Source organism: Leisingera sp. M523 (genome assembly GCF_025141335.1).
Lineage (GTDB): Bacteria > Pseudomonadota > Alphaproteobacteria > Rhodobacterales > Rhodobacteraceae > Leisingera.
On record NZ_CP081036.1, the window covers coordinates 2,992,305 to 3,047,494 of the forward strand.

General features: G+C 63.0%; 55 protein-coding genes and 3 pseudogenes (2 of these 58 cut by a window edge). 28 read left to right on the forward strand and 30 right to left on the reverse strand.

Going from position 1 to position 55,190, the window contains the following annotated elements; translation table 11 throughout:
• The 3 genes in view from pyrC to K3557_RS14750 are tightly spaced (each overlapping or abutting the next) and all read left to right on the forward strand, a layout consistent with a single transcriptional unit that may run on beyond the window.
• Positions 1-1,137: the 3' portion of a dihydroorotase gene (gene pyrC / locus K3557_RS14740; protein WP_259990064.1), read on the forward strand. 174 nt of this gene lie to the left of the window's left edge; the window shows 1,137 of its 1,311 coding nt (coding positions 175-1,311); the start codon falls outside the window, past its left edge; the stop codon is at positions 1,135-1,137.
• The gene (plsY, locus tag K3557_RS14745) at positions 1,137-1,742 is read left to right on the forward strand and encodes a glycerol-3-phosphate 1-O-acyltransferase PlsY (RefSeq protein ID WP_259994719.1); all 606 of its coding nucleotides are present in this window, start codon (positions 1,137-1,139) and stop codon (positions 1,740-1,742) included. Before pyrC ends, plsY begins: the two co-directional genes overlap by 1 nt.
• Positions 1,739-2,011: a hypothetical protein gene (locus K3557_RS14750; protein ID WP_259994720.1), complete on the forward strand. Its 273-nt coding sequence runs from the start codon at positions 1,739-1,741 to the stop codon at positions 2,009-2,011. Before plsY ends, K3557_RS14750 begins: the two co-directional genes overlap by 4 nt.
• Here the strand turns inward: K3557_RS14750 and K3557_RS14755 are convergent.
• Positions 2,001-2,351, reverse strand: coding sequence for a hypothetical protein (locus tag K3557_RS14755; protein WP_259990058.1), 351 nt, complete (start codon positions 2,349-2,351; stop codon positions 2,001-2,003). The two genes, K3557_RS14750 and K3557_RS14755, sit on opposite strands and share 11 nt — an antisense overlap.
• 240 nt (positions 2,352-2,591) lie before the next feature.
• Between K3557_RS14755 and K3557_RS14760 the strand changes: the two genes are divergently transcribed.
• The 3 genes from K3557_RS14760 to K3557_RS14770 all read left to right on the forward strand — a co-directional run bounded on the left by K3557_RS14760 (position 2,592) and on the right by K3557_RS14770 (position 4,733).
• Positions 2,592-3,065: a YHS domain-containing (seleno)protein gene (locus K3557_RS14760; protein ID WP_259994721.1), complete on the forward strand. Its 474-nt coding sequence runs from the start codon at positions 2,592-2,594 to the stop codon at positions 3,063-3,065.
• Positions 3,066-3,188: 123 nt separating this feature from the next.
• Complete coding sequence (locus K3557_RS14765) at positions 3,189-3,725, forward strand: GbsR/MarR family transcriptional regulator (RefSeq protein ID WP_259990055.1); 537 nt, start codon at positions 3,189-3,191, stop codon at positions 3,723-3,725.
• Between the two features lie 186 nt (positions 3,726-3,911).
• On the forward strand, positions 3,912-4,733 hold the full coding sequence (locus tag K3557_RS14770; RefSeq protein ID WP_259994722.1) for a fatty acid desaturase: 822 nt from the start codon (positions 3,912-3,914) through the stop codon (positions 4,731-4,733).
• On the opposite strand, the gene K3557_RS14775 is transcribed toward K3557_RS14770, so the two are convergent.
• From K3557_RS14775 to K3557_RS14795, 5 genes are all read right to left on the reverse strand, one after another.
• A complete protein-coding gene (locus K3557_RS14775; RefSeq protein ID WP_259994723.1) occupies positions 4,730-5,470 on the reverse strand; it encodes a GGDEF domain-containing protein in 741 nt (246 codons plus the stop codon). The two genes, K3557_RS14770 and K3557_RS14775, sit on opposite strands and share 4 nt — an antisense overlap.
• A 71-nt stretch (positions 5,471-5,541) precedes the next feature.
• Positions 5,542-6,912, reverse strand: a complete 1,371-nt coding sequence (locus K3557_RS14780) for a glutamate--cysteine ligase (RefSeq protein ID WP_259994724.1) — start codon at positions 6,910-6,912, stop codon at positions 5,542-5,544.
• A 65-nt stretch (positions 6,913-6,977) separates the two neighbouring features.
• Positions 6,978-7,505, reverse strand: a complete 528-nt coding sequence (locus K3557_RS14785; RefSeq protein ID WP_259994725.1) for a hypothetical protein — start codon at positions 7,503-7,505, stop codon at positions 6,978-6,980.
• Positions 7,502-8,482: a hypothetical protein gene (locus K3557_RS14790; RefSeq protein WP_259994726.1), complete on the reverse strand. Its 981-nt coding sequence runs from the start codon at positions 8,480-8,482 to the stop codon at positions 7,502-7,504. Before K3557_RS14790 ends, K3557_RS14785 begins: the two co-directional genes overlap by 4 nt.
• Positions 8,483-9,208: a 16S rRNA (uracil(1498)-N(3))-methyltransferase gene (locus tag K3557_RS14795; RefSeq protein ID WP_259994727.1), complete on the reverse strand. Its 726-nt coding sequence runs from the start codon at positions 9,206-9,208 to the stop codon at positions 8,483-8,485.
• Positions 9,209-9,220: 12 nt separating this feature from the next.
• Here K3557_RS14795 and ubiA point away from each other — a divergent pair, with 12 nt between their 5' ends.
• Genes ubiA through K3557_RS14810 form a run of 3 tightly spaced genes read left to right on the forward strand, consistent with a single transcriptional unit; the run spans position 9,221 to position 12,447 of the window.
• Complete coding sequence (gene ubiA / locus K3557_RS14800; RefSeq protein ID WP_259994728.1) at positions 9,221-10,183, forward strand: 4-hydroxybenzoate octaprenyltransferase; 963 nt, start codon at positions 9,221-9,223, stop codon at positions 10,181-10,183.
• Between the two features lie 60 nt (positions 10,184-10,243).
• On the forward strand, positions 10,244-12,133 hold the full coding sequence (locus K3557_RS14805; protein WP_259994729.1) for an OmpA family protein: 1,890 nt from the start codon (positions 10,244-10,246) through the stop codon (positions 12,131-12,133).
• Positions 12,133-12,447 carry a hypothetical protein gene (locus K3557_RS14810; RefSeq protein ID WP_129369806.1) on the forward strand — a complete coding sequence of 105 codons (315 nt, stop codon included), beginning with the start codon at positions 12,133-12,135 and terminating at the stop codon, positions 12,445-12,447. Before K3557_RS14805 ends, K3557_RS14810 begins: the two co-directional genes overlap by 1 nt.
• 341 nt (positions 12,448-12,788) lie before the next feature.
• Here K3557_RS14810 and K3557_RS14815 read toward each other — a convergent pair whose 3' ends face one another.
• The 5 genes from K3557_RS14815 to uvrC all read right to left on the reverse strand — a co-directional run bounded on the left by K3557_RS14815 (position 12,789) and on the right by uvrC (position 16,859).
• Positions 12,789-13,235, reverse strand: coding sequence for a molybdenum cofactor biosynthesis protein MoaE (locus K3557_RS14815; protein ID WP_259994730.1), 447 nt, complete (start codon positions 13,233-13,235; stop codon positions 12,789-12,791).
• 4 nt (positions 13,236-13,239) lie between these two features.
• Positions 13,240-13,485, reverse strand: coding sequence for a molybdopterin converting factor subunit 1 (gene moaD, locus K3557_RS14820; protein WP_129369804.1), 246 nt, complete (start codon positions 13,483-13,485; stop codon positions 13,240-13,242).
• Positions 13,485-14,156: a CDP-diacylglycerol--glycerol-3-phosphate 3-phosphatidyltransferase gene (gene pgsA, locus K3557_RS14825; RefSeq protein ID WP_259994732.1), complete on the reverse strand. Its 672-nt coding sequence runs from the start codon at positions 14,154-14,156 to the stop codon at positions 13,485-13,487. Before pgsA ends, moaD begins: the two co-directional genes overlap by 1 nt.
• A 129-nt stretch (positions 14,157-14,285) precedes the next feature.
• Positions 14,286-14,897, reverse strand: a complete 612-nt coding sequence (locus K3557_RS14830; RefSeq protein ID WP_259994734.1) for a DUF922 domain-containing Zn-dependent protease — start codon at positions 14,895-14,897, stop codon at positions 14,286-14,288.
• 72 nt (positions 14,898-14,969) lie between these two features.
• On the reverse strand, positions 14,970-16,859 hold the full coding sequence (gene uvrC, locus K3557_RS14835) for an excinuclease ABC subunit UvrC (RefSeq protein ID WP_259990028.1): 1,890 nt from the start codon (positions 16,857-16,859) through the stop codon (positions 14,970-14,972).
• 79 nt (positions 16,860-16,938) lie between these two features.
• Here uvrC and K3557_RS14840 point away from each other — a divergent pair, with 79 nt between their 5' ends.
• Entirely contained in the window at positions 16,939-17,112 is a 174-nt protein-coding gene (locus K3557_RS14840; protein ID WP_259994735.1) for a hypothetical protein, read from the forward strand.
• Positions 17,113-17,170: 58 nt separating this feature from the next.
• On the opposite strand, the gene K3557_RS14845 is transcribed toward K3557_RS14840, so the two are convergent.
• The 6 genes from K3557_RS14845 to K3557_RS14870 form a co-directional block, all read right to left on the reverse strand.
• The gene (locus K3557_RS14845) at positions 17,171-17,947 is read right to left on the reverse strand and encodes an SDR family oxidoreductase (protein WP_259994736.1); all 777 of its coding nucleotides are present in this window, start codon (positions 17,945-17,947) and stop codon (positions 17,171-17,173) included.
• Positions 17,948-17,980: 33 nt separating this feature from the next.
• Complete coding sequence (locus K3557_RS14850; RefSeq protein WP_259994737.1) at positions 17,981-18,943, reverse strand: calcium/sodium antiporter; 963 nt, start codon at positions 18,941-18,943, stop codon at positions 17,981-17,983.
• A 171-nt stretch (positions 18,944-19,114) separates the two neighbouring features.
• Entirely contained in the window at positions 19,115-19,912 is a 798-nt protein-coding gene (locus K3557_RS14855; protein ID WP_259994738.1) for a S49 family peptidase, read from the reverse strand.
• Between the two features lie 330 nt (positions 19,913-20,242).
• On the reverse strand, positions 20,243-21,004 hold the full coding sequence (locus tag K3557_RS14860; protein ID WP_237455340.1) for an ABC transporter permease: 762 nt from the start codon (positions 21,002-21,004) through the stop codon (positions 20,243-20,245).
• Entirely contained in the window at positions 21,001-21,960 is a 960-nt protein-coding gene (locus K3557_RS14865) for an ABC transporter ATP-binding protein (protein ID WP_259994739.1), read from the reverse strand. Before K3557_RS14865 ends, K3557_RS14860 begins: the two co-directional genes overlap by 4 nt.
• A gap of 112 nt (positions 21,961-22,072) precedes the next feature.
• Complete coding sequence (locus K3557_RS14870; RefSeq protein WP_259994741.1) at positions 22,073-22,612, reverse strand: CoxG family protein; 540 nt, start codon at positions 22,610-22,612, stop codon at positions 22,073-22,075.
• A gap of 213 nt (positions 22,613-22,825) precedes the next feature.
• On the opposite strand from K3557_RS14870, the gene K3557_RS14875 reads away from it, so the two are divergent.
• The gene (locus tag K3557_RS14875) at positions 22,826-23,500 is read left to right on the forward strand and encodes an NAD(P)-dependent oxidoreductase (RefSeq protein ID WP_259994742.1); all 675 of its coding nucleotides are present in this window, start codon (positions 22,826-22,828) and stop codon (positions 23,498-23,500) included.
• A 290-nt stretch (positions 23,501-23,790) separates the two neighbouring features.
• On the opposite strand, the gene pobA is transcribed toward K3557_RS14875, so the two are convergent.
• On the reverse strand, positions 23,791-24,972 hold the full coding sequence (pobA, locus tag K3557_RS14880; RefSeq protein WP_259994743.1) for a 4-hydroxybenzoate 3-monooxygenase: 1,182 nt from the start codon (positions 24,970-24,972) through the stop codon (positions 23,791-23,793).
• 103 nt (positions 24,973-25,075) lie between these two features.
• Here pobA and K3557_RS14885 point away from each other — a divergent pair, with 103 nt between their 5' ends.
• Both K3557_RS14885 and K3557_RS14890 read left to right on the forward strand, forming a co-directional pair.
• The gene (locus K3557_RS14885; protein WP_259994744.1) at positions 25,076-25,936 is read left to right on the forward strand and encodes a helix-turn-helix domain-containing protein; all 861 of its coding nucleotides are present in this window, start codon (positions 25,076-25,078) and stop codon (positions 25,934-25,936) included.
• A 44-nt stretch (positions 25,937-25,980) separates the two neighbouring features.
• On the forward strand, positions 25,981-27,066 hold the full coding sequence (locus K3557_RS14890; protein ID WP_259994745.1) for a CaiB/BaiF CoA-transferase family protein: 1,086 nt from the start codon (positions 25,981-25,983) through the stop codon (positions 27,064-27,066).
• Positions 27,067-27,068: 2 nt separating this feature from the next.
• Here K3557_RS14890 and K3557_RS14895 read toward each other — a convergent pair whose 3' ends face one another.
• Both K3557_RS14895 and hemE read right to left on the reverse strand, forming a co-directional pair.
• The gene (locus K3557_RS14895) at positions 27,069-27,206 is read right to left on the reverse strand and encodes a hypothetical protein (RefSeq protein ID WP_164982652.1); all 138 of its coding nucleotides are present in this window, start codon (positions 27,204-27,206) and stop codon (positions 27,069-27,071) included.
• A 115-nt stretch (positions 27,207-27,321) separates the two neighbouring features.
• Entirely contained in the window at positions 27,322-28,356 is a 1,035-nt protein-coding gene (gene hemE, locus K3557_RS14900) for a uroporphyrinogen decarboxylase (RefSeq protein ID WP_259994746.1), read from the reverse strand.
• Between the two features lie 197 nt (positions 28,357-28,553).
• On the opposite strand from hemE, the gene hemC reads away from it, so the two are divergent.
• From hemC to cobA, 12 genes and pseudogenes are all read left to right on the forward strand, one after another.
• Positions 28,554-29,513: a hydroxymethylbilane synthase gene (hemC, locus tag K3557_RS14905; protein ID WP_259994748.1), complete on the forward strand. Its 960-nt coding sequence runs from the start codon at positions 28,554-28,556 to the stop codon at positions 29,511-29,513.
• A gap of 890 nt (positions 29,514-30,403) precedes the next feature.
• Positions 30,404-30,781 (forward strand): annotated as a pseudogene (locus tag K3557_RS14910) (tyrosine-type recombinase/integrase); the annotation flags it as partial.
• Between the two features lie 177 nt (positions 30,782-30,958).
• Positions 30,959-31,174, forward strand: a pseudogene (locus tag K3557_RS14915) (transposase zinc-binding domain-containing protein); the annotation flags it as partial.
• A gap of 375 nt (positions 31,175-31,549) precedes the next feature.
• The gene (locus tag K3557_RS14920; protein ID WP_259994750.1) at positions 31,550-32,134 is read left to right on the forward strand and encodes an ANTAR domain-containing response regulator; all 585 of its coding nucleotides are present in this window, start codon (positions 31,550-31,552) and stop codon (positions 32,132-32,134) included.
• Between the two features lie 70 nt (positions 32,135-32,204).
• Positions 32,205-32,645, forward strand: coding sequence for an ABC transporter substrate-binding protein (locus K3557_RS20495; RefSeq protein ID WP_311198473.1), 441 nt, complete (start codon positions 32,205-32,207; stop codon positions 32,643-32,645).
• Between the two features lie 263 nt (positions 32,646-32,908).
• Positions 32,909-34,276 carry a CmpA/NrtA family ABC transporter substrate-binding protein gene (locus K3557_RS14930; RefSeq protein ID WP_259994751.1) on the forward strand — a complete coding sequence of 456 codons (1,368 nt, stop codon included), beginning with the start codon at positions 32,909-32,911 and terminating at the stop codon, positions 34,274-34,276.
• A 76-nt stretch (positions 34,277-34,352) separates the two neighbouring features.
• The gene (locus K3557_RS14935) at positions 34,353-35,426 is read left to right on the forward strand and encodes an ABC transporter permease (protein WP_259994752.1); all 1,074 of its coding nucleotides are present in this window, start codon (positions 34,353-34,355) and stop codon (positions 35,424-35,426) included.
• Positions 35,427-35,432: 6 nt separating this feature from the next.
• Entirely contained in the window at positions 35,433-37,115 is a 1,683-nt protein-coding gene (locus K3557_RS14940; protein ID WP_259994753.1) for an ABC transporter ATP-binding protein, read from the forward strand.
• A 4-nt stretch (positions 37,116-37,119) separates the two neighbouring features.
• The gene (gene nirB, locus K3557_RS14945) at positions 37,120-39,561 is read left to right on the forward strand and encodes a nitrite reductase large subunit NirB (RefSeq protein ID WP_259994754.1); all 2,442 of its coding nucleotides are present in this window, start codon (positions 37,120-37,122) and stop codon (positions 39,559-39,561) included.
• Complete coding sequence (gene nirD, locus K3557_RS14950; RefSeq protein ID WP_259994755.1) at positions 39,558-39,890, forward strand: nitrite reductase small subunit NirD; 333 nt, start codon at positions 39,558-39,560, stop codon at positions 39,888-39,890. Before nirB ends, nirD begins: the two co-directional genes overlap by 4 nt.
• A complete protein-coding gene (locus K3557_RS14955; protein WP_259994756.1) occupies positions 39,890-42,520 on the forward strand; it encodes a nitrate reductase in 2,631 nt (876 codons plus the stop codon). Before nirD ends, K3557_RS14955 begins: the two co-directional genes overlap by 1 nt.
• 11 nt (positions 42,521-42,531) lie before the next feature.
• Complete coding sequence (gene cobA, locus K3557_RS14960) at positions 42,532-43,278, forward strand: uroporphyrinogen-III C-methyltransferase (RefSeq protein ID WP_259994757.1); 747 nt, start codon at positions 42,532-42,534, stop codon at positions 43,276-43,278.
• Positions 43,279-43,583: 305 nt separating this feature from the next.
• Here cobA and K3557_RS14970 read toward each other — a convergent pair whose 3' ends face one another.
• The 7 genes from K3557_RS14970 to clpS all read right to left on the reverse strand — a co-directional run bounded on the left by K3557_RS14970 (position 43,584) and on the right by clpS (position 48,667).
• Positions 43,584-43,886 carry a hypothetical protein gene (locus tag K3557_RS14970; protein ID WP_259994758.1) on the reverse strand — a complete coding sequence of 101 codons (303 nt, stop codon included), beginning with the start codon at positions 43,884-43,886 and terminating at the stop codon, positions 43,584-43,586.
• 57 nt (positions 43,887-43,943) lie between these two features.
• Positions 43,944-44,276 (reverse strand): hypothetical protein, encoded by a 333-nt coding sequence (locus K3557_RS14975; protein ID WP_259994759.1) that lies wholly within the window; start codon positions 44,274-44,276, stop codon positions 43,944-43,946.
• Positions 44,277-44,514: 238 nt separating this feature from the next.
• On the reverse strand, positions 44,515-45,330 hold the full coding sequence (locus K3557_RS14980) for a glycoside hydrolase family 25 protein (RefSeq protein ID WP_259994760.1): 816 nt from the start codon (positions 45,328-45,330) through the stop codon (positions 44,515-44,517).
• A 180-nt stretch (positions 45,331-45,510) separates the two neighbouring features.
• Positions 45,511-46,404 carry an oxygen-dependent coproporphyrinogen oxidase gene (gene hemF / locus K3557_RS14985; protein WP_259994762.1) on the reverse strand — a complete coding sequence of 298 codons (894 nt, stop codon included), beginning with the start codon at positions 46,402-46,404 and terminating at the stop codon, positions 45,511-45,513.
• Between the two features lie 15 nt (positions 46,405-46,419).
• Positions 46,420-47,226, reverse strand: a complete 807-nt coding sequence (locus K3557_RS14990; protein WP_259989975.1) for an SDR family NAD(P)-dependent oxidoreductase — start codon at positions 47,224-47,226, stop codon at positions 46,420-46,422.
• Positions 47,227-47,341: 115 nt separating this feature from the next.
• Positions 47,342-48,331, reverse strand: coding sequence for a class I SAM-dependent methyltransferase (locus K3557_RS14995; RefSeq protein ID WP_259994763.1), 990 nt, complete (start codon positions 48,329-48,331; stop codon positions 47,342-47,344).
• Positions 48,332-48,343: 12 nt separating this feature from the next.
• The gene (clpS, locus tag K3557_RS15000; protein ID WP_129372831.1) at positions 48,344-48,667 is read right to left on the reverse strand and encodes an ATP-dependent Clp protease adapter ClpS; all 324 of its coding nucleotides are present in this window, start codon (positions 48,665-48,667) and stop codon (positions 48,344-48,346) included.
• A 118-nt stretch (positions 48,668-48,785) separates the two neighbouring features.
• Between clpS and K3557_RS15005 the strand changes: the two genes are divergently transcribed.
• From K3557_RS15005 to K3557_RS15015, 3 genes are all read left to right on the forward strand, one after another.
• A complete protein-coding gene (locus K3557_RS15005) occupies positions 48,786-49,487 on the forward strand; it encodes an HAD family hydrolase (RefSeq protein ID WP_409201184.1) in 702 nt (233 codons plus the stop codon).
• 80 nt (positions 49,488-49,567) lie between these two features.
• Positions 49,568-49,894 (forward strand): hypothetical protein, encoded by a 327-nt coding sequence (locus K3557_RS15010; RefSeq protein ID WP_259994765.1) that lies wholly within the window; start codon positions 49,568-49,570, stop codon positions 49,892-49,894.
• Between the two features lie 262 nt (positions 49,895-50,156).
• On the forward strand, positions 50,157-51,773 hold the full coding sequence (locus K3557_RS15015; RefSeq protein WP_259994766.1) for a D-alanyl-D-alanine carboxypeptidase family protein: 1,617 nt from the start codon (positions 50,157-50,159) through the stop codon (positions 51,771-51,773).
• A 265-nt stretch (positions 51,774-52,038) separates the two neighbouring features.
• Here K3557_RS15015 and K3557_RS15020 read toward each other — a convergent pair.
• The 3 genes and pseudogenes from K3557_RS15020 to K3557_RS15030 all read right to left on the reverse strand — a co-directional run.
• Positions 52,039-53,206 (reverse strand): annotated as a pseudogene (locus K3557_RS15020) (IS3 family transposase).
• A gap of 97 nt (positions 53,207-53,303) precedes the next feature.
• Positions 53,304-53,462, reverse strand: coding sequence for a cbb3-type cytochrome oxidase assembly protein CcoS (gene ccoS, locus K3557_RS15025; RefSeq protein WP_027257996.1), 159 nt, complete (start codon positions 53,460-53,462; stop codon positions 53,304-53,306).
• A 30-nt stretch (positions 53,463-53,492) separates the two neighbouring features.
• A protein-coding gene (locus K3557_RS15030; protein ID WP_259994767.1) for a heavy metal translocating P-type ATPase crosses the window boundary here: on the reverse strand, positions 53,493-55,190 show its 3' portion. 480 nt of this gene lie beyond the right edge of the window; the window shows 1,698 of its 2,178 coding nt (coding positions 481-2,178); the start codon falls outside the window, past its right edge; it ends in the stop codon at positions 53,493-53,495.

The following is a 55,190-nucleotide window of genomic DNA, read 5'->3' on the forward strand; positions in this document are numbered from 1 at the left end:
TGCGGCGGCAAATGCCTGGCGCCGGGCATCGTCGACATCGGCGTCAAGGTCTGCGAGCCGGGCGAGCGGCACAAGGAAAGCTACAAGTCTGCGGGCCTTGCGGCGGCGGCAGGCGGGGTCACCACCATCGTCACCCGCCCCGATACAACACCTGCCATCGACAGCCCGGAAACACTGGAATTCGTCACCCGCCGCGCCCAGGCGGATACGCCGGTGAATGTGCTGCCGATGGCGGCGCTGACCAAAGGGCGCGCAGGGCGTGAAATGACCGAGATCGGCTTCCTCATGGATGCCGGCGCGGTGGCGTTTTCCGATTGCGACCATGTGACCGGCAATACCAAGGTCTTTCAGCGCGCGCTGACCTATGCCCGCTCCTGCGGCGCCTTGGTCATTGCCCACCCGCAGGAACCGGTGCTAAGCGCCGGAGCGGCTGCGACCTCCGGCAAGTTCGCCGCGCTTTATGGCCTGCCAGCCGTGTCGCCAATGGCCGAGCGGATGGGGCTGGACCGCGATATTGCGCTGCTGGAAATGACCGGTGCCACGTATCACGCCGACCAGATCACCACAGCCCGCGCCCTGCCCGCGCTGGAACGCGCCAAGGCCAACGGTCTGGATATCACTGCGGGCACCTCGATCCACCACCTGACCCTGAATGAGCTGGACGTGGCAGGCTACCGCAGCTTTTTCAAGGTAAAGCCGCCGCTGCGCTCCGAAGACGACCGGCTGGCGGTTGTTGAGGCTGTGCGCACAGGTCTGATCGATATCATCTCCTCGATGCACACGCCGCAGGACGAAGAAAGCAAACGGCTGCCGTTTGAAGAAGCCGCCGCCGGTGCCGTGGCGCTGGAAACCCTGCTGCCCGCAGCGCTGCGGTTGTATCATGCCGAACTGCTGGACCTGCCCACCCTGTTCCGCGCAATGTCGCTGAACCCGGCTAAACGGCTGGGGCTGGACAGCGGCCGCCTGGCCAAAGGCGCGCCTGCGGACCTGGTCTTGTTCGATCCGGACGTGCCGTTTGTGCTGGACCGCTTCAAACTGCGCTCGAAATCGCAGAACACGCCATTTGACACCCAGCGGATGCAGGGGCGGGTTGAGGCCACATATGTCGCGGGTGAGCCCGTCTACCGGAGGGACTGATGCCTGTTCTGGAAAGCTCTGCTGCCGTAATGATCCTGTGGGCGGCGATTGGCTACGGCCTGGGGTCGGTTCCCTTTGGCATGGTCGTCACCCGTCTGTTCGGGCTGGGCAACCTGCGTGAAATCGGCTCTGGCAATATCGGCACCACCAACGTTTTGCGCACCGGCAGCAAAGCCGCCGCGGCACTGACACTGATCCTGGATGGCGGCAAGGGCGCGGCGGCGGTGCTGCTGGCCCGCTCCCTGGCCGGCGAGGATGCGGCGCAAGCGGCAGGGCTGATGGCCTTTCTGGGCCATTGCTTCCCGGTCTGGCTGGGGTTCAAGGGCGGCAAAGGGGTTGCTACTTTCCTGGGGTTGATGCTGGCGCTGGCCTGGCCGGTGGGCATTGCCTGCTGCCTGACCTGGCTGGCAGCAGCGGCAGCCAGCCGGATATCGTCGATGGGGGCGCTGGTCTCGGCAGCCTCAGGCGCTGTTTGGGCATTGGTGCTGGGCTATCAGCAGGTTGCAGTTCTGGCGGTGTTGCTGGCAGCAGTGGTTTTCATCCGCCATTCGACCAATATCGCGCGGTTGCGTGCAGGCACCGAGCCGCGGATCGGCCAGAAGTGAGCCATGGCTGGCCGGCCGCGTTTCTGACCGCTTTTGATGCGCTGCCGCTGGGTGCCTTTTACGGTTCTGCGGCTGGGCGGCACTACGCAGTAACCCGCCAGGATCTGGCCGGCGGCAAGGCTCAGAAGCTGGTAGCCCATGAACGCGGCGGCAGGGATTACATCAGCCTCAACCTGTACCGGCTGGCTATTGGCGCGCAGCTGAGGCCCCGCGAAATGCCCAAGGAAAAAGTGATCCGCTTTGTGCTAACGCTTCAGGTCACGGAATAAGCCGCTCCAGCGCACGGCCATTGCCCCAGGTGCCGTGCAGCTCGCCGCTGGGCATCCGCACATAGACCACCGGATGGGTCTGGCCCCAGTTCACCCATATCACATCGCCATTGCGCGAACCGCTGCCGGAATAGGATTGCCCGGCAATCTTCCACTGCATGTCCACGGTCCCGCCATTGTCCTGAATCTGCACGGTTCCGGAATAAGCGCTGCCGTCGGGATTGCGCCCTTCGGCCCGGTAAACACCACTGACGTTTTGCGCGCTGGCCGGGGCCGCGAAGAGAGCAAAAGCCGTCAGCCCGCTCAGAACCGCGCGGCGGCTGGGTAATCCACGTGTCATTGTTGTCTCCATTTTGTCTGCGGCCACTTTGCCTGCCGGCGGCGGTGCTGTCACCCGTTCTGCGCATGAATGCACAGAGGGCCACCGTCTGATGCACATTCAAATTGAGTTGTTTTGAACGTGATCGCCCGGCGTTCCACATCAGTGCCGTGACCCGCAGCATACCGCGGCACGTATTATGGAACACCAGCCGGGCGCAAATTCGCTGCAGTCCCGGCCGGTATTGAAAGGACGGGATCCATGAACAAAGTAAAAGCTCTGGTGAGCGGTGTGGCGCTTTCGGTTGCTCTGGCGACTTCTGCTATGGCTGCCGGTGTAGAACTCAACGCCTCCTCAACCGGCCTTGCGCTGCAGGGATACGACCCGGTTGCGTATTTCACCGTTGGGGAACCGACCCCGGGCAACTGGAAAATCACCGCGCTCCACAATGACGCGATGTACCGGTTCGCCTCGGAAGAAAACAAAGCTGAATTTGAAAAGAACCCAGATGCCTACCTGCCGGCCTACGGCGGCTACTGCGCCTTTGGCGCCGCCATGGGCTTTAAGTTCGACGGCGATCCGACGCTTTGGAAAATCGTCGACGACAAGCTGTATTTGAACCTCGCCAAAGACATTCAGACCCGCTGGGAAGGCGACATCCCCGGTTTCATCGAGAAGGCCGATGTGAACTGGGAAGATATCGAAGACAAAGATCCGGCGGCATTGCAGCAGTAACCGGTAATCCACCACTCACAAGCGAACAGCCGGCGGCGGGGCAACCTGCCGCCGGTTTTCTTTGACTTGACACGACACAGGTTTTTCAATTTTCTGTCATTACAGAAACTTCAGGACACTGTGATGAAACTGACCCCCGCAATGCAGAACTTTATCCTTCACTGGGGCGAGATGGGTTCCCGCTGGGGAGTGAACCGGTCGGTGGCGCAGATCCACGCGCTGCTGCATATCGCAACAAATCCGATGACGGCGGATGAGATTTGCGAGGTTCTGGGGCTGGCCCGGTCCAATGTCTCGAACGGGCTAAAGGAGCTGCAGGCGCAGGGGCTGGTCAAGGTCAGCCGCCAGCTGGGCGACCGGCGTGATCATTTCACCTCGATCCGCGACATGTTCGACCTGGTCGACGCGGTGATTGCCGCGCGGCGCGAGCGCGAGTTTGCCCCCACTCTTCGGGCGCTGGCCGACGTGATGAAAGAGGCCGAGGCCGACAACACCCCCAAGGCGGTCAAGGACCGGATGGGCGAGACCCTGCGGGTGATGCGGATGTTCGACGACTGGTACGCGGATTTCTCCCGCCTGCCCCGGTCGGTGCATCTGGCTGTGCTGAAGCTGGGCGCCAAGGTGGCGCGTTTCCTGCCCGGTGTGAAGAAACAGGAGTAAATGCGGGCTGAAAACGCTCCCTGGTCAAAAAAATTTGCGAGGTGATTTCTCTAATGACAGGAATATCTGCAACCAACGGCGTCAAAGCTCTGCCCGCTGTGAACCCGCCTGACGCTCTGGACACCTTGTGCGCGGCACCTTTTGTTGCCGCGTCCTTCCAATTTCACACCGGCAAAGGAGGCTGCCATGCGCCCGCCTGTTTCCCGTGAAGCCGCCCCGCGCACTGTCATCTGGCAGGATCTGCTGCCGGTCACCCGCCGCCAGCGCTGGGGAGAGCTGACCCTGCCGCTGCCCTGGCTGGGGCTGTCCTGGGGGCTGTATGCCTCCGCTCTTTGGCCATTGGGTGCCGGGGCTAGCTTCATGTTTTTCCTCTGTGCGCTGCGGCTTAATCATGAGGCGATCCACGGCAATCTTGGCCTGCAGCGGCGCGGAGACATTGCGGTTCTGCATATCCTCAGCGCGCTGATGTGCGGCTGCAACTGCTCGGTCGCGTGGAGCCATATGCAGCATCACCGCCACGCGATGGGCCCAGGTGATATCGAGGGGCATTGCGGGCATATGAGCGTCGGCGAAGTGCTGCGCTACGGGCCGCGCTTTCCGTTTGACCTGATCCGCGCCTGCTGGGCGCAGGGCGGCAAAAAATGGCGGCGGCGGATACTGCGGGACGGGATCTGCGTTGCGACGCTGGCCGGACTGATCCTGTGGAGCGGCCAGCAGTTTCTGCTGCTGCATCTGGCCGCAATGGGCGCGGCCCAATGCATGACCGCGTTTTTTGCAGTGTGGATCACCCATCAAGGCACAGGAAACTCGGACCTGGCAGCCCGCAGCCAGCGCGGAGTGCTGGCCAAGGCCGCCTATCTGATGCTTTTTCACCGTGAACACCACCTGTTTCCGAAAGTGCCCGTCAGCCGCCTGCCTGAACTGGCTGCACGGCTGGACACCCAAGTGCCCGGCTACGCCGCAAGCCGCCTGCCGGTGGTGCCCTGGCTGGACCCGTGGAGCCGTTAAAACCGTCCTGCCGACTTCACCTGGTTCCGGCCGCCGTGCTTGGCTGCATAAAGCGCTTCATCAGCCTCGCGCAGCACCGCCTCGACCGTCCGGCTGCCGTCGTGATAGCCAAGCCCGATAGATACCGAGCACAGAAGGCGTTCCGCTCCAACAGGCAGGGCCTGCGCACCAATGGCTTGGCGGATCTCCTCGGCCTTTTGCATTGCGGTCATCAGAGAAACATCCGGCAAGCACGCAACAAATTCCTCGCCGCCAAAGCGGGCCGCGATTCCGCCGGGTTGAACTCCCTCTTTCAACACGCCCGCCACAAACCGGATAACCTCGTCGCCGGCCTGATGCCCATGTGTGTCATTGATCAGTTTGAACCGGTCGATATCCGCCAGCAGAAAGCTGCCCTGGAAATCATTGCCCAGCCCGGCGATCAGCCGGAAGAAGTGATCGCGGCTGTACAGCGACGTCATCTGGTCATGCGCCGCCAGATTCAGCAGCTTCTCATTCAGAATGTGGATTTCAAGCAGCCGGCATGCCGCCCAGTATGAGGCAACAGGTGCGATAATCAGCGGCGCCAGCGTCGAAGGCACCAAGGCAGCCCGGCTTAGCCCATCAGGCGCAGTCAGACCGGTCACTATCCAGGACACGGCCAGGGAAACAACAGTCACACAGGCAACAAAGAACCATTTCTGGCCGCTATTTCTTATTGCCAGCATGAAGTCCCCGAAACTATCCCCAAGGATCATTCTGGTGCAAATTTTTGCCGAAAGACAATGTATCTAAAGTATAGGCGGCCCGCTAGGGCCGCCATTGCAGATCAATAGGCAAACTCGCCGTAGATACGGCTGAGATCACCCTCCCAGGCACCGTTGTAGCGTGCCAGCAGCTCATCCGCCGGGACTTTGCCGCTGTCGAGGCTGTCTTTCAGCGCGTTCAGGAAATGCGTCTCATCCGGCACCAGCCCGCCGGCGCCGGGCTTTTGCCGGGCTTTCAGGCCGCTTTCCGAGATGGCGACTACTTCGCGGGCCAATTCATGCATGTCGATGCCGCCCACCTTGGCCTGCAGCCCCTGTTCCGAGGCCGCCACGCGCAGGGCATCACGGGTTTCCGCGTCCCAGCCCTTGACCAGATCCCAAGCGGAGTCCAGCGCCGATTGGTCATAGGTGAGGCCGACCCAGAAAGCGGGCAGCGCACACAGACGCCGCCAGGGACCGCCATCGGCGCCGCGCATTTCGATGAATTTCTTCACCCGCGCCTCGGGGAACACAGTGGTGAGGTGGTCAGCCCAGTCGCTGAGCGTCGGGGTCTCGCCAGGCAGCGCCGGCAGCTCCCCTTTCAGGAAGTCGCGGAACGACATGCCCAGCGCATTCACATATTCGCCGTTGCGGTACACAAAATACATCGGCACATCGAGCGCATATTGCACCCAGGCCTCGAAGCCGAAGCCCTTGTCGAACACAAACGGCAGCATCCCGGTGCGGTCGGCGTCCAGGTCGCGCCAGACGCGGGCGCGCCAGGACTTATGGCCGTTGGGTTTGCCATCGAGGAACGGTGAATTGGCAAACAGCGCGGTTGCCACCGGCTGCAACGCCAGTGCAACACGCATCTTCTGCACCATGTCAGCCTCGGATTCGAAATCGAGGTTCACCTGCACGGTGCAGGTGCGGCGCATCATGGTGGTGCCCATGGTGCCGACCTTTTGCATATAGCCGTCCATCAGCTTGTAACGGCCCTTGGGCATCAGTGGCATGTCTTCATGGCGCCACACAGGAGCGGCCCCCAAGCCGATGAAGCCGACACCGATCTTGTCGGCAATGTCCTTCACGTCGCGCAGGTGGGCGTTCACCTCGTCGCAGGTCTCGTGGATGGTTTCCAAAGGCGCGCCGGAAAGTTCCAGCTGCCCGCCCGGCTCAAGCGAGATATTGGCGCCGTCCTTGGTCAGGCCGATCAGGTTATCGCCTTCGGTCAAGGGTGCCCAGCCGTGGCCGTCGCGCAGGCCGGTCAGCACCGCAAGGATCGAGCGTTCGCCCTCATAGGGCAGCGGCTTCAGCGTATCCTTGCAGAAGCCGAACTTCTCATGCTCGGTGCCGATGCGCCAGTCTTCCTTGGGCTTGCAGCCGTCGGCAAGATATTCGGCAAGCTGTTCGTGGCGTTCGATCGGTCCGCCGCCGGACTGGGGAATGGACATGCCTGGCACTCCGTCCTGTTAGGTCTGTCATGAAGGGTCAGTCGTGGGCGGAATCACCGCCGGTGTCAATGCAGGCGCTGATGTTCCGGCCGGCTGGAGGCGCGCTCCCAGATCACGACCTGGTGAGGGCCGCGGCGGCGCAGTTCGGTCAGCATCCGTTCGGTTTTAAGCCCCGGCAACGCGGCAAAGACGTCAAACAGCGCCTCGTAACCTTCGGCATTCACCGGAATTGCCAGCGGCGGCTGGCCGGGCTGTTCCAGCAGCCAATGCGGCGGTTTGGAGGATTGATCCAGCGCCAGCCGCTCCAGTTCGGACGCGGCCACGGCACCGCCGGTGAGCGGCCCGAAATAGGCGATCTGCCCTTCGTCCACCTGCACCACGCCGGGTCCACTGGTGCCGCGCCGGAAGCGCATCCGCTGCGCGCCGATGACAGCCGTCGCCAGACCGGTGGCCACAAAGGCCCAGCCGGTGATCGCGGTGAAACCAGCTTCGGAGAAGGCCCATTTCAGCCCCAGCAGGAACATCAGTACCGCTGCAAGGACCTCGCGCCATTGCCAAAGAGCGGCGCGGGCTTCGGGGCGGATGAAACTCATCTCGATATCCTTTTGCCTTGCCGGAGGTGTGCCAGAAACACCCGGATTCTTCGACGCCTGACCCGCATCTTTCGTGGCTTGCCCGGATTTCTAGCGTACATGGTAAAGTATGTAAGCCCGATGAAGAAAATCAGCAGGGAGTTAACCTCTTGGGCAGGAACAGTGCCGTGGGTCAGGAACTGGCGCAGCTCCTGCCGGTCCAGCCCGAACAAAAGCGGCCGGGAAATCTCCATCTCCCGAAAGTCCTTTGACACCAGAAACATTGCGGACTGGCGGGTTTTTACAAACTTTCCAACGCGGTGAATGTCTACCGCGGATAGAATGCCGTCTTCGCGCATGATAAAGTTGCGCGGAGCAAAATCGGGATGACCCGGCGCTTTCAGCACTGGCTTTCCTGCCAGCCCACCCAGCATGTCAAGCAAAGCGCTGCCGAGTTCTACCAGCAACCCGGCATCGCGGTGTTGAACGCAGTTTTGCAAAAGCCGGTTGATTTCAGCAGCGAGACCGTCTGTGTTCAGCCCGGTTTGAGCGAAGTCCCCTTGTTCTGCCCAATGCTGCCAATCGCAACAGCGCTTGATCAACTGCCTGCGGTTGACGTCCGGTTCTTCTAGCAGCTTGTCAACCGGCGTCCCGCCTTCAAAGCTCGCGATTACCAGCCCGAGATGCCCAGAAGTGGCCAAAAGTTCATTGAAGGAAAACGCCGGATGCGGTCCAAGCGACGCAAGTCTGTCCAGTGCCTCCGTGGTCTGACCGACAAAAGCGCGCCGGCTTTCCAGCTCCCAGAACTTTTTGACGACCACCGCACGGGCTTCCCGCTCGCCCCGAAAAACAGATGCCTCGGGAGAAATTCTGAGGGCCGAACCCAAAAGCGTCTGCTGGCGAGGCCACCTCAAATTTGCCTGACGCTGCACCCGCGTCAACTGCCGCTCTGCGTCTTCCGGCCGCTTTGGCGAAAAGAACCGCGTGAAATCATTCATTTACCAGTCTCCCAGCGTATTCTGCCAGAGGGTCATCGCCGCGACCGCTGCCGTGTCCGCCCGCAGGATGCGGGGCCCAAGGCTGACCACATGGGACTGCGGCAGCGCGTGCAGACGTTTACGCTCCGTGTCCGAGAAACCGCCCTCGGGGCCGATCAGAATGGCCCAGGGCGCGCCCTTTTGCGTCTCTGCCGCCAGTTGCAGCGCGTTGCCTGCCTCGGCCTCGTCGCAGAACATCAGCTGGCGCCCGGCGGGCCATTGGTCCAGCAGGCGCGAGAGCTTTTGCAGATCCGCCACCTCCGGCACATAGGTGCCGCCGCATTGTTCGGCTGCTTCAACCGCATGGGCCTGCAGCCGGTCCTGGCGGATGCGCTCGGAATTGGTGAAATCCGTCTGCACAGGCAGGATGCGGGCGGCGCCCATCTCCGCCGCCTTCTCGACGATGAAATCGGTGCGTGCCTTTTTAATCGGGGCAAACATCAGCCACAGGTCCGGCGGCATTTGCAGCGGCTTGGTCTGCTCCCGGCACACAAGCGTGCCGCCGCGCTTTCCGGCCTCGGCTACTACGGCCAGCCACTCGCCATCCTGGCCGTTGAACAGCGCCACAGCGGCCCCTGCCGCCTGCCGCATCACCCCGAACAGGTAATGCGCCTGATCACGATCCAAGGGAAGTGATTGCCCTGCGCCCAAAGGGTGCTCTACATACAGTCTGATTTTTGCACTCATGGGGTCCTACATATGCAAGGCCAGAAGCCAGCGCCAGAGGGTCAGGTTGCGGATGCGGTCCGTGGAAACTGGGTCGACACCTATGCGCCGGAGTGGACGCGGCCCTATTTGCGGCTGTCCCGCGCCGACCGGCCGATCGGCACCTGGCTGCTGCTGATCCCCTGCTGGTGGGGGCTGGCGCTGGCAATCCTGTCGGACCAGAGCCCGCGCTGGCAGGACCTGTGGATCGCTGCGGGATGTGCCGGCGGCGCCTGGCTGATGCGCGGCGCAGGCTGCACCTGGAACGACATCACCGACCGCAATTTCGACGGCCAGGTAGAGCGCACCCGCTCGCGCCCCATCCCCTCGGGGCAGGTTACGGTCAAGGGCGCGCTGGTTTGGATGGGGCTGCAATGCCTGGCGGGCCTGTTGATCCTTTTGACCTTCAACCAGGCGGCCATTGCCATGGGCATCCTGTCGCTGCTGCCGGTGGCGGTCTACCCTTTTGCCAAACGGTTCACCTGGTGGCCGCAGGTGTTTTTGGGGCTCGCCTTCAACTGGGGCGCCATGCTGGCCTGGGTGGCGCATACCGGCACCCTCGGCTGGCCGCCGGTACTTCTGTATCTGGCGGGCATTGCCTGGACGCTGTTTTATGACACCATCTATGCCCATCAGGACACCGAGGATGACGCGCTGATCGGTGTGAAATCCACCGCCCGGCTGTTCGGCACGCAAACACCAATGTGGCTGCGCCGCTTCATCGTGGCCTTTGTCAGCCTGATGGCGCTGGCGGTGATCCTGGCAGTGCAGGACAGCGCATCGGTGCTGGCGCTGGTGCTGGCGCTGGCAGCCCCTTGGGCGATGGGCTGGCACCTGACCTGGCAACTGCGCGCCTTTGACGCGGAAAACACGCAAAGACTCTTGCAGTTGTTCCGTCTCAACCGTGATACCGGCCTGATTCCGCTGATCTTCTTTGTGCTGGCCATGTTCGCGTGATTGAACCGCAGCCGCGCGCAGGGTAAGAGCCTGTAACGCAAACTGGGAAAATGCCGCCATATGCGCCTGTCTAAGCTGTTGATCCCGGGCCTGGCCTTTGCCGCTGCTGCCGGGCTGAGCCTTGTTGCCGCCGGATTTGCCGTCACCGCAGTGGAACGGAGCACAGAAACGGCTGTGCGCCGGGCGCTGGATGACGGCGGTTACACCTGGGCTGAAGTAACCTCCGACGGTTTGCAGGTGCTGCTCGAAGGCACTGCTCCGGATGAGGCGACGCGGTTCTCGGTCAAATCATTAGTCGGCACGGTTGTCGATGCGGCGCGAATCCTTGATGGCATGGATGTGCCGCCCGCCGATGGCCTGGCACCGCCGCGGTTCTCGGCGGAAATTCTGCGTAATGACAGCGGCATCTCGATTATCGGACTGATCCCCGCGGGCACAGGGCGCACAGCTCTGGTTAAACAGCTTGAGGCGCTGGCAGGCGACGAGAATGTGGCCGATCTGCTGGAAACAGCGAAATACACAATCCCTGACGGTTGGCAGGAGTCGATGCACTTCGCAGTCGAAGCGCTGAAGCTGCTGCCACGCGCGAAAATCTCGGTGGCGACGGGGGATGTCTCGATCACCGCCATTTCCGACAGCGAAGAGGCCAAGGCGCAGCTGGAAGAGCAGCTTGGCCGCAAGGCCCCGCCTGGCATGCGGCTGGCGCTTGATATCGCGGCACCGCGCCCGGTGATCACCCCCTTTACCCTGCGCTTACTGCTGGGACCGGACGGCGCAGAATTCGATGCCTGCTCCGCCGAAAGCGAGGAAAGCCGCAACCGTATTCTGGCCGCCGCCCGCAAGGCCGGGCTGCAGGATGAGGCGGATTGCGTGATTGGTATGGGGGTGCCCTCCCCCAACTGGGCCCGCGCGGCGGAACTGAGCATTGCAAGCCTGGCCGAACTTGGCGGCGGGACGGTGACCATTGCCAATGCGGATATCACGCTGGCCGCCGCAGAAGGTACCGAAAGCGCGCTGTTTGACCATGTGGCGGGCGAGCTGGAAAACGCCCTGCCCCGGGTCTTTGCCCTGCACGCGGTCCTGCCGGTGCCCGAAACCCGGGACGCCGGCGGCATCCCTGAATTCACCGCGACCCTCAGCCCCGAGGGTCAAGTGCAGCTGCGCGGGCGCCTTACAGATGCGGCGCAGCGCACGGTGGCCGACAGCTATGCCAAGGCGCGGTTCGGGTCGGACAACGTGCACACTGCAGCCCGTGTTGTCGCCGATCTGCCTGCCGATTGGCCGGTGCGGGTGCTGGCAGCGCTGGAAGCGCTCTCCTATCTGCAGCGCGGCGCGGTTATGGTAACCCCCGGCAATCTGGAGCTGCGCGGCATGAGCTACCGCAAGGACGCCCCGGCTGAGATTGCCCGCTTCCTTTCTGCCAAACTGGGCGAGGCCGACACTTACGGCCTCGACATCACCTATGAAAAGCCGCCCGAACCCAAGGACAAGCCGCTGCCGCCGGAACTGTGCGAGGCGCAGCTTGCCAGCGCCCAAAGCGAGGCCAAGATTGCCTTTGAACCCGGTTCGGCCACCATCGCGGCACAAAGCACAGGAACCATGGACAGGATCGCCGGTGTCCTTGGCCGCTGCGGGCCGGTCCGGCTCGAAATCCAGGGCCATACCGACAGCCAGGGCCGCGAGGCGATGAACCAGAACCTAAGCCAGGCGCGCGCGCAATCGGTGCTGAACGAGCTGCGGGCGCGCCGGGTGGTCACTTCCACCTTTGCTGCCAAGGGCTATGGCGAAAGCGAGCCGATTGCCGACAACGCAACGGAAGACGGCCGCGAATCCAACCGTCGCATTGAATTCAAGTTGATCCGCCCCGCGGCCGTGGAAGACGCCGCTGATACGGGCAACGGCGAAGAGGCCGCCGAAAGCGCAGAAGACGCACAGGAGACCACAGAGTAATGAACAGGACAGAGTTCATCATCACCACCGCGATCATCCTGTTCGCGGCCTTTGCCCTGGGCTGGTTCGCCAATTGGCTGGTGCACCGTTTCACCCGGGTGCGGCAAAGCGATGTGGCCGACCTCGACCGGATGAGCCAGGAGCTGCATGAGGCCGAAGAAACCCGCGACCAGGCGATCACCTATTTGCAGCAGCGCGAGGCCGAGCTGACCAACCAGCTGACCCAGACCGAGGCCGAGCTGCGGGCCACAATGGATGGCCTGCGCGAGGCCCGCCGCGAAGCCGAAGAGCTGCGCAACCAGATCCCGCATTGAGGTCGGGGCAGCGGGGCACTCCCGCGCCTGCAGCCCGCGCTGGCTGCGCCAGCACCGTCTGAACAGCCTTGGGCGTAGCGCCGTGCTGACGCACGGCGGTTGCCTCACTGCTAAAAAGGCCAGAACGGGCAAGTCTGCCTTCCAAGCCCTGTCTGATGTTATATGAAGCCGGCGTATACAGGCGAAGCCGTTCGGGGCTCGCGGGGCCTGCGGCCTCTGTGACCCGGCGCCATTTGCAACCGGGCTGCGCCGCGCAAGGCGCGGTGCCGGGCCCAACAGGCGGAAATCATCTCCTGATGATTGAACACCTGGCGGGAGCCGCCCCCGCCCAGGTTCGCGGATCACCAGCGTTTCAGCGCATCCTCGTCGGCATCTTTGGCCGCCACCCAGTCCGAGCCGCCGCTGGTCAGGATTTCCCTTTTCCAAAACGGCGCGCGGGACTTCAGATAGTCCATCAGGTATTCCGCCGCCTCAAACGCATGCTTGCGGTGGCGGGCGGCGGTTGCGACCATCATGATGCGCTCGCCAGGTTCAAGGCGGCCATGGCGATGGATGACCAGTGCATCCGCCAGCGACCAGCGTCTCACGGCCTCTTCCGCGATAGCCGTCAGCGCCTTTTCGGTCATGCCCGGGTAGTATTCGATCTCCATTGCCTGCAACCGGCCCTGATCGGCATCGCGCACCACGCCGGTAAATGTCACCACGGCGCCGGCACCCTCGGCGCCGGCCGCAAAGGCGTCGCTTTCGGCCCCCAGTTCAAACGGTGCTTCCTGAACCGAAATCCGCACAGCTTCAGCCCCCCGTCATCGGCGGGAAAAAAGCAACTTCGCGCACGCCAGTCAGCGGCGCATCGAAATCAGACAGCTCCTGATCCAAGGCAACACGCAAGGCAGAGAGATCGGCAAAGGCAGCGGCATAGCGGTCTTCGCGGGCGCGCAGCTCCTCAACCAGATCCGCAACGGTGGCTGCCGAAGTCTCCACCCGCTCGCGCGGCAGGCCGATGCGTTCACGCACCCAGGCGAAATAGAGAATATCCATCAATGAGCCTCCTTCAGATGCGGCAGCGCCTTGCGCAAGTAATCAGCGCCAGTGATCAGGGTGAGCGCTGCCGCAATCCACAACAGCCAGAGGCCAAGCCGCCCGGTCCAGATCACACCAGCCTCTTTCCAGCGCAGCCCGAACAGATCTTCCAACTCGCCGGCGATGATCTGGGAGTAGATCTGATCATCCATGCCGAATGAGGACATCACCAAATAATGTTCGAAGATGCCTTGCGAAAACAGCGTAGCGATGGCGATCATCTGCGCGGTGGTCTTCCACTTTGCCAGCTTGGTCACCTTCAGCGTGCCGGCCGTGTCGCCCAGATATTCGCGCAAGCCCGAGACAAACACCTCGCGGAACAGGATCACCGTGGCCGGCAGCACCAGCCAGGGGGTCCAGTGTTCAGCAGCATAACCCACCAGGATCATCAGCGCGATCACCACCATCGCCTTGTCGGCAATCGGGTCCAGCATCGCGCCCATCTTGGTTTCCTGCTTCCAGGCCCGTGCCAGGTAGCCGTCAAACCAGTCGGTCACTGCCGCCGTGACAAACAGCAGCAGCGCAAACCAGTCCGCATAGGGACGGGAGAAATACAGAAACATCACGGCCAGGCCAGGCGCTGCGACGAGCCGCATCAGGGTGAGGATATTCGGCAGAGTCCACTTCATGCCGCGCACATTATCCGGCTGTTTCGCAAGAGGAAAGCGGGCTTGATCAAAATTCGGCGATGGCCGGGCCGGGATAGGCCGCAACAACCGGCGGCACCTGCCCTCCGACGCACGCGGGCCGTGCTCCGCTCACCCTATGGACGTGTCCAGCAGCGCGCCCTTGGTTTCGCCGTGATGGGTGGAATGGTCAAACTTCCGGTGCAGTTCGTTCAACCGGTCGCGATCGATGAAGATATGGTTGTTGATTTCCCGCATCAGATCTTCTTTGGCCATCTTCAGCGCGTCCGCTTCGGTATCCGCCAGCCCGGTTCCCCTCAACTTGTTCAGCTCCTTGGCGATTTTCTCGCATTCCTTCTTGGCCTTATCCACATGCTGCGCCTCATGCACCAGACAGCATGCATAGAACCGGTACCATTCAACCAGCGCCCGCGGCGACAGCCCACTGACTGACCGTTTCGGGCAGCGGATAGACGGGTTCAGGACCAGCTTCAGCGCTGAGACTTTAGCCTTCACTTCAAACCAGCCGGTCTTCTTTTCGATCTTGGGTTTGCCGTCCGCCACATACTTGCCTTTGGCGGTCAGGCACTCCAGCTCGGTGGTGGTTAAAAAAGCCACCTTCTTATTGTCGTTTGGATCCTTCGGCCCCTTGCTTTTGATGCTTTTGGCTATGTCAGGCAGGGTTTTTCCAGACACGGAATAGGTGTCGTAGACAACAGATTTCATGGTCAGGGATACGGGCATAATTCCTCCGGGCAGTAAAAAGGCTGCCCTGCAGATTTAGCACGAAACCGGCCGGCCCCCAAATACCCGCCCCTACCCCTGCGCGTGGAAGTGGTCGTAGATCCGTTCGGCCAGAGCCTCGGAAATCCCATCCACTGCCCTGAGGTCGGCCAGATTGGCGCGGCTCACCGCCTTGGCGCTGCCGAAATGCGCCAGCAGCGCGCGCTTGCGGGAGGCGCCGACACCCGGCACCTCGTCCAGCGGTGTCGCGCTCATCGCTTTGGCGCGTTTGGCGCGGTGGGTGCCGATTGCGAACCTGTGCGCCTCGTCCCGCATCCGCTGGACAAAATACAGCACCGGGTCGTTGCGCTGCAGGGCAAAGGCCCGTTCACCGGTGCGATGGAACTCCTCCTTGCCGTGGTCGCGGTCGACGCCTTTAGCCACTCCCACCATCGGGATGTCCTGCACGCCGTGTTCCGCCATGATCTCTGCCACGGCGGAAACCTGCCCCGCGCCGCCATCGATCAGCAGCAGATCCGGCCAGAGGCCTTTGTCCCGGTCCGGATCCTCCTTCAGCAAGCGCGAGAAGCGGCGGTTCAGCACTTCCTTCATCATGCCGAAATCATCGCCCGGCACCAGGTCGTCGCCCTTGATGTTGAACTTTCGATAGGCGTTTTTCAGGAAACCTTCCGGCCCCATCACGATCATGCCGCCCACCGCATTGGTGCCCTGGATGTGGGAGTTGTCGTAGACCTCGATCCGCTGCGGCGGGCCGTCCAGCCCGAAGGCCTCGGCCAGCCCGCGCAGCAGCTTTGTCTGGGTCGCGCTTTCGGCCATGCGGCGGGCCAGGCTTTCACGGGCGTTGCGCACGGCAAAGGCCACCAGTTCGGTCTTCTCGCCGCGCTGAGGCACCAGCAGTTCGACCTTGCGCTCTGCCTTCCCGCCCAGCGCCGCCTCCATCAGGTCGGCGTTTTCAATGGCATCCGACAGGATCAGCTGCCGCGGCGGTTCCTTGTTGCCGTAGAACTGGCCCAGGAAAGCCTCCATGACTTCTGCCGGGCTGTTGTCGGCATCGACGCGCGGGTAGAAATCCTGGTTGCCCCAGTTCTGGTTGGCGCGGATGAAAAACACCTGCACGCAGGCCTGGCCGCCGTCCATATGCAAGCCGATCACATCCGCCTCGGCGACGCCGCGCGGGTTGATGCCCTGGCTGGACTGCACCTGGGTCAGCGCCTTGATCCGGTCGCGCAGCGCCGCGGCGCGCTCGAATTCCATTGCCTCCGAGGCCGCCATCATCTGTTCCGCCAGCTCCTCCTGGATCTTGGTCGAACGGCCCGACAGGAACCGTTCAGCGTCGCGCACGCTTTCGGCATACCCCGCCTCGGAAATCAGCCCGGTGCAGGGCGCCGAGCAACGCTTGATCTGATACTGCAGGCAGGGGCGCGTGCGGGCCTCGAACATCGAATCCGAGCAGTTGCGCAGCAGGAACGCCTTTTGCAATTGGTTCAAGGTCCGGTTTACTGCGCCCGCGCTGGCAAAGGGACCGAAATAGCTGCCCTTCTGCTTGCGCGCCCCGCGGTGCTTCTTGATCTGCGGAAACCCGTGATCCTTGGCGACCAGAATATTGGGGAAGCTTTTATCATCACGCAGCAGCACGTTGTACTTGGGCTTCAGCTGCTTGATCAGGTTCTGCTCCAGCAGCAGCGCCTCGGTTTCCGTCCGCGTGGTCAGAAACATCATCGAGGTTGTAAGCGCAATCATCCGCTCGATCCGCGGGCTGTTGCCGGGGCGGCTGTAGTTCGACACCCGCGCCTTGAGGTTGCGCGCCTTGCCCACGTAAAGCACCCGGCTGTCGGCATCCAGCATCCGGTAAACCCCGGGCGATGCATCCAGTGTTCTGAGGTAATCCTGGATCACGGCATAGCCGGTTCTTGGCTTTTCGGCGGGCGAATCCACGGGGGGGGCGGCGGGCTGGTCAGTCATGCGTCCAGACATATGATTCCCCGTCCTTGGCTGCAATGTTTGCCTGCCCGGATCAAGAGCAGGGAAATCCACCGAAGCTGTGGATAACTACGGAGATATCTTTGGGCTATCCCGCCTTTTCCCTTATAATTTGGTGGTTTTGGGCGAATGCTTAAAAATTAGGCAATTTGATAAGGCGCTGTTTTCAATTGAAACTTTCCGTCGCCCCTGTCAAGGTTTTGAAAACAAAGGCACTTTTGTAACGCTTCCGTGACGGCAGGTGAACCGGTGCAAAACTTTTGGGGAAAGGGACGTTTTGATCCCTGTTTGCGTCACTCCAGCCCGTCGCTGTCCGGGGTTTGCCAGCCCAGATGCTGGCCGCCATCGGTGCAGATCATCTGCCCGGTGACCGCCTTGGCCTGCAGCAAATAGGACAGGGCTGCGGTGATGTCCCCGGCATCCGCTCCCCGCTGCAGGATTGTGGCTGCGCGCTGGCGGGCAAACTGCTCCCGGCTTTGCCGCGGCCCCTGCAAGGTTGGCCCCGGTCCGATGGCATTGACCCGGATCTGCGGCGCCAGGGCCTGGGCGGCTGTCTGTGTCAGTGTCCACAGCGCAGACTTCGCCAGCGTGTAGCTCATGAATTCAGGTGTCAGTTTGCGCACTCTTTGGTCGATCATGTTGACCGCCAGCCCCCAGGCGCGCGGCTCGCCGCCTGCATCCCGCACCAGCGGCACCTGCTGCGCGGCCATTGCCTGCAGCAGCACGAAGGGCGCCCGCAGGTTGCTGTCCAGATGCCGGTCCCAGCTGTTCCGTGTGGCGGTGGGCAGCGTGTCATGCTCAAAAACCGAGGCATTGTTGACCAGGCAAGTGACCGGCCCACCCAGGGCCTCAGCCGCACGGGGCAGCAAGGCCTGTGTCTGTTCTTCGTCCAAAAGATCCGCCTGCAGCACCGCCGCATCCCGCCCCAGGGCGCGGATCTGCTGCGCTGTATCCGCAGCCTCCGGAGCCGAGGACGAAAAATGGACGGCAACGTCATACCCGCGCGCGGCCAGTTCCAGCGCCATCGCCCGGCCCAGCCGCCTGCCCGCTCCGGTCACCAATGCCCGCATCTCCGCCTCCTTGCTGCCGCTGCAGTGAAAGAGTTAGAACAGCACGGCCATATAGGCCAGATAGAGCGCCGTAAGAATAACACCCCAGATGCGGGTGATGTCCTGTTTCAGGAAGACAAACGGGATCAGCAGCAGCGAGGCTGCCAGCATCACCCAAAGATCGAACCGCAGGAATTCCGGGTCCACAGTGATCGGGCCGATAAAGGTGGCGATACCGATGATGGCCAGCAGGTTGAACATGTTGGAACCGATCACATTGCCCAGCGCCACATCGGCCTGGCGGCGCATTGCTGCCATGACAGTGGTCGCCAGCTCCGGCAGCGAGGTGCCAACCGCTACCAGGGTCAGGCCGATCACGGTTTCGCTGATCCCGTAGGTGCGGGCAATGATGGTGGCATTGTCAACCAGCAGATCGGCGCCCAGCGGCAGGCCGATCAGGCCCAGCAGCAGATAGGTGCAAACACGCCAATAGGGCATGTCCGGATCGGCTTCCTCGATCTCTTCCAGGTCCACGTCAGCTGCACAGCTGCTGCTTTTGCCATTGCGCCGGTGATTGCGCGCTTCGCGAAAGGCTATTCCAAGCACAACAGAGAGCGCAGCCAGCAGGATCAGGCCTGACCAGACGGTGAAGGTGCCGCAAAAGGCAAGACCGATGAACAGCACCGAGGCGACCAGCATGAAGACATAGTTTTTGCGGGTGTTGCATTCGCTGGTGTGCAAGGCCCGCATCAGCGCGGGAATGCCAAGAACCAGCAGAATGTTGGCAGTGTTGGAGCCGACCACATTGCCCATCGCAATTCCATCGGCGCCCTCATGCACCGCACTGATGGCAATCAGCAGTTCCGGCGCCGAGGTGCCAAAGGCCACGATCGTCAGGCTGACAATCAGCGCAGGCACACCCAGCCGCAGGCTGAGGTTCACCGCCCCGCGCACCAGCGCATCGCCTGCCAGCAGCAGGATCACCAGGCCCAAAGCCGAATACAGCCATGGCATCATTTGCCACGATCTCCTTTTTTGCAGGCACAGGGGCCTTTGCCGATCCGGAAGCGGCCGCAGGAGGGGCAACGCCTGGAATTGATCTGTTTCTGGCCTGGAAAGCGCAGCTTGCCGAACATGGCAAGCACCGCCATCACCACCAGAAAAAGTGCAACAATCTTGAACAGCACGTCAGAGGCCGAAACGCGCGTATTCCGCCCGCTCCTCGATCCCGGCCAGCACATCCTGCGCGACCTGCATGCCAAAGCGGCTGAGCAGCGGCTTCTTAAGCCCATAGCGGCGGAAGCGGACCTTGTCGCCGAAACGCTCCTGCATCTTGGGTTTCAGGTGGCCGATGCCGTCGATCAGCCCCAGGTCCAAGGCCCTGCGGGCCAGCCAGATCTCGCCGGTGAACAGGTTTTCCTCGCTGTGCAGCTTGGCGCCGCGGCGGTCTGTGACATGGTCGATGAAATTGGCGTGGATGTCGTTCAGAATCACCTTCAGACGCTGCACATCCTCGGGATCTTCCGGGCGGAACGGATCCAGCATGGATTTGCTCTCGCCCGCAGTATAGACCCGGCGCTCCACGCCTTGGCGGGCCAGCAGCACATGAGCGCCAAAGCCCGCGGAAATCACCCCGACCGAGCCCAGCACCGAGCTGGCATCAGCCCAGATCTCATCTGCTGAGGCCGCCAGCCAATAGCCGCCCGAGGCCGCAACGTCCTCGACAAAGGCGTAGACCGGGATGTTCAGCTCTTCCGCCAGGCGTCGGATGCGGGCGCCGATCAGCGAGCTTTGCACCGGCGAGCCGCCGGGCGAGTTTATCTCCAGCGCCACCGCGGCAGGTTTGCCCTTGCGGAAAGCACGTTCCAGCACCGGCGCCAGGGCCGCATCGCTGAGCGAGCCGCGGCCGGGCATTCCGATGGCGCCATTCAGGCGCACTACTGCCACCAAGGGCTGTCTTTTCAGGAAAGGCAGGCGAAATCTCATGGCGCCGATGTAGAGAGCCGCCCGGGATGAAACAAGGTGCGCGTCCCGGGGAATTGTGGTGAAAGGCAAAAACCGCACAGCCGCGGGCATAAATGCAACGCTGGTTTGCACCCGGCAAATACCCCAGGAGGCTCCCGCCCGTCAGGCCGGCTGCTTACAGCAGCCACCCTCCCGTTGGGCCGGGCGCCGCGCTGCCGCGCGGCGCAGCGTGCTCTATCGGTTAATGACGCAACACCCGGCATGCGCAGCGTGCAGGGCCCAACCGCGAGGGCGCCCAACGGGCACCCGCTGCGGGCGGGAGCCTCCCCCGTACCGCATCAAGCCGCCGGATCAGGCCCGGATGCGCCAGCCTGTCTTGAAGATCCACCAGATGACGCCCATGCAGGCCAGGGTAAAGCCGCCGATAGCGCAGAGGCTCAGCAAGACCGGCACGTCCGCCTGGCCAAAGAACGCCCAGCGGAAACCCGACACCAGATAGACCACTGGGTTGAACAGGGTGACGGTCTGCCACACCGGCGGCAGCATCGAGATTGAGTAGAAAGAGCCGCCCAGGAACACCAGCGGCGTCACCACCAACAGGGGTACCAGCTGCAGCTGCTCAAAATTCCCGGCCCAGATGCCGATAATGAACCCCATTAGCGAGAAGCTGAGACAGGTCAGCACCAGAAACGCCACCATCGCAATCGGGTGCTGGATGGAGAGATCCACAAACAGCGACGCCGTGCACAGGATCACCACGCCGATGAACAGCGACTTGGTTGCCGCCGCGCCGACAAACCCCGCGACCACCTCAAGGAAATTAATCGGGGCCGACAGGATTTCGTAAATGTTGCCGATGAACTTCGGAAAATAAATCCCGAAGGACGCATTGGATATGCTCTGGGTGATTACCGACAGCATGATCAGCCCCGGCACGATAAAGGCTCCGTAGTCGATCCCGTCAACCTCCTGGATCCGGCTGCCGATGGCGCTGCCGAAGACCACAAAGTAAAGCGATGTGGACAACACCGGCGAGATGAAACTTTGCAGAAAAGTGCGCCAGAACCGCGCCATTTCCGCCTTGTAGATGGTTGCGACCGCTGTCCAGTTCATGCTGCGTCCCCCTGAACAGTGCCGGCCGAAGCCCCATCCCCTGACACAAGCCCGACAAAGATATCTTCCAGGCTGGATTCCCGTGTCTGCACATCCGCCAGCACCAGCCCGGCCTGCGCGACGTCATTCAACAGTGTGGTGATGCCGGTCCGCTCGGCCCTTGTGTCATAGGTATAAAGCAGCGCAGCGCCGCCATTCACCAGCTGCAATTCATGCTGCGCCAGCGCTTCCGGAATGGCGTCAACCGGCGTGGTCAGCTGCACCTCCAGCTGTTTCTGCCCCATCCGGGCCATCAGCTGTTCTTTTGCTTCGACCAGCAGCAATTCACCGCCGGTGATCACACCGACCCGGTCCGCAATCGCTTCGGCTTCCTCGATGTAATGGGTGGTCAGGATGATGGTGACGCCGCCGGCCTTCAGCTCAGCTACGATCGCCCACATGTCCTTGCGCAGCTCCACATCCACGCCCGCCGTCGGCTCATCCAGGAACAGGATGCGCGGATCATGCGCCAGCGCCTTGGCAATCAGCACCCTGCGTTTCATGCCGCCGGACAGCTCCATGACCTTGGCGTCCCGTTTTTCCCACAGCGACAGCTTGCGCAGAATATCCTCGATCCGCGCCGGATCAGCAAGCTTACCGAACAGGCCGCGCGAAAAACTGACCGTGTCATGCACTTTGGCAAAAGGCTCCAGGGTGATTTCTTGCGGCACCAGCCCGATCAGTGCACGGGCGGCGCGGAACTCTGCCACATTGTCGAAACCGCCAACGCTGACGCTACCCGAGGTCGCGGTGGTGATGCCGCAAATGGTAGAAATCAGGGTCGTCTTGCCCGCGCCATTGGGGCCGAGCAGAGCCAGAATCTCACCTTCTTCTATATCAAGCGAGACGCCTTTCAGCGCCTCGAAACCGCCGTCATAGACCTTGCGCAGCTCGCGGATGGACAGGATGGACGCCATGGTGCCTCCGGCATGTTGTCAAATCCCGGCCACCCTAACGACGGCGTGCCGCCTCTGCCAGCCCCCGCCTTGCAGACGCGCCTGTGCGTCTGCGCAGAACTGATCGGCTGGCTCAGCCGCGGCCTGTTACCTTGCTGAACCAGCCCTTTTTTCCGCTGTCTTCCGGGGCTTCGCCGTCAGCCGGGGTTTCCCCGTCTCCTTCGGCCTCCTCCTGCGGTGCCAGATGGGCCTGCAGATTGGCAAAAAACTGATCCGCCATCTTTTTGGCAAAACCGTCGATGATGCGGCTGCCAAGCTGTGCCAGCTTGCCGCCGACCTTGGCCTCAACCTCATAAGACAACAGCGTGCCTGTGTCCGATGGCGCCAGCGTCACAACCGCCCCGCCCTTGGCAAAGCCGGCCGCACCGCCTTTGCCTTCACCGGAAATGGTCAGCGTTTCATTCTCCACCAGATCCGACAGGCTGACCTGGCCTTTGAAGGTGGCTTTGACCGGGCCGACTTTCTGGGTGACTGTGGCCTCGAACCCCTCCTGCGGCGTGCCGGTGACCTCCTGTGCACCGGGCACACAAGCCTTCAGCACCTCCGGCGTCAGCAGCGCCGCATAGACGGTTGCGGGATCGGCGGCGATCTCCTTCTGGTCACTCATCTGCATGGGCTTGGCCTCCCTGGCGCATGTTTCCGGTTCCTCTCAGACCTAGCCGCACCGCAGCCCCCTGCCAAGCCGGCATTGGCCCCTGCCCCTGATCTGCACCGCTAAGGTCAGCAAAAGCGGCGTAACTGCCGTAGCGTCAATCTTTGCCACTTTATCTTTACGTCGAGATTTATACACGCTATCTCGACATCAAGATAAGTCAAGGAGCATACAATGAAGATCATCATTTTCGGCGCCACCGGCGACGTGGGCAGTGCAGCCGTAAAGGCCGCAGCACAGCGTGGCCATCAGGTAACGGCCGTATCGCGCGCGCCTTCAGCCCTTGCCGCAATCAGCCCCTTGGTCACTCCGCTGCCACTGGACCTGCTGACGGATCCGCAAGCCGCGGTCAACGCGGCAGCAGGCCATGATTTGGTCATCAGCGCCCTGCGCCCGCCTGCCGGGCGTGAAGAGGACCTGATCCCGCTGACCCGCACCGCGGTGCAGGCAGCGGGCCACGCCGGCGTTCCGGCCCTGGTAACAGGCGGCGCGGCCTTGCTGAAGCTGGCGGATGGCAGCGGCCACACAGTGCTGAGCGCACCGGGTTTCCTGCCTGAAGGTTCCCGCCTGATTGCCGAAGCCTGCGCGGCGCAAGACGCCATGCTGGAGCAGGAAACCGGGGTGGAATGGACCTGCCTGCGTCCGCCCGCGCTGCTGACAGAGGGCCCGCTGACCGGCCAATACCAGTTTGGCACCGACACCCTGCTGACAAACGCCGCAGGTGTGTCGCAGATCTCCTTTGCGGATTTCGGCGCTGCGCTGCTGGATCTGGCTGAAAACCCGCGCCCTGCCAGCCAAAGACTGACTGTTGCCTGGGGCGCTCCCGCCCCCGCCCTGGCGGCCGGCTGACGCCGGACCTTGAGCAGCGTTGGGCCGGGCAGCGTGCTGCGCACGCTGCTGCCGTGCTCCAGCGGCGTCCGCAGCTCTCAGACAGTCAGGCCAAGTTTACGCATCCACCGGGACAGCTTCCAGGCGCCGCCGCTCCGGCCGGGACGGCTTGCCGCAGACGGGCCCGGCGCCGCGCACCAGCGCGGCGCCGGGCCCGAGGCTTTATCTTGTATCCTTGATGCATGGCAAAGGCGCGGGAGCCAGCCGTTCCTTGGCCAGCGGACACGCTTGCCCTGCGGGAGGCTCCGCGCCTAATACGGCAACCCGACGTAATTTTCTGCCAGCGAGGCCCGTGCCGCCTCTGAAGAGAACAGATAGTCCAGATCCGCACGCTGCAACCGCAGATCGGTCTCTGTGCCTTCCGGGAAACGATGCAGCAGGTTGGTCATCCACCAGCTGAACCGCTCCGCTTTCCAGACCCGCGCCAGTGCCTTTTCGGAATAATCGTCCAGCCCGCTGCTGTCGCCCCGCAGATAGTGGTCCAGGAAGCCATGATAGAGGTAGTAGATGTCCGAGGCCGCCGAGTTCAGCCCCTTGGCCCCGGTCGGCGGCACAATATGGGCTGCGTCGCCCGCCAGGAACAAATTGCCGTACCGCATCGGCTCCGCCACGAAACTGCGCAAGGGCGCAATGGACTTCTCGATCGACGGGCCGGTTTCCAATTGCCCTGCCACCTGTTCCGGCAGGCGGCGCTTCAGCTCCGCCCAGAAGGCTGCGTCGCTCCAATCTTCGGCCCGGTCCGTTAACGGCACCTGGATGTAGTAACGGCTCAGCACCCGGCTGCGCAGCGAGCATAACGCAAACCCCCGTTCATGGCGGGCATAGATCAGCTCCTCCGCGACCGGCGGCGTTTCCGACAGAACCCCTAGCCAGCCGAAGGGATAGACCTTTTCGTATTCCTTCAGCACCTCCGCCGGAATAGATTTGCGGCTGACCCCGTGAAAGCCGTCGGCGCCAACGATAAAGTCGCAGTCTGCCCGTTGCGATGCGCCATCCTGCTCCCAAGTCACATAAGGGCGCGCATCTGTCAGCCCATGCGGCTGCACATTCTGCACCTCATGCAGGACCTCACCACCCATCGCGTCGCGCGCCTCATACAGATCGCGGGTCACCTCGGTCTGGCCGTAGACCATCACCGTCTCTCCGCCGGTGTGTTTCGCCAGGTCAATCCGGTCCAGCCGCCCCTGATGAGCAATATGAAACCCTTCGTGGATCTCTCCTTTGCGATCCATCCGCCCGCTGCAGCCGGCCTCGCGCATCAGATTGACAAAGCCATGTTCCAGCACCCCGGCCCGGATCCGGCCCAGCACATGCGCCCGGCTGTGCTTTTCCAGAACAATTGAACTGACCCCCCGGCGATGCAACAGCTGCGACAGCAGCAGCCCCGAAGGCCCGCCGCCAATAATGACAACCTGCGTCTGATGCGTGGACATGCGCGTTCCCCGATTTTTCGACTTGTGCTTGCAGGGTGAATTATGCCCTGCGCGCACATCTTTGCGAATGGACCCAACGCGCCAGTTCTTGTACTTTTCGCACATGCAGACGCAAACCTCCATCGACACCTACAACTTGTTTGGCGAGACCGCGGAACTTGCCGATATCCTGCATGTGGAGACCATCCGCAGCCGGTCCGAGCTGTATGATTGGGAGCTGAGGCCGCACCGCCATACCCGGCTGCACCAAATACTGGTGCTGACCGGCGGTTCGGGAGAGGCGGATCTTGACGGAAACAGCCACGCCCTGTCCCCGCCCTGCCTGATAAACGTGCCCCGAGGCGTGGTGCATGGTTTCCGCTTTGGCAGCGGCACCGGCGGCTGGGTGATCACCCTCGCTTCGGACTTGCTGGACCAGAACCTGGCACCGGGCGAAGGGATGCGCGCACCGCTGGATCTGCCTGCCGTCCTGCCCTTGCCCGATGGGCTGCAAAGCCTGGCTGCGCGCCTGTTCCGGGAATATGGAAACAAGGGCTTTGGCCGCGCGCAGATGCTGCGCGGACTAGCGTTGTCGGTTACCGCGCTGGCCGCCCGCGCCATCGCCGCCGCCCAGGGAGAGGATCCGCAGGCCCGGGTCAGCCCGCTGTTTGCCCGGTTCGAGGCGCTGGTAGAGCGCGACTTCCGCCTGCGGCGCCCGCTGGCGGACTACGCTTGCGCGCTGGCTGTCTCTGCAACCCACCTCAACCGCATCGCCCATCAGGCCACCGGCCAGCCGGCCTCGGCCTTGGTCCGCGCCCGTGTCCTGCGCGAGGCGCGGCGGCTGCTGATCTACACCAACCTGACCGCGGCGCAGATCGCCTATGAACTGGGCTTTACCGATCCGGCCCATTTCAGCCGGATCTTTGCCAAGGGCACCGGACTGCCGCCACGGAAGTTCCGTCGGCAGCTTGCCCAAAGCAGCTGAGCCGCCGCAGACTGATCCAGCCGGGCATCACGAAAGGGACCGAAATGCTGCAAGGGATCCGTATTCTCGAAGTCGAAGGCCTAGGCCCCGGCCCCTTTGCAGCAATGACACTGGCCGACCTCGGGGCCGAGGTGATCTGCGTCAACCGCAAGGGCGGCGCCGTCACCCCCGGAATGCCGGAACGCTCGCTGCTGGACCGGGGTAAACGATCGATTGAGCTGGACCTGAAAGAGCCCGCTGATGTCGAAGCCTTTCTGGCTCTTGCCGCCGCCGCTGACGGGTTGATCGAGGGTTTCCGCCCCGGCGTGATGGAACGGCTGGGCCTTGGCCCGGAAACCTGCCGCGCGGTCAATCCCGCCTTGGTCTATGGCCGCATGACCGGCTGGGGGCAGGACAGCCCGCTGTCCCATGCGGCGGGGCATGATTTGAACTATATCTCGCTGTCCGGCGCGCTTTGGTATGCCTCATGCCCCGGCGATGTGCCGCAAACACCCGCCACGCTGGTCGGCGACATCGGCGGTGGCGCGATGTATCTGGTGGCGGGGATGCTGGCAGGTTTCCTCGGGGCCAAAACAACCGGCAGCGGCTGTGTGGTGGATGCCGCAATCTATGACGGCTCGGCCCATATGATGAACCTATTGATGAGCATCCGCCAGGCCGGCAATTTCGGCGTGCAACGCGGCGCAAACCTGCTCGACGGGCCGCATTGGAGCCGCACCTATGCCTGTGCGTGCGGCGGCTATGTCTCGGTGCAATGCCTGGAGCCGAAGTTTTATGCGCTGTTCCTGGAAAAGCTGCAGCTGTCCGAGGATCCAGCGTTCCGTCAGCAGTTCAAAAAAGCCCTCTGGCCCGCTCTCACCGGCCGCCTTGCAGGGATCTTTGCCAGTCGACCGCGTGATCACTGGGCGGCGTTGTTTGAAGATTCAGATGCCTGCGTGGCACCGGTGCTGAACCCCGAAGAAGCCCTGGCGCACCCGATGAACACCCGCGGCACATGGGCTGAAGCGCAGGGCGTGCTGCAGGCTGCTCCTGCCCCGCGGTTTTCAGATCAGCCGGAATGGACCCCGCCGGAAATCCCCGCGCGCGGACAGCATACGGACGAAATCCTGACGGAATTGGGCCTCAAATAGGCTCAGTCTTCTTTCTTGGGTTTCTCGGCTGCCGCTTTCATACGCTTCAGCAGCTCGGTTTTGTCCGACTGCTTGCCAAAGGGGTTCTTCTTGGTCCCCTTGGCATTATGTTCGGCGTGACGAGGTTTATTCTTGCCCATTTTGGGTGCTCCAGATTTACCGTAATCCACCGTTATGTCCTTATTCGCGGCGCGTGCTGCTGCGCTGATGCCCGAAACCGCCGCCCGGCACAAGGCCGGGCCGCAGCTGAACCGCTCAGCCGCCGCGGACCGTGTCGATCATCAGCTGCACATTGTCCGGGTCCGCATCCGGCGTGATGCCATGGCCCAGATTGAAAATATGCGGGCCGTTCTTGAAGGCATCAACAATGCGGCGGGTTTCATCCACCAGATCCTGCCCGCCGGTCACCATGTGGCGGGACGCCAGATTGCCCTGCACGCAGCCGTCCGCCTGCACATGGGCCGCAGCCCAAGCCGGATCCACCGAATTGTCCAGCGCCACACAATCAATTCCGGTGGCCTTGGCAAAGCCCGCATATTTGTCGCCCGCTTCCCGCGGGAAGCCGATCACCGGAATGCCCGGATGCCGTTCCTTCAGCGCCGCGGTGATCAGGCGGCAGGGTTCCAGAGCATATTTCTGGAACGCTTCGCCCTTCAGCGAACCGGCCCAGCTGTCAAAGATCTTGACCACTTCGGCACCCGCTTCGATCTGCTTGGACAGATAGTCAATGGTGGCTTCGGTGATCCGCGCCAGCAGCGCCTCGAACAGCGCGGTGTTTTCCTCGCGCAGGGCATGGGCCGGTCCTTGGTCCGGGGTGCCGCGGCCCGCGATCATATAGGTCGCAACGGTCCAGGGCGCGCCGGCAAAACCGATCAACGTCGTCTCGGACGGCAATTCGCGGGACAGGATGCGGACGGTCTCATAGATCGGGTTCAGTGTTTCGTGGATATCCGATGCCGGGCCAAGCTTGGCAAAATCTGCGTCAGAAGTGATGGTCGACAGCCGCGGGCCTTCGCCGGTCACGAACCACAGATCCGCCCCCAGCGCCTGCGGGATCAGCAGGATATCGGCAAACAGGATCGCCGCGTCAAAGCCATAGCGGCGGATCGGCTGCAGGGTCACTTCGGCGGCCAATTCAGGATTGTAGCAAAGCGACAGGAAATCCCCGGCCTCGGCCCGCGTCGCACGGTATTCCGGCAGATAGCGGCCCGCCTGGCGCATCATCCAGATCGGCGGCACATCCTGTTTCTCACCCGCCAATGCGCGCAGCAGCTTCTTTTGTCCACCCATGGTCATCCTCGCTATCAATCGCCCGTATATATCGCCCTCTGAGGTCACGCCTGCGCCGCGGAATGTCAAGAGCAGGGGCGATCTGCCGCGCCCTGCCCCCAAGCGCCTTGTCCTACATCAAAGCTGCCTCCCCGGGCATGTGAGAGAGGCAAAAACCGGTTTCCTCCGGGGCGCAAACTGATTTAAGGCTTCTTCTTATGACACTGACCCTGCCCACCCCCGCTTCGCCCCTGAAAATCGGCACCCGCGGATCGCCGCTGGCGCTGGCCCAGGCCCATGAGACCCGCAGCCGCCTGGCCGCCGCTTTCGGCCTGCCGCAGGAGGCGTTCGAGATCGTGGTGATCAAGACCACCGGCGACAATCAGGCACTGATCGCAGCGGACAAGCCGCTGAAGGAGCTGGGCGGCAAAGGGCTGTTCACCAAGGAGATCGAAGAGGATCTTCTGTCCGGTGCCATCGACATCGCGGTGCATTCGATGAAGGACATGCCGGTGCTGCAGCCGGAGGGGCTGGCGCTGGACACCTATCTGCCGCGCGAGGACGTGCGCGATGCGTTCATTTCCCCGTCTCTCAAATCGCTTCATGACCTGGCCGAGGGCGCGGTGGTCGGCACGTCATCCTTGCGCCGCCGCGCGCAGCTCTTGAACCGCCGTCCCGATCTGAACGTGGTAGAGTTCCGCGGCAACGTGCAGACCCGGCTGCGCAAACTGTCCGAGGGTGCCGCGGAATGCACCTTCCTGGCAATGGCCGGCCTTAACCGGCTGGAGATGGCGGATGTGCCTGCCACAGCGATCGAAACAAACGACATGCTGCCCGCAGTGGCACAAGGCGCCATCGGCATTGAACGGCGCGCGGATGACAGCTGCGCCGCCGAGATGCTCTCAGCAATTCATGACGGCGAAACCGGCCAGCGCCTGGCAGCCGAACGCGCCTTTCTGGCGGCGCTTGACGGCTCCTGCGAGACTCCGATTGCGGGCCTTGCCGAACTCGACGGCCCCACCCTGCGCCTGCGCGGCGAAGTGCTGCGCCCGGATGGTTCCAAAGCGATCAACGATGATCAGACCTGCACGGTGGAAGACGGTGCGGAATTGGGTCGGGAAATGGCGGCAAAGCTACTGGAGAAAGCCGGCAAGGGGTTCTTTGACTGGAAGGCCTGAAGCGAGGCTCTGCCTCGCGCTCCGGGATATTTGAGGCCAGAAGAATACAGGATCCTCTCTTCATCTGGCTGAATATATCTACCGTGTTGCTTCGGTCACCATCTGGCCGCAACGATAGCATGGGCAGTGAGCGTTCCGATATTTGAGGTCTGCACGCTCTTGGTCCATGTGATTTCAACAGAGCGGCCGTCCGTCGCTTGCGCGGCGAATTCGGTCAGAGAGCCCATTGCGGACGTTCTGAATTCTCGCTGCGCGCGCTCGCAGCGTGCCTACCCGCCGCACTGCCGAAAATCACCCGCTGCATAGCAAGAGGAAATGCAGTCATTCAGGCAAGGTGCAGCAATTCCGAAGCGCTGAATTTACCCAACCCGGTACAATCCTGACGTTCTCTGTACATGCAGACAGGCAACCCGCCCAAGTCTGCTTTAGGCACCGGGCACTAAATCGCTCCGCGATATGGGCGCCTGTGGCTGGCGTTGCGGGAAACCGGGATTTGCTTCGCGGATTTCGATGACGGGTGGGTGCTGTTGGCCGAGGTGACTTTGCCTCGGTTGACAGAGGGTTTTGCCATGACCGTTCAGCAGTCCTCACCGACGGCACCCCTTCGGGCCCGGATGATTGCCGGTATGCCGGCGCGCAATCTGGGACCAGCGTCTCAAACCAGCCACTTGCGGGGCTTCCAGCGGCATCTGATGGAAAGCGGCACCAGCATCTGCACCCGCAACCTGACCATGACCGGGGTGAAGTTTCTGTTCCGGGTGACGCTGTGGCGGCATGACCTGGCCGCGGAGGTTTTCAGCCTCAAGGAGCCGGTGAAGGTGCCGCTGGTGCTGAGCGGCAACGAGGTCAAGCGCATCCTGGTCATGGCACCAAGCTTGAAGGCGCGGGTGATGCTAAAGCTGGCCTATGGCTGCGGCCTGCGTGCGGGCGAGGTCGTCCGGCTGAAGGTTGGCGATATCGTGCCGAAGGCGCGTCTTCGACACGACGGCGCCGAAAACAAAATCCACATCGTGCAATCCAAAGGCCGCAAGGATCGCAACGTGATGCTGCCCGCCGGCATTCTGGGATTACTGCGGGACTGGTGGAAAGAACGTCCCACCGGTCAGGGCACAGGAGTGCCTTGGCCTGATCAGGTCATGTTCCCCGGCTATGGCGGCAAGCACCTGCCTGCCCGTCAGATCTCGCGTTTGTTCAAGCAGGCGGCGCGGGCCGCGGGGATTACCAAGCCGGTGACGCTGCGCACGTCGTGCCGAAGACGCGCCTCTGGCACGCTGCGCCATTCTTTCGCAACACATCTGCTGGAGCGCGGCGTGGACATCCGGGTCATCTACTGCCCGGCAGACGATTGCCCAGCAATCGATGAGAGGGCGCAGATCTCGGAGGTTGAGAGCCCGCTCGATGATTCGGCACAGGCTAAGCGCAAGAAAGGCGCATCATCGACCGCGTTGCCTCTGCCAAAGCTGGAGGTCGCGGATATCTTCCGCGCCAGTGGTGCTGCGTACCGGGCAGCAAACAGGGGTGGCATCAGCCTCGGCCAGTTGAAAGTGATGGGCGCCATCGAGCGCTGCCGCACGGCGGCGCTCAGTGGCCATGCCGCGCGATGTGATGACTGCGGGCATGACCACATTGCCTGCAACTCTCGCCGGAACAGGCACTGTCCCAACTGGACGGGCTGGCCCGGCCGCTCGTCGCCGGGAAGCTGCACGTCTTCGGCGGTCATGCCGGGCTTGCGGATCGCGCGGCCTTCGACGCGTTTCTGCAACCGCTGCGCCGGATCGACTGGGTCGTGTATGCCGAGGACCCCTTCATCGGACCCAGGGCCGTGCTGGCATAGCGTCCGAGGAACCTGCACATATCACCCTTTGCGAACATCAAGCAGCCTCCCCTAGGCCGACGTTTGGCTGCCGCCAGTTTCTTTCTACCAAGCCAAATGTTCAGGCTGTTCGCTTAAAATTTCGGCGTAAGCACGTTATCTGAAAATCGCTTCGCATCAGTGACCTTTACAGACATCTTCCGCCCTTTTCATGCTCTGCCGCATGCCCGATGCCCTGTCCATTGTTGTTGTAGAAACAGACCGCGAACGCGCCTTCATGATTGTGGGCGGGCTGCGGGAAGCCGGGGATTTCGACATTCAGGTCATCTCGGAACCTTCAGGCCTGGCACGCCGGATACAGGTGCGTGACCCGGATGTTGTCCTTATTGATATTGCAAATCCCACACGCGGCATGCTGGAGGAACTGACGCTTGCATCCGGCCCCAAGGAACGTCCGGTGGCCATGTTTGTCGATCGCAGCGAGGACGGGCTGTCTGCTGCCGCGGTGGAGGCCGGTGTTTCGGCTTATGTAGTCGACGGGCTGCAGCCCGCCCGGCTGAAGCCGGTTCTGGACGCCGCGATCGCCCGGTTCCGGCTGTTTCAGCGGATGCGCACCGAGCTTGCCGAAGCCCAGCGCGCCCTGGAAGAGCGCAAGGTCATCGACCGCGCCAAAGGCATCGTTATGAAGGCCCGCGGCATCAGCGAAGATGAAGCCTATGCGCTGCTGCGCAAGGCCGCGATGGACCAGAACAAGCGCGTCGCAGACGTGGCGCAAGCGCTGGTCACCGCAGCAGGGCTGCTGGCATGAGCACGACACGGGGATCCCTGCCGGCTATGTCCCGCTGACCGATGCGGCGCCGCTGATTGCCGCGCAGGAATTGGGCGTTGCCGCCGAACAACGGCTGACGCTGGAGCTGTACCGCGCGCCTTCCTGGCCGTCGCTGCGGGATATGCTGGCCTTTGGCAAGGTAGACACCGCCAAGATTCTCGCCCCGGTGCCGATAGCTGCGGCGCTTGGCCTTGGTAGCGTCAGCGCGCCCTTGTCCGCGCTGTCGGTGCTGCCCGTCAATGGCACCGTCATTGGTGTCAGCAGCAGTCTGGGCCGCAAGACGGAACTTGCAAAGGCCATGCAGGTACTTCGCAGCGATCTGTACCGCAACGCCCTGCTCGGGACCGGCGCCGGCTTGCCCGGCGCCCCTTTGACACTGGAAGGCGCAATCAACGCCCTGCTGCTGGCAGCGGGAGAATCGGAAGCGGTCAGCCTGTTGCAGAACCGGTTCTTCGATGGCCGCGTTTTTGACCCCCAGGCCGCGGACTGATGAAAAAGCAGGCAGCTTTCCGGATCATCATGCTGCAACGCAGAATTTCTTGCTGCATGAGCAAAGAAATCTTTGCCGCCTTGCTCCTCCTCCGGCAGCCTGAGGTCAGACAGGCAACGGTGCCTGACTGAGAATTTTCCCGAAGACCGGGTTTCACTGAGCAAAGCCGCTCGACCCACCGCCACTCCTCCCGGCGGTGCGTGTCAGCGGCTTTTTTTATTCGGCCTTCGGGCCGGACACAGCAAACAAAGGAAACCGACCCGATGAAGAAACTGATCCTCGCCTTGACGGCCACAACCACGCTGACCGGGCCGGCTCTGGCTGACATGCCCGACCTAGAAAAAGACGTTCTGACCTTCGGTTTCATCAAGCTCACCGACATGGCGCCGCTGGCGGTAGCCTATGAGCAGGGGTTCTTCGATGATGAGGGGCTGTTTGTGACCCTCGAAGCGCAGGCGAACTGGAAGGTGCTGCTGGACGGGGTGATAGATGGAACCCTGGACGGCGCCCATATGCTGGCAGGCCAGCCGCTGGCCGCGACCATCGGTTATGGCACCAAAGCCCGCATCGTGGCCCCGTTCTCGATGGATCTGAACGGCAACGGCATCACCCTGTCCAACGAGGTCTGGGAGATGATGAAGCCGAACCTCCCGGCAGACGCCGGCGGCCGGATCGCGCATCCGATTTCCGCCGCCTATCTGAAGCCGGTGATCGAGGATTTCAACGCCAAGGGCAAGCCGTTCAACATGGGCATGGTGTTCCCGGTCTCCACCCATAACTATGAACTGCGCTACTGGCTGGCGGCTGGCGGTATAAACCCCGGCTACTACTCGCCCGAAAACGTGACCGGCCAGATCGGCGCCGAGGCGTTCCTGTCGGTGACACCGCCGCCGCAGATGCCTGCGACATTGGAGGCGGGCACCATCTCCGGCTACTGCGTGGGGGAGCCGTGGAACCAGCAGGCCGTGTTCAAGGGCATCGGCGTACCGGTCATCACCGATTACGAGATCTGGAAAAACAACCCGGAAAAGGTGTTCGGGATCACCGCAGAGTTTGCCGAGGAAAACCCCAACACCACCCGCGCGGTGGTCAAGGCGCTGATCCGCGCGGCCCAGTGGCTGGATGAAAACGATAACGCCAACCGTGCGGAAGCGGTCGAGATCCTGTCCCGCCCGGATTACGTCGGTGCCGACCCGGAGGTGATCGCCAATTCGATGACCGGCACCTTTGAATACGAACCGGGTGACACGCGCGCGGTGCCCGATTTCAACGTGTTTTTCCGCTACAACGCCACCTATCCGTTCTATTCGGACGCGGTCTGGTACCTGACCCAGATGCGCCGCTGGGGCCAGATCGCCGAGCCCAAACCCGACAGCTGGTATGATGAAGTCGCGCGCTCGGTCTACAAACCCGGGATCTACCTGGAAGCGGCAAAAATGCTGGTGGATGACGGGCTTGCCGATGCTGCGGACTTCCCCTGGGACAGTGACGGATACAAGGCCCCGACCCCGGCAGAGGACATCATCGACGGCATCCCCTTTGATGGCAAAACCCCCAACGCCTACATCGACAGCCTGCCGATCGGCCTGAAGGCCGGCCAGACCGTCGCCGGCGGCGCCGTTCAGGGCTGACCCCGGACGGGTGCGCGGCGCGGCAAGCCAAGGCCGCCGCCACCCTGCCGCAGTATTCCTCGAAAAGGATCCCACCATGACCACCATCGACCCCGACACACTCAGCTCCGAGGCCCGCCGCGCGCGGCTGTTCACCCGGATCAACAAGCTGGACGCCTGGTTTCAGGTTTTTGGCCTGGCCTGGATCACCCCGGTTCTGAAAGCCGCTGCAGGAGACAACCCCAAGGCGCAGATGAAGGAAATCTGGCGCCTGCTGGCGGTTCCCGTCATCGCGATTGCGGCCTTTCTCCTGCTCTGGGCCGCGATGGCCCCCAAAGTACAAACTTCGCTGGGGGCGGTCCCCGGCCCTGCCGCTGTCTGGACTGAAGCCGTGAACCTGCACAGGGATGCGCAGGCCAAAGCCGCCAAGAAACTGGCCCACTACAAGAAGGTGGAGGCCCGCAATCAACGCTTTACCGACCGCGGCCAGCCGGAACGGGTCAAGGATATCCCCTATACCGGCGCGCCGTCCTACTATCAGCAGATCTGGACCTCGATCCAGACCGTGTTCTTCGGCTTCCTGATCGCCTCTGCGGTGGCGATCCCGCTGGGTATCCTAGCCGGCCTGTCGCCGGTGGCCAATTCTGCCATCAACCCCTTGGTGCAGATCTTCAAACCGGTATCGCCACTGGCCTGGCTGCCGATCGTGACGATGATCGTTTCCGCACTGTACGCCACCAACGACGGGCTGTTTGCCAAGTCGTTCCTGGTCTCCGCCATCACCGTGACGCTGTGTTCGCTGTGGCCAACGCTGATCAATACCGCGCTGGGAGTGGCCTCCATCGACAAGGACTTGGTGAATGTCTCCAAGGTTCTGAAAATGAACACCTGGACCAAGATCACCAAGCTGGTGCTGCCCTCGGCCCTGCCGCTGATCTTCACCGGCCTGCGGCTGTCGCTGGGGGTCGGCTGGATGGTGCTGATCGCGGCCGAAATGCTGGCGCAGAACCCGGGCCTCGGCAAATTCGTCTGGGACGAATTCCAGAACGGCTCCTCGCAATCGCTGGCCAAGATCATCGTCGCGGTGCTGACCATCGGCATCATCGGCTTCCTGCTGGACCGGGTGATGTACGCGCTGCAGTCGCTCTTTACCTTTTCGAACAACAGGTGATCCGCCATGAGCGTTCTTGAGTTCAAAAATGTCTCCAAAAGCTTTGGTGAAGGCACCGCCCGCACCGATGTCCTGAACAATATCGGCTTGGAGGTTGAGGAGGGCGAGTTTCTTGTCCTGCTGGGCTTCTCCGGTACTGGCAAGACCACGCTGATCAACCTGATGGCGGGGCTGGAAACGCCGTCGCAGGGCACTGTCACCTTCAGGGGCAAGTGCATCTCCGGACCCGGACCCGAACGCGGCGTGATCTTCCAGAACTATTCGCTGATGCCCTGGCTGACTGTGACCGGCAATGTCGCGCTTGCGGTCGACACGGTCTTTCCCGGTATGGCAAGGGCGGAAAAACAGGCCAAGGTGGACCACTACGTGAAAATGGTCGGCCTGGGCCACGCTGCAAACCGCCGCCCGGCGGAGCTGTCGGGGGGGATGCGCCAGCGGGTGAACGTGGCGCGGGCGCTGGCAATGGACCCTGAGGTGCTGCTGCTGGATGAGCCGCTGTCAGCCCTGGATGCGCTGACCCGCGCAAACCTGGCGGATGAGATCGAGATGATCTGGCAGGCGGACAAAAAAACCTGCGTGCTGATCACCAATGACGTGGACGAAGCCATCCTGCTGGCCGACCGCATCATCGCGCTGAACCCCGACGGCACGCTGGGGGCAGCGTTCAAGGTTTCCATTCCGCGCCCGCGCGAGCGGTCCGCCATGAACAGCGACGAGACCTTCAAGCGCCTGCGGAGGGAAGTGACCTCCTGCCTGATGGATGCAGGGATCGAGGCCAAAATCAAAAGCACCAGAACCCTGCCGGATGTCACTCCGGTCCACGGGCTGCCTGCGGCAGTAGCCGAGGCCTCTAAGTCGCTGACCAAAGAACGCTTTCTGGAATTCTCGCAGCTGCACAAGATCTACCCCACGCCAAAGGGGCCGCTGACCGTGGTCGAGGATTTCAACATCAAGATCAACAAGGGCGAATTCATCTCGCTGATCGGCCATTCGGGCTGCGGCAAGTCCACGGTTCTGACCATGGCGGCGGGACTCAATCCGATTTCCAAGGGCGCGATCAAGCTCGACCGCAAACACGTCGAAGGGACCAACCCGGAGCGCGCCGTGGTGTTCCAGTCGCCAAACCTGTTCCCCTGGCTGACCGCGCGGGAGAACTGCGCCATCGGGGTCGACAAGGTCTATCCCAAGGCCAGCCAGGCCGAGCGGCAGGACGTGGTGGAATACTATCTGGAGCGCGTCGGCCTGGGTGATGCGATGGACAAGCCCGCAAACGCCATGTCGAACGGCATGCAGCAGCGGGTCGGCATCGCCCGCGCCTTTGCGCTCTCGCCCAAGCTGCTGTTGCTCGATGAACCCTTCGGTATGCTCGACAGCCTGACCCGCTGGGAGCTGCAAGAGGTGCTGATGGAGGTGTGGTCCCGCACCAAGGTCACCGCGATCTGCGTCACCCACGACGTGGACGAGGCGATCCTGCTCGCCGACCGGGTGGTGATGATGACCAACGGACCCCAGGCCACCATCGGCAAGATCGCGCAAGTGAACCTGCCGCGCCCGCGCACCCGCAAGGCGCTGCTGGAGCACCCGGATTATTACACCTACCGGCAAGAGGTGCTCGATTTCCTGGAAGACTACGAGCACGGGGCGAAACCCAAGCCCAAGGCAGCCGCAAACCAGATTGCAGCGGAGTAAGGACATGACCCAGAAACTCGTCATCATCGGGGCCGGCATGGCCTCGGGCCGGGTGATCGAACAATTGCTCGATGCGGACCCCAGCGCCTTCGACATCACCCTTTTCAACGCCGAGCCGCGCGGCAATTACAACCGCATCATGCTCAGCCCGGTGCTGTCGGGCGACAAGACCTATGAGGACATCGTCACCCACTCGGATGACTGGTATGCGCAGAACGGCGTGACCTGCCGGTTTGGCGAGCATGTGGTGAATATCGACCGCGAGTTGAAAGTGGTCGAGGGCGAGAACGGGCATGTTCCGTACGACAAGCTGATTATTGCTACCGGCTCTGCCCCCTTCATCATTCCGGTGCCGGGTCATGACCTGCCAGGGGTGATCACCTACCGCGATCTGGACGACACCAACGCGATGATCGGCGCGGCAGAGAAAGGCGGCAAGGCGGTGGTGATCGGCGGCGGCCTGCTGGGGCTTGAAGCGGCTGCGGGGCTCAGCGAACGCGGCATGGATGTGACCGTGCTGCACCTGATGGGCCACCTGATGGAGCGCCAGCTGGATGAGGCCGCGGGCTACCTGCTGCGCAAGGATCTGGAGGCCCGCGGCATCACCGTGAAAACCCAGGCTTCGACCAAGGCGATCCTGGGCGGGGACCGCGCCGAGGCGGTGCTTTTGGAAAGCGGCGAGACGCTGGGCGCCGACCTAGTGGTGATGGCGGTCGGCATCCGCCCGGAAACCCGGCTGGCCAATGACGCGCATCTGGATGTGACGCGCGGCATCGAGGTGAACGCGCAGATGCAGACCTCCGACCCGGATGTCTATGCGGTGGGGGAATGCGTGGAGTTCGGCGGCCATCTGTTCGGCCTTGTGGCACCGCTTTACGATCAGGCCAAAGTGCTGGCGGACAGCCTGCTGGACCAGCCCAATGCCTTTGCGGTCAAGGAACTGGCGACCAAGCTCAAGGTCACTGGCTGCGACCTGTTCAGCGCCGGGGATTTCGCCGAGGGCGATGGGCGCGAGGATATCGTCTTCCGCGACCCCGCCCGCGGCATCTACAAACGCCTGGTAATTGAGGGCGACCGGCTGGTTGGTGCCGTGATGTACGGCGACACTGCCGACGGCAGCTGGTTCTTCGGCCTGATCAAGGATGGCACCGGTATCGAAGAGATGCGCGAGACGCTGATCTTCGGACCGGCTTTTCAGGGGGGCGCCTCCGCGGACCCTTTGTCAGCCGTTGCAGCATTGCCGCCTGAGGCGGAGATTTGCGGCTGCAACGGCGTATGCAAGGGGCAGATCACCAGCGCAATCGAAGGTGGCGCCACCGATCTGGGCGCAATCCGCGCACAGACTAAGGCCAGCGCTTCCTGCGGCACCTGCACCGGGCTGGTGGAACAGCTCTTGTCGGTGACGCTGGGCGATGACTACGCGGTTCCCCAGGCCCAGCCCGTTTGCGGCTGCACCAGCCACACCCACGAGGACGTGCGCCGGTTGATCAAATCACAGGAGCTGAAAAGCCAGGCCGCGGTCTGGCAGGAACTGGGCTGGACCACCCCGAACGGCTGCCATGTCTGCCGCCCGGCGGTGAACTACTACCTGCTGGCCGATTGGCCGCTGGAATACCGCGACGACCCGCAGAGCCGCTTTGTCAACGAGCGCAAGCACGCCAACATCCAGAAGGACGGCACCTTCTCCGTGGTGCCGCGAATGTGGGGCGGCATCACCACCCCGGAGGAGCTGCGCGCCATTGCCGATGCTGCCGACAAATACGCAGTGCCGACGGTCAAGGTGACCGGCGGCCAGCGCATCGACCTGCTAGGCGTGAAGGGCGAGGATCTGCCCGGCATCTGGTCTGATCTGAACCGTGCCGGGCTGGTTTCCGGCCATGCCTATTCCAAGGGGCTGCGCACGGTGAAGACCTGCGTCGGCACCGACCATTGCCGGTTCGGCACCCAAGACAGTACCGGGCTGGGCATCAAGCTGGAACAGCACCTCTGGGGGTCCTGGACGCCGCACAAGTTGAAACTCGCGGTCTCCGGCTGTCCGCGCAATTGCGCCGAGGCGACCTGCAAGGACATCGGCGTGGTCTGTGTCGACAGCGGCTATGAGATCCACGTCGGCGGTGCTGCGGGCATGGAGATCAAGGGCACCGAACTGCTGTGCAAGGTGAAGAGCGAGGACGAGGCGATGGAAGTGATCTCGGCGATGACCCAGATCTACCGCGAGAATGCCAAATACCTGGACCGGATCTACAAATGGCTCGCCAAGGTGGGGCTTGACTGGATCAGGGAGCAGATCGTGGAGGATGTGGCGAACCGCAAGGCGCTCGCCGCCCGGTTCGAGCTGTCGCAATCCGTCTACCGCAAGGACCCCTGGGCCGAACACGCGCAGGACAGCACCACGCGGGTACAATACGCGCCGCTTGCCAATCTCACACTGGAGGCTGCGGAATGAACTGGATCGACATCGGCCATATCGAAGACATCCCGCTGCATGGCGCGCGGGTGGTGAAAACCCCCATCGGCTGCGTTGCGCTGTTCCGCACCGGGGAGGCGGAGGTGTTTGCCGCAGACGACCGCTGCCCGCACAAGGGCGGCCCGCTCTCCGAAGGCATCGTGCACGGCCAAAGCGTGACCTGCCCGCTGCACAACTGGGTGTTCGATCTGAACACCGGGGCGGCGCAGGGGGCGGATGAGGGCCGGATCGGCACCTACCCGCTGCGCGTCGAGGCCGGCCGCCTGCTGATCGACGGCGCTGCCGTCGGTAAGCGGAGCGCGGCGTGATGGCGGGCGGCGGCTGCGAGGAAACCCGCTCCACCTGCCCCTACTGCGGCACTGGATGCGGCGTGCTGCTGCGCCCGGACGGCAAGGGCGGGCTGACGGTGCGCGGCGACCCGGAGCATCCGGCCAACCGCGGGCGGCTTTGCTCCAAAGGGCTGGCACTGGGGGAGACCGTGGTGCCGGAAGGCCGCCTGCTGGCGCCGCGGGTGAACGGACAGGACACCGATTGGGACAGCGCGCTTGATCTGGTTGCCGCCAAGTTCCGGCAGGCCGTGGAAAAGCACGGCCCGGACAGCGTCGGCTTCTACCTTTCGGGCCAGATGCTGACCGAGGACTACTATGTCGCCAACAAACTGATGAAGGGCTTTCTTGGTTCCGCCAATATCGACACCAACTCGCGGCTCTGCATGGCCTCCACCGTGGCCGGTCACAAACGCGCCTTCGGCACCGACACCGTGCCAGGCACCTATGAGGATCTGGAACAGGCCGATCTGATCGTGCTGGTCGGCTCCAACCTCGCCTGGTGCCACCCGGTGCTGCACCAGCGCATCCTTGCCGCGCGCGCGGCACGCGGTACCAAGCTGGTGGTGATCGACCCGCGCCGCACTGCCAGCTGCGACCAGGCCGACATGCATCTGAAACTACGGGCCGGCAGCGATGTGGCGCTGTTCAACCGCCTGCTGGCTGCCCTCTGCGAAGGCGGCGCGCTGGACGCGGGCTATCTAAGGAATGTGAATGGGCTGGACAAGGCACTGGACGCGGCCATTGCGGATGATGCTTCTGTCACCGGGCTGTCGGAGGCTGAAATCGCCGGGTTCTGCAACCTTTGGATGCGCACGGAAAAGGTGGTGACCATCTTCAGCCAGGGGGTGAACCAGTCCACGTCCGGGACAGACAAGGTGAATGCGATCCTGAACTGCCATCTGGCCGCCGGCCGGATCGGCAAGCCCGGCAGCGGGCCGTTTTCGGTGACTGGCCAGCCCAACGCCATGGGCGGGCGCGAAGTGGGCGGGCTGACCAATATGCTGGCCTGCCACATGGATCTGGAAAATGAAAGCCACCGCGCGGCGGTGCAGGAGTTCTGGGGCGCTCCCGCGATGCCGGACCGGGCGGGCCTGAAGGCTGTCGACCTGTTCCGCGCCGCGGGTGACGGGCGGCTCAAGGCGCTTTGGATCATCCACACCAACCCCGCAGTCACCATGCCGGAGGCCGATGCCGTCTCCGCCGCCATCAAAGCCTGCGATTTCACCGTGGTCAGCGATATAACTGCCGCAACCGACACCGCCCGGCTGGCGGATGTGCTGCTGCCCGCCGCCGCCTGGGCGGAAAAGGACGGCACGGTCACCAATTCGGACCGCACAATCAGCCGCCAGCGTGCCGTTCTGCCGCCGCCCGGCCAAGCCCGCGCCGACTGGGACATTCTGGCAGACGCAGGCAGGCGCATGGGCTGGGGCGCGGCGTTCGGCTATCAGACACCAGCAGAGATCTTCCGCGAGCACGCAGCGCTGTCCGGCCTGGCCGGCAGCTTCGGGCTGGACTTCGACATCTCCGGCCTCGCCGCGATCTCCGGCCAGGACTACGACGATCTGCACCCGCAGCGCTGGCCGGTCAGCCGCAACCGCCAGGGCGGCCGTTTCTTTGCAGACGGGCAGTTCTTTCACCCGGACGGCAAGGCCCGCATGCTGCCGGTCCGCTGCTGCCCTCCGGCGGCCGCACAGAGCCGCCGCTACCCGTTCCGCCTGAACAGCGGCCGCATCCGGGACCAGTGGCACACGATGACCCGCACCGCGCTGGCCCCGCGCCTGTCGGGCCACCTGGCAGAGCCCTTTGCCGACATCCATCCGCAGGACGCCCGGGCGCTTGGGGTGAAACCTGCAGATCTGCTGCGCCTCAGCAGCCCGCATGGGCAGGCCATCCTGCGCGCCCGGATCACGGCAGATGTGCAGCCCGGCGATCTGTTCGTGCCGATCCACTGGACCGGCGAAACCGCCCCCGCTGCGCGTATTGACAGACTTGTCGCCGCCGCCGTCGATCCGGTTTCGGGACAGCCCGAAAGCAAGGCCACGGTTGTTGCGGCGGAACGCTGGCAGCCAGCTTGGTACGGGTTTGCAGTCTCGCGCCTGCCGATGACGCCGGTGGCGGACTACTGGGCCATGGCACGCACCAAAGCCGGATACCGTGCAGAACTCGCCGGGCTGGCCTCCCTTGCGGAACCGGAGGCCGCCGCGCGGGAGCTGTTCGCCCTTCCGGAGGCCGAAGTGCAAATGATGACAGACAGGTGCAAGGGCATTGCCCGGCTGGCCCTGATTCAAGATGGCAAGGTCATGGCCGCATTGTTCACCGCGCCGGAACCGGTGGCGGTCAGCCGGGATTACCTGGCCGGCCTGCCGGGAACCGGCGCGGCAGGCGTGCTGACCGGCCGTCCCGCAGCGGACCAGCCCGACCCCGGCCCGGTGGTTTGCGCCTGCTTCAGTGTCGGGGCCAACACCATTCTGCACGCCATTGAATACGGCGGGCTGATGAGCGTTGCAGACATCGGCGCCGCCTTGCAGGCGGGCACAAACTGCGGCTCCTGCCGCCCTGACATTGCTGACTTGCTGGCACGGCGCCCGGTCCGGCAAGCCGCAGAATAGGACGGTTCCGAATGACAGATTCTCCGGCAAATCAAACCGCACCGGGCACGCTTGCCCTGGTCGGCGCAGGCCCCGGTGCACGCGACCTGCTGACGCTGCGCGCGATGCAACGGCTGCAGCAGGCCGGCACGGTTTTCTACGACCGCCTGGTTGATGAGGAGGTCCTGGAACTAGTCCCGTCTGCGGCCAAACGGGTCTTTGTCGGCAAACACGTCGGCGCCCACGCCTGGCCGCAGGACAGGATCAACGCGGTCATTGTGGCAGAGGCACTGAAGGGCCGGCGTGTCGTGCGCCTGAAATCGGGGGATCCCGGCATCTTTGGCCGTGCTGCCGAAGAACTGGCCGCCGCCCGCGCGGCCGGAATTGCAACGGAAATCATACCCGGCGTGACCGCCGCCTGCGCTGCCGCGGCCCAGACGGGCCTGCCGCTGACTGAACGTGGCGTGTCGGACACGCTTGTGCTGACCACCGCCAGATGCCGGGCCGGAGACCCTCTGCCCGACTGCGCCCGGTACGCAAAGCCCGGAACCACAATTGTCTTTTATATGTCGGTCGGACAGGCCCCCCGGGTCCGCGACGGGCTGCTCCGCCAAGGCATGCCTCCCGCCACGCCTGTCACGATAGCTGTGGATGTCTCCAAGCCGGGAGCACGGACAGTGTCTTGCGGTCTCAGCACGCTCTCGGAAACCATAGCTCAGCATGGGATCTCTGGCTGCGCAATAATTTTCATAACATGTCCCAAGCACAGGTCCGGGTAAGGTTTCCGCTGGCAACAAGGTCATGTCGGCAAAGGCCGCAGCCAGACCAGGATTGAAGTGACGCCGATGGCATTCAGAAAGCTCTCGGCTTTCCTACTCCAGCGGGTTGCGATCCTCCGGATGTTCTTGAGTTTGTTAATGCACTGTTCGACCCGCCTTCGGATCAGATAAAGAAAACTGCCAACAACGATGCATCTCCAGAACCAATGCATCGGGATTACGGGGCGTATCCGCACCTTGCACTTGGTTGTCTTAATTCCGCATCATCACTTCGACGTCTTGCATCTCGTACGCAGCCAGCGCGGTCAGAACGCAGGCTGCCGGTATTCCTGTTTCTTCGTGAGCATCGCCCAGACGGCCCGAGCGGCCTTGTTGGCCATTGCTGTTGTTGCCAGTCGGAATGGTTTGTCTGCGATGATCTTCGCGGTCCACAGACCGGCCTTTTCTGGCGAACGTTTCGCCATCACAGCGCGCGTTGCCATCCCTACGGCCAACAGCTTGCGAATGCAGCGATCACCCTGCTTCGTGATCTTGCCCACGGCAATAATGAATACGCCATAGGCCAACAAGATGCCGGTAAGATAAGGGGCGGGCAATGCAGCCTTCATTTCTCAACAGCTTACACGACCAGATCTGATAGCCACTGACAGGTTTGTCTGCGCTCCTTACCAGATCATGTGCATCGCTGCGAACGGCCGCAGCCGCGGTTTTGCCGCACAGCAGTGATTTGACGCCTGCCGCTCTTTGAGCACGGTATTCATGATGACGATCAGTTTGCGCATGATGGCGGTGAGGGTCGCTTTTGTTGGCTTGCCGCGCGCCTTCAACTTGGCTGCAAAGATGCGGATCTCCGCATTGCTGTCCAGGGCGGAAAGCGCCGCCGTATAGAGACTGGCGCGTACATCCTTGCGACCGCCAGAGACATGACGGCGGCCCTGACAGTGGCCGGGATCCTTTGCAAATGGGGCCAGATCGCCGCGGCGGCGGCGAAGGCCCATCTACCGTTCGGATGGCCGGACATATGGCGCGGCGGCTGGCGGGATATTTTACCACCCCAATGCCACCAGTTTCAGGTCTTTCCAGGGATCGCCCGCCCGCCGCCAGTTCCCCGGATGGCCACCCGGAAAACCGGCCGCCCTCAATCTGGCACAGGCCGCATCAACGGCAATGACAAACACTTAATCCTGAGGATAAGCGCCCAAGGCGCGAGGGGGCAAAGCCCCCTTGCATCACGCATCAAATCTGCCCTGACCACCTGAGCCAGCTTTCCGGGCTGCCGCGGAAGGTATTAAGGTCTACGTCGCCCGCCACCCCCGGCACCTCGCCGGTGCCGGAATACTGCCAGAAGCTCCAGCTTTTGCCAGGGTAGACCTTGCGCGGATGGCCCGCGACCGAACGCAGCCAGAACTCGGTGCCGCTGAGGCGCCCGATGCCGGTGTCGCGGTAGAAATCCACGGTGGTGTAAACCACCGGGCGCTTGCCGTAGTGACGTTCAAGAATGTTCAGGAACTTGCGCGCCTCGGCCCTGACCTTGGCGCCGTCGGGCCGTGTTCTGCAGGAGCGGGAGCGGTGGTTCCACTCCATATCCAGCACCGGCGGCAGCGCGTTTGCATCCCTTGGCACATTGCGGATGAACCAGCGCGCCTGCTCGGCTGCAGGGCGGCAGAAGTAATAATAGTGATAAGCGCCGCGTTTCAGCCCCGCAGCACGCGCGCCGCGCCAGTTGTCGCGGAACATCGCGTCGGTGTGATCGCCACCCTCGGTGGCCTTGATATAGGCGAATGAGACGCCTGAGCGGCGCACCCTGCGCCAGTCGATCTCTCCCTGATAGCGCGAGACGTCGATGCCGTGAACCGGATAGGACCAGGGCTTGCGCCCCTCCCACGCATGCGGATCACGGTCGCCGAACCGGGGATATGTCCGCAACCCGGACAGCCGCCCATTGGCAGGCTCGGTGCGGGTGACTTCCGGCGCCTTCACCGCCCTGTCCCGCGGCCCGCCGCACCCCGCCGCCAGTGCCATTGCCAGAATCCCCAGAACCAATCTGCGCATGTGATCTGCTCCCTGCCTCGCCTCGTGAAAAACTGCTGTTTTCTTTGCCTGTTGTTTTTCACCTTAGCGCAGGGTGGCGCAAAGTCGCGCCTGAAGGCGGGAAACCAGCATAAATCCGCCGCTGGAAGAAACGCGCCGCTTTGCAGGCGGCGCGTTCAGCTTGTCACAGCTGCGGCTGGCTCAGACCCATTTCGCCAGGGGCGGCAGGCTCATCAGCACCGCGTTGGCGTCATGGCCGGTTTCCAGCCCGAATTTGGTGCCGCGGTCATAGACCAGATTGTATTCGGCATAGAGACCACGATGGATCAGCTGGGCATCCTTGTCTGCCTCGGAATACGCCTGCACCCGGCGTTTTTCGACCAGCGGCACAAAGGCCGGCAGGAAGGCGCGGCCAATATCCCGGGTCAGGGCAAAATCCGCCGCCCAATCGCCAGAGCATTGGTCGTCCATGAAGATGCCGCCCACCCCGCGGGCGCGCTTGCGGTGGGGGATGTAGAAATACTCATCCGCCCATTCTTTCAGCCGCGGATACTGATCTTCCCCATGCGGATCCAGATGCTGCCTCTGCTGCCCGTGAAAATGCGCGGTATCCTCATCGTATTCAATGCAGGGGTTCAGATCCGAGCCGCCGCCGAACCACCAGGCGTGCGGGGTCCAGAACATCCGGGTGTTCATATGCACCGCCGGCACATGCGGGTTGCGCATATGCGCCACCAGCGAAATACCCGAGGCCCAGAACCGCGGATCGTCCTTCATCCCCGGAATGCCCTTGCGCGCCGCCATCGCATTTTGCGCCCGTTCGCCAAGGGTGCCGTACACCTCGGAGATATTGACCCCGACCTTCTCAAACACCCGGCCGCCGCGCATCACGCTCATCAGCCCGCCCCCCGCATCTGATCCGTCATCCGACGTCCGCGTGGTCTCTGTCACCTCGAACCGGCTCGGCGCCATGTCTGCAAACGGGCCTTCGCTGTGGCTGTCCTCCAGCGCCTCGAACGCCGCAACGATCTGGTTGCGCAGGTCCCGGAACCAGGCAGCAGCCTGGGCCTTTTCGGTCTTCATCTCAGCAGTCATACGGGGTCTTTCTGATCAGTGGACCGGTGCCGCCACCGGATCCAGCAGCGTGCGGCCGCCGTCCAGCGTCAGAACCTGGCCGGTCATGAAACCAGAGGCGTCGGAGGCCAGATACTGCGCCGTCTCGGTCAGTTCAGTGGGCGAGGCGATACGGCCCAGCGGTGTATGGGCCTCGATATCCTGGCGGTAGCTGCGGTTGTCCTTAAGGGTGGTCCGCATCGAGGCGCTCATCACTGAACCAAAAGCAATTGAGTTTACCCGGATCTTGTACGGCGCCAGCGCCACCGACAGAGACCGGGTCGCCTGATCCAGCGCGGCAGAGGCCACCGAATAGGCCATCAGCTCAGGGTGGGTGCGGCGTGCGGCGATCGACGACAGGTTGATGATGCTGCCCAGCGGGCCGTTGCTGTCCTCGTCTTCCTCGCCCTGCCGGATCATCCGTTTGGCCACTTGCTGCGACAGGCGCACGGCGGGCAGAAGGCTTTGCATCAGCAGCTGATCCAGGGTGTCATCCGCAGGGTCCAGCGGATCGGTTGCCACCATCTGGCGCGCACCGTTCACTAGGATATCCACCCCGTCAAAGGCGTCGATGGTGGCCGACAGCAGATTGGCAATGGTCAGCCGCTCGCGCAGGTCGCCTGCGAAATAGCGGATATTGCTTTCCTCGGCCTGCTCGCCCAGCTCGGCCACCAGCTGCGCCTCATGGGTGTCGGCAAACATCACATTGGCGCCGGCATCGGCAAACTGCTTGCCGATCGCCAGGCCGATGCCGCTGGAGGCGCCAGTCACGATGGCGGTTTTACCGGAGATCGAAAAGGACATGTTAGGGCACTCCCCTGTAACAATCTGGCCTGTAAAAATCTGGCCTGTGGCACTCTTGGCCGCACGTTAGACCGGGCCTGCCGGTTTGGAAACCGGCATTGCGCCCCGCACGCGGTTACTTGCGCCGCCGTTTCGGCCGCGCCGCATGCAGGATCTTGAAACGGTTGTCGCCGCCCTCCTCGCGCACCTGGGCAAAGCGTTCACCCAGCGCCACCTCATAGGGCAGATGCCGGTTGGCCACCATCCACAGGCTGCCCGAGGGCGCCAGCATCGCTGCCGCTGCCCCGATGAAGGCCTGGCCCAGCGACGGTTCCGCCGTGCGGCCAGTGTGGAACGGCGGGTTCATCACCACGGTGTTCACGGTGCCCGGCGCCTTCCAAGTGCGGGCATCCGCCCAGTGAAACTGCGCCCGGCTGTCCGCCACATTCTGCCGCGCGCAGGCCAGCGCGTGGTAATCCGCCTCGGCCAGATGCAGCTCCTCGACACTCTCGCGTTTCAGCACCTCAGCCGACAGATACCCCCAGCCTGCCCCCAGATCGGCGACGCACCGGCCCAGCTTCTGTGGCAGCGCCGCCGCCAGCATACGGGACGCGGGGTCGATCCCGTCCGCCGAAAACACGCCCGGCGCGGTGCTGAAGCCTTCAACCTGCTGTGGCTCTGTTGGCAGCCACTCGGACAGATCGGTGCCGCCGTCGATCCAGAACACCTTGCCATGCGCCTTGGAAACCGGAACCGAGGGTTCACAACGCTTGCGCAGATCCTTCAGAACCGAATCGATGCCCTCGGTTTTGACGCCATCAATCAGCACCTGCCCCTGCGTTGCCGCAGCCGCCTGGGCAATCAGCATCCGCGCCAGCGCTTTGGCCCGCGGAATAAAGACAACGGCTGCGGCCAGCGCCTCATCCGCCTCCAGTGCCGGGGTGCAGGCATAGCCCAGCGCGGCAAAGTGATCGTGGTCGGGGCGCAGCGGCTGGACGATCAGCAGCTGCTCTTTGGGCAGGGCTGACAGGTCGTGATCGCTGCGCGGATGAAACACGGCGATGCGGCCCTCTGACGGAACAGCAAAGCCGCCCGATTGGGCGGCCAATGACAGGCGAACGGACATCTAAGAGCCTCTTTATTCTTCTTTTTCCATGGTGCATTGCAGCGGGTGCTGCTGGCGGCGGGCGAAATCCATCACCTGTCCCACCTTGGTCTCAGCCACCTCATGGCTGAACACACCAACCACGGCAACGCCTTTCTTATGCACTGTCAGCATGATCTCGAACGCTTGTGCGTGGGTCATGCCAAAGAACCGCTCCAGCACCAGGACGACAAATTCCATCGGTGTGTAGTCGTCATTCAGCAGCAGCACCTTATAGCGCGGCGGGCGCTTGGTTTTCGGCCGCGTCTTGGTCAGGACGCCAGATTCGATATCGTCGTCTGAATGGTCGGTCATCATGATGTGCTGCAGCGGCATAAGCAATTTGATCCGTTGATACGTGGAATTTCCTGTGAGGCTTATATAGCCTCTATACAGTTTAGGAAAAGAGACTGAGACCCGCAGATTGATACGTAATTTGACAACAATCGGCTTTGATGCCGACGATACCCTTTGGCACAACGAACGGTTCTTCCGCGTCACCCAGGAAAGATTCGCCGAATTGCTGATGGATCACACCCCCGCCGACATCGGCCCGGAGCGGCTGGAACGGCTGCTTCTAAACGCCGAAAAACGCAATCTGGGGCGCTATGGCTACGGGGTGAAGGGATTCACGCTGTCGATGATCGAAACCGCGATAGAGGTGACGCAGGAACAGGTGCCTGCCTCTGTGATCAAGGAACTGATCACTGCAGGGCAGATGATGCTCTCCTATCCCATCGATCTGCTGCCCCATGCGCGCGAAGCGGTTGAGGCGGTGGCCGGCCGCTACACCGTCGTGCTGATCACCAAGGGCGACCTTCTGGACCAGGAACGCAAGCTGGCGCAATCGGGCCTGGGCGAATTGTTCGACGGGGTCGAGGTGGTCTCGGAGAAAACACCAGAGGTCTATCTGGACATCTTCGCCCGCCACGGCGACGGGGCGGCGCACGCGATGATGGTGGGCAATTCCATGCGCTCTGACGTGGTTGCAGCCATCGGCGCCGGCGCCTGGGGCACCTATGTGCCGCACGGCCTGGTCTGGGAGGTCGAACACGCCGAAGCCCCCGAACAGAGCCCCCGCTATACCGAAATTGCCGATCTGAGCGGGCTGGCGGATTTGGTGAACAGCCTTTGCTGACAGTCCCGGGGATTGGATGCTGGACGGACCTGTTCCGGCCAGCTATCCCTTTGCCGACCCAAAGCGGAGACGCCGGATAGATGCCGCATGCCGAACTGAAATTCTCCAGCGACCTGGAAATCGACGCCAAATCCATCCTGGCCGAGATCGAGACCGTGATCCTGCAACACGACAGCGGCGCCGGGGCCTGCAAAGGCCGGGCCTATCCGGCAGCGCAGTTCCATCACAGCCACATTGCCATCACTGTGGCGCTGCTGACAAAGCCGCACCGGAACGAAGCATTTTCCAGGGCCCTGCTGGCCGACCTCGAATCCCGTATCAAGGCGCAGTTGTCCCAGCCTTGCGAATTTTCCCTTGGCCTGAGCTATTCCACTCCCTTCTACGTGACCAATTTTCACGCAGGTTAACGGCTCAGACCCGGCCCATGCGGCCTGCAGGGCTGACATTCGGCCACCGCGCGATCTGGAAAACACAACTTTTTTCGGTAACCTTCTGTTAGCACTTACTGCATCTAGAGGAGCCATTGGACACCCCCACAAGATGCCGGCAGGATGGCGCGCATAGCGCTGAACGGCCCGTGTCGCCGCTGTTTATTCCTCAGTAACCCTGTGTTAGGCTTTGGGTCACAGGCAAAAACGTCAGCCGGAAAACCGGCGGCATGAGGCAAACATGGCAGTGATCACGCAGGTAAATCCGGCGTCAGGCGGGGGTACGTGTACCCGGTTCCTGAGGGCAGCCGCAGTATTTCTTATCGCAGCATTTGTGCTGGCGCTCCAGCCGCACCAGGCCGCTGCGGCGCCCTATGCGGCGATGGTGATTGATTCCCGCACCGGTGAAGTGCTGCATTCGCGCAATGCCGACACCCGCCTGCATCCCGCATCATTGACCAAGATGATGACGCTCTACATCGCGTTCGAGGCTGTGCGGAACGGCGAAATCACGCTTGAGACCAAAGTCAAGATCAGCCGCAATGCCGCTGCCGAGCCGCCCTCGAAACTGGGGCTGCGTTCCGGCCAGCGGATTGCCTTTCGCTATCTGATCCGCGCCGCAGCAGTGAAATCCGCCAATGACGCCGCCACCGCCATCGGCGAGACGCTGTCCGGCTCCGAGGCGGCCTTTGCCCGCCGGATGAACCGCACCGCCAAGGCGTTGGGGATGAGCCGTACAACTTTCAAGAACGCCCATGGCCTGACCGCCAGCGGGCATATGTCGACGGCGCGTGACATGACCACGCTGGGGCGGCATCTGCTTTATGACTACCCTGAATACTACAACCTGTTCTCCCGCCGCACGACCAATGCAGGCGTGCGCGAAGTGCCCAACACCAACCGCCGCCTGCTGGCCAGCTATCGCGGCGCCGACGGGATCAAGACCGGCTATACCCGGGCCGCCGGCTCCAATCTGGTGGCCTCGGCCAAGCGCGGTAACGAGCGGATCATCGCGACCGTGTTCGGTGGCAAATCCTCCACCGCGCGCAATGCCAAAGTGGCGGAACTGCTGGATCTCGGCTTCCGCCGGGCGCCGTCGCGCGCCGCTCTGCGCAAGCCGCGCCGGCCCGCGTACCAAGGTGCAGGCGTAGTGGTAGCAGACGCCGGGGACAGCGGCAGCAGCGAAGGTGCTGCGGGCAAGACCATCCGGGTCAGCGGCCAGGTCAACACCAGCCTGCGGCCCAAAACGCGCCCGGGCCGCGCCGAGTCGCCGGTGCTGGTAGCCGCACTTGAGGAAGCCCTGCAGACGCCGCCGGCCGAAGCTGCTGAGGACACTGCACGAACCGCACCGCAAGCTGAACAGATCGAAAATGTCCAGACCGTCAGTGCCGAAGGTGCCGTGCAGGGCGATGCCATCCGCAACAGCATTGCCGTTGCCCTCGCCGAAGCGGAGGCAGAACCCGCGCCGCCAGCGCAAGCCGCAACAGCCACGGTCATCGCAGCGGTGCAACAGGTGCCCTTCACCGGTCTGAGGCCCGTGGCCCGCCCGGCCAACCTGGCCCTTGCAAACGCCTCGCCCGAACCGGAGCCGGTGGTTGTGACCCGGCTTTCCACTTCCGGCGGGCGTTACTGGGGTGTAAATGTCGGTCTCTACACCAGCCGTTACCAGGCCGAGAAGGTTCTGCTGCGCACGGCCCTGTCGGAGCTGGAAACACTGGACGGGTCCTTGCGCAAGGTAGCCAAGACCCGGCGCGGGTTCGAAGCCAATTTCCTCGGCATGAGCCAGGATCAGGCGGAACTCGCCTGCCGCCGCCTGAACGCCCGCAACGTGACCTGCAAACCGATCGGCCCATCCTGACGCGAACGGCACAGAATGCAGAATAGAAGGCGCCCCAGCGGCGCCTTTTTCATAGCCGCCCCCAGGACCCGGCCAAGATTCGATCAAACGCTCCCGCCCGTCGTCAGCCTTTTCTGCAAAAAGACTTCCCCCGGTTGGGCGTGGCACCGCGCTTTGCGCGGTGCCACGCCCAACGCTGCCAAGGTGCTCTGGCGCCAGCCAGGACACCTGCAGGGGCGGGAGGGTTTGGACTTGCCGCGCATAAGTTCCGGTCTCTCAGCTCATGTCAGGCAGCCCTTCTCTCGAAAGCCAATGGACTTTTCCCGCCAAGGGACGGCCGCCGCCTGCGCGGATTGCAGACCCCATTGGTGTATTGGAATACCGCCCCTCGGCTTACCGCCGTGTTACCCAACGGTTGCGCCGGATCCGTTCAGTTTTGGGGATTTGAAGACCGTTTCGACCATGCACTGCCTGGCAGGCGGTTTACGTTGCAAATCTGCCGGGAAGGGAATTGTCGCAGCAGTTGCCTTTGCCGCTCATCGAGACGAGAAAGCCATGCTGCGTCAGGCGATTTTGACAATTACCAGAACAATACTGAGATCCGCGACCAGTTGGTGAATGCAGTCCTTTAGCGGCCGGCGCAATCCCACGGCCATACAAAGCGCAGGGATCGCCAGGTCCCCTGTCTTCCGAGTGCCGCCGCCCACCCAATGACACGGCGGCAGTAAAGGCCGATGATCACGGCCAGCTACAGCCACCCTCGCTGGCCTGGATAAAGGAGATGTCCCCAGCCCATTTCTGATTGGGTCCGTTGGCTGAGAAATCCTAGTTGAGCAAGTCTGGCGCGATATTGAAAGCGTGATTGCTGTCTGTTGTGGCTTTGCGCAGGCGGGTTCGGATGGCTTTGACCTCATTCTCCCGCATCAGCCGGCCTGCTCTTCGATGCCCTGCATTCAGGCCCGCCGCCTGCATTTCCCCGATCATTCGTGGCCGCCCGCAGCTTTGCAGGCTAAGGCGGTGCTGTTCCCTGATATGCGCCAAAATCACAATATCATCGCGCTGCCGGCGGCTCATTGGGCGAACCCGCCACGCATGATATGGTGCGTGATGTTACCTGCATGACCCTGCACAGAAGTTCGACTCGCCAAACGTCCTTCCAGGCATCAGTGAAAGCGACCCTCACCGGCTTAGGCCTGCAAAGACTATTACCGCCTATTTTAGCACCTCCCTCTCCTCACGCAGCAGGCGGGCTTCTTTGCGCAGGCGGGCATTTTCTTTCTCTGCATCTTCATGCGGGCCAGACATCAGGCCGTCATTCTGGTGTTGCTGCCCCCCTTGTTCAGGGTCGAAACCCCAACGCCCGGATATGAAGCGGTTTGCGGGCGCGTCAAGCCGCTTGCCGTTGCAATTCGAACCGCATCACGCAGGAATTCGCCGCTGTATCCCGGTGCCATGCATTGCCTCCTTCAATGCGGGCATCGCTTGAAAGCGACCGGAACTGAATCGCGGCGAGTCCAGTTTGGCAATTCACACAGGCGCAGGCCGCCCGCATCATGGCTTGGGCTTGTCGTCCCACTCATCGCTCAGGATCCGGCGGGAGTCGCCTTCCGGGTCGTCATACTGGTTGCTGCGCAGTGTATAAAAGAACGCCGCCAGCCCGACCGAGCCGAGGATCAGTGAAATCGGGATCAGATAGGCAAGGACACTCATGGCTTCAGGTCCGTTGTGGCTGGCGCCGGCTTATCGCAGCCGCAGCGCATTGAGAGAGACTGTGATGGAAGAGGTAGACATCGCCAGCGCCGCAATCAAGGGTGTTGCCAGCCCGGCAATCGCCAGCGGTACTGCAATCACGTTGTACAGCGTGGCAATACGGAAATTCTCGCGGATCCGGCGGGTTGCCTTTTGCGCCACGCTGCAGGCCTCGGCAATCGGGGAAAGATCCTGCCCCAGCAGCACGATATCCGAGGCCACCCGCGCCGCATCCAGCGCTGATGCAGGTGAGATTGACACATGCGCCGCCGCCAGCGCCGCGGTGTCATTCAGGCCGTCGCCAACCATCAGAACCTTTTTGCCTTGCTCTGTCAGCATCTGCACACGGGCGGATTTGTCAGCCGGCAGCGCTTCGGCCACCCATTTTGCAATCCCCAGCCGCCCGGCCAGATCCTCCACCGCGCCAGTGGTGTCGCCGGAGATCAGCAGCACATCCTTGCCTGCGTCCTTCAGCGCCTGCACCGCTTCCGCAGCACCGGGACGCAGGGCATCGGTGAACAAAAACGCCTTCGCCTCCCCCGTCCCGCTGTCCAGCCAGGCCGCCGTCTGGTTGCCCTGCTCGGCGCCGGCCCAGGCCGCACGCCCCAGCCGCACGCGGGTCCCGCGGAACAGGCCTTCTGTGCCATAGCCCGGCACCTCGGCGATGTCCTGCACCTCGGCAGCAGAGACCCCGGCGTCCCGCGCAGCACGCACCAGTGCCACCGACAGCGGATGCGAGGACCCTTCGGCCAGCGCCAGCGCAATCTCCAGATCGGCGCGGGCATGATCACCCAGATTGGTCACTTGCGGCGTGCCGGCAGTCAGCGTGCCGGTCTTGTCAAAGACCACGGTATCGACCTCCGCCAGCCGCTCCAGCGCGGTGGCGTGTTTGATCAGCATGCCCTTCTTGAACAGCCGGCCCGAGGCAGCGGTGGTTACCGCAGGTACCGCAAGGCCCAGCGCGCAGGGGCAGGTGATGATCAGCACCGCCGCGGCAATGTTCAGCGCCATGCGGATGTCGAAGGTCCACAGATACCAGCCCGCAAAAGCAAGCGCCGACAGGATGTGCACGCCGGGCGCATAAAGCTTGGCAGCGCTGTCCGCCAGAGAGGTGTAGCGGGAGCGGCCCGATTCAGCGATGGCGACCAGATCGGTCATCCGGTGCAGCGAGGTATCCTCCCCCACCGCAGTCGCCCGGATGGTCAACGGGCCAGTGAGGTTCACCTCGCCGGCTGACACCGCCAGACCGGGTTCTGCGAAGACCGGCAGCGTCTCGCCGGTCAGCAGCGAGCGGTCCAGTTCCGACCGCCCCTCGACAATCGCACCGTCCACCGGCATCCGCCCGCCGGGGCGCACCAGGATCAGATCGCCAATCGCCAGATCCGCCACCGGCACCTCGTATTCATCCCCGCCCAGCAGCCGGATGGCGCGGGGCACCTCCAGCGCTGCCAGCTCCTCGGCGGCCGAGCGCGCAACCGCACGGGTGCGGTAATCCAGATAGCGGCCCGCCAGCAGGAAGAACGTTAGCGTCAGCGCGGCATCGAAATAGGCATGCTCGCCCGACAGTGACGTCTCCCACAGCGAGGTGACCAGCGCCAGAACCAGCGCCAGCACAATCGGCACATCCATATTCAGGCGCCCGACCCGCAGCGCCGTCCAGGCGTTGGCAAAAAACGGCTGTGCTGCGAA

Excerpts from the sequence above, each read along its gene's own strand:
- plsY (WP_259994719.1), top strand. The coding sequence starts at position 1,137 with ATGCCTGTTCTGGAAAGCTCTGCTGCCGTAATGATCCTGTGGGCGGCG.
- K3557_RS14755 (WP_259990058.1), bottom strand. The coding sequence starts at position 2,351 with ATGACACGTGGATTACCCAGCCGCCGCGCGGTTCTGAGCGGGCTGACG.
- K3557_RS14760 (WP_259994721.1), top strand. The coding sequence starts at position 2,592 with ATGAACAAAGTAAAAGCTCTGGTGAGCGGTGTGGCGCTTTCGGTTGCT.
- K3557_RS14765 (WP_259990055.1), top strand. The coding sequence starts at position 3,189 with ATGAAACTGACCCCCGCAATGCAGAACTTTATCCTTCACTGGGGCGAG.
- K3557_RS14770 (WP_259994722.1), top strand. The coding sequence starts at position 3,912 with ATGCGCCCGCCTGTTTCCCGTGAAGCCGCCCCGCGCACTGTCATCTGG.
- K3557_RS14775 (WP_259994723.1), bottom strand. The coding sequence starts at position 5,470 with ATGATCCTTGGGGATAGTTTCGGGGACTTCATGCTGGCAATAAGAAAT.
- K3557_RS14780 (WP_259994724.1), bottom strand. The coding sequence starts at position 6,912 with ATGTCCATTCCCCAGTCCGGCGGCGGACCGATCGAACGCCACGAACAG.
- K3557_RS14785 (WP_259994725.1), bottom strand. The coding sequence starts at position 7,505 with ATGAGTTTCATCCGCCCCGAAGCCCGCGCCGCTCTTTGGCAATGGCGC.
- K3557_RS14790 (WP_259994726.1), bottom strand. The coding sequence starts at position 8,482 with ATGAATGATTTCACGCGGTTCTTTTCGCCAAAGCGGCCGGAAGACGCA.
- K3557_RS14795 (WP_259994727.1), bottom strand. The coding sequence starts at position 9,208 with ATGAGTGCAAAAATCAGACTGTATGTAGAGCACCCTTTGGGCGCAGGG.
- ubiA (WP_259994728.1), top strand. The coding sequence starts at position 9,221 with ATGCAAGGCCAGAAGCCAGCGCCAGAGGGTCAGGTTGCGGATGCGGTC.
- K3557_RS14805 (WP_259994729.1), top strand. The coding sequence starts at position 10,244 with ATGCGCCTGTCTAAGCTGTTGATCCCGGGCCTGGCCTTTGCCGCTGCT.
- K3557_RS14810 (WP_129369806.1), top strand. The coding sequence starts at position 12,133 with ATGAACAGGACAGAGTTCATCATCACCACCGCGATCATCCTGTTCGCG.
- moaD (WP_129369804.1), bottom strand. The coding sequence starts at position 13,485 with ATGGATATTCTCTATTTCGCCTGGGTGCGTGAACGCATCGGCCTGCCG.
- pgsA (WP_259994732.1), bottom strand. The coding sequence starts at position 14,156 with ATGAAGTGGACTCTGCCGAATATCCTCACCCTGATGCGGCTCGTCGCA.
- K3557_RS14830 (WP_259994734.1), bottom strand. The coding sequence starts at position 14,897 with ATGCCCGTATCCCTGACCATGAAATCTGTTGTCTACGACACCTATTCC.
- uvrC (WP_259990028.1), bottom strand. The coding sequence starts at position 16,859 with ATGACTGACCAGCCCGCCGCCCCCCCCGTGGATTCGCCCGCCGAAAAG.
- K3557_RS14845 (WP_259994736.1), bottom strand. The coding sequence starts at position 17,947 with ATGCGGGCATTGGTGACCGGAGCGGGCAGGCGGCTGGGCCGGGCGATG.
- K3557_RS14850 (WP_259994737.1), bottom strand. The coding sequence starts at position 18,943 with ATGATGCCATGGCTGTATTCGGCTTTGGGCCTGGTGATCCTGCTGCTG.
- K3557_RS14855 (WP_259994738.1), bottom strand. The coding sequence starts at position 19,912 with ATGAGATTTCGCCTGCCTTTCCTGAAAAGACAGCCCTTGGTGGCAGTA.
- K3557_RS14860 (WP_237455340.1), bottom strand. The coding sequence starts at position 21,004 with ATGAACTGGACAGCGGTCGCAACCATCTACAAGGCGGAAATGGCGCGG.
- K3557_RS14865 (WP_259994739.1), bottom strand. The coding sequence starts at position 21,960 with ATGGCGTCCATCCTGTCCATCCGCGAGCTGCGCAAGGTCTATGACGGC.
- K3557_RS14870 (WP_259994741.1), bottom strand. The coding sequence starts at position 22,612 with ATGCAGATGAGTGACCAGAAGGAGATCGCCGCCGATCCCGCAACCGTC.
- K3557_RS14875 (WP_259994742.1), top strand. The coding sequence starts at position 22,826 with ATGAAGATCATCATTTTCGGCGCCACCGGCGACGTGGGCAGTGCAGCC.
- pobA (WP_259994743.1), bottom strand. The coding sequence starts at position 24,972 with ATGTCCACGCATCAGACGCAGGTTGTCATTATTGGCGGCGGGCCTTCG.
- K3557_RS14885 (WP_259994744.1), top strand. The coding sequence starts at position 25,076 with ATGCAGACGCAAACCTCCATCGACACCTACAACTTGTTTGGCGAGACC.
- K3557_RS14890 (WP_259994745.1), top strand. The coding sequence starts at position 25,981 with ATGCTGCAAGGGATCCGTATTCTCGAAGTCGAAGGCCTAGGCCCCGGC.
- K3557_RS14895 (WP_164982652.1), bottom strand. The coding sequence starts at position 27,206 with ATGGGCAAGAATAAACCTCGTCACGCCGAACATAATGCCAAGGGGACC.
- hemE (WP_259994746.1), bottom strand. The coding sequence starts at position 28,356 with ATGGGTGGACAAAAGAAGCTGCTGCGCGCATTGGCGGGTGAGAAACAG.
- hemC (WP_259994748.1), top strand. The coding sequence starts at position 28,554 with ATGACACTGACCCTGCCCACCCCCGCTTCGCCCCTGAAAATCGGCACC.
- K3557_RS14920 (WP_259994750.1), top strand. The coding sequence starts at position 31,550 with ATGCCCGATGCCCTGTCCATTGTTGTTGTAGAAACAGACCGCGAACGC.
- K3557_RS14930 (WP_259994751.1), top strand. The coding sequence starts at position 32,909 with ATGAAGAAACTGATCCTCGCCTTGACGGCCACAACCACGCTGACCGGG.
- K3557_RS14935 (WP_259994752.1), top strand. The coding sequence starts at position 34,353 with ATGACCACCATCGACCCCGACACACTCAGCTCCGAGGCCCGCCGCGCG.
- K3557_RS14940 (WP_259994753.1), top strand. The coding sequence starts at position 35,433 with ATGAGCGTTCTTGAGTTCAAAAATGTCTCCAAAAGCTTTGGTGAAGGC.
- nirB (WP_259994754.1), top strand. The coding sequence starts at position 37,120 with ATGACCCAGAAACTCGTCATCATCGGGGCCGGCATGGCCTCGGGCCGG.
- nirD (WP_259994755.1), top strand. The coding sequence starts at position 39,558 with ATGAACTGGATCGACATCGGCCATATCGAAGACATCCCGCTGCATGGC.
- K3557_RS14955 (WP_259994756.1), top strand. The coding sequence starts at position 39,890 with ATGGCGGGCGGCGGCTGCGAGGAAACCCGCTCCACCTGCCCCTACTGC.
- cobA (WP_259994757.1), top strand. The coding sequence starts at position 42,532 with ATGACAGATTCTCCGGCAAATCAAACCGCACCGGGCACGCTTGCCCTG.
- K3557_RS14970 (WP_259994758.1), bottom strand. The coding sequence starts at position 43,886 with ATGAAGGCTGCATTGCCCGCCCCTTATCTTACCGGCATCTTGTTGGCC.
- K3557_RS14975 (WP_259994759.1), bottom strand. The coding sequence starts at position 44,276 with ATGGGCCTTCGCCGCCGCCGCGGCGATCTGGCCCCATTTGCAAAGGAT.
- K3557_RS14980 (WP_259994760.1), bottom strand. The coding sequence starts at position 45,330 with ATGCGCAGATTGGTTCTGGGGATTCTGGCAATGGCACTGGCGGCGGGG.
- hemF (WP_259994762.1), bottom strand. The coding sequence starts at position 46,404 with ATGACTGCTGAGATGAAGACCGAAAAGGCCCAGGCTGCTGCCTGGTTC.
- K3557_RS14990 (WP_259989975.1), bottom strand. The coding sequence starts at position 47,226 with ATGTCCTTTTCGATCTCCGGTAAAACCGCCATCGTGACTGGCGCCTCC.
- K3557_RS14995 (WP_259994763.1), bottom strand. The coding sequence starts at position 48,331 with ATGTCCGTTCGCCTGTCATTGGCCGCCCAATCGGGCGGCTTTGCTGTT.
- clpS (WP_129372831.1), bottom strand. The coding sequence starts at position 48,667 with ATGATGACCGACCATTCAGACGACGATATCGAATCTGGCGTCCTGACC.
- K3557_RS15010 (WP_259994765.1), top strand. The coding sequence starts at position 49,568 with ATGCCGCATGCCGAACTGAAATTCTCCAGCGACCTGGAAATCGACGCC.
- K3557_RS15015 (WP_259994766.1), top strand. The coding sequence starts at position 50,157 with ATGGCAGTGATCACGCAGGTAAATCCGGCGTCAGGCGGGGGTACGTGT.
- ccoS (WP_027257996.1), bottom strand. The coding sequence starts at position 53,462 with ATGAGTGTCCTTGCCTATCTGATCCCGATTTCACTGATCCTCGGCTCG.